52 protein-coding genes (2 of these 52 only partly in view) are annotated in these 57671 nt (G+C 48.3%); 34 read left to right on the top strand and 18 right to left on the bottom strand.

From position 1 onward, the window contains the following. The 6 genes from DDZ15_RS07535 to DDZ15_RS07510 form a co-directional block, all read right to left on the bottom strand. Positions 1–917, bottom strand: partial view of a BamA/TamA family outer membrane protein gene (locus DDZ15_RS07535; protein ID WP_109646455.1) — the 5' portion only. Its footprint begins 478 nt before the window's first position; only the first 917 of its 1395 coding nucleotides appear in the window; the start codon lies at positions 915–917; its stop codon lies off the left edge, out of view. 31 nt (positions 918–948) lie between these two features. Further along, positions 949–3096, bottom strand: coding sequence for a PP2C family protein-serine/threonine phosphatase (locus tag DDZ15_RS07530; RefSeq protein ID WP_109646454.1), 2148 nt, complete (start codon positions 3094–3096; stop codon positions 949–951). A gap of 7 nt (positions 3097–3103) precedes the next feature. Continuing rightward, complete coding sequence (locus DDZ15_RS07525; protein WP_109646453.1) at positions 3104–4132, bottom strand: DUF4097 family beta strand repeat-containing protein; 1029 nt, start codon at positions 4130–4132, stop codon at positions 3104–3106. Between the two features lie 80 nt (positions 4133–4212). Beyond that, positions 4213–4755, bottom strand: coding sequence for an HD domain-containing protein (locus DDZ15_RS07520; RefSeq protein WP_109646452.1), 543 nt, complete (start codon positions 4753–4755; stop codon positions 4213–4215). Positions 4756–4760: 5 nt separating this feature from the next. After that, positions 4761–5105 (bottom strand): TM2 domain-containing protein, encoded by a 345-nt coding sequence (locus DDZ15_RS07515; protein WP_109646451.1) that lies wholly within the window; start codon positions 5103–5105, stop codon positions 4761–4763. Further along, positions 5092–5418, bottom strand: coding sequence for a DUF2752 domain-containing protein (locus tag DDZ15_RS07510; protein WP_109646450.1), 327 nt, complete (start codon positions 5416–5418; stop codon positions 5092–5094). The genes DDZ15_RS07515 and DDZ15_RS07510 overlap by 14 nt, the downstream gene beginning before the upstream one ends. 49 nt (positions 5419–5467) lie before the next feature. On the opposite strand from DDZ15_RS07510, the gene DDZ15_RS07505 reads away from it, so the two are divergent. The 8 genes from DDZ15_RS07505 (at position 5468) to DDZ15_RS07470 (ending at position 11406) form a co-directional block, all read left to right on the top strand. Next, positions 5468–7495, top strand: a complete 2028-nt coding sequence (locus DDZ15_RS07505; RefSeq protein ID WP_109646449.1) for a TonB-dependent receptor family protein — start codon at positions 5468–5470, stop codon at positions 7493–7495. A 154-nt stretch (positions 7496–7649) separates the two neighbouring features. After that, positions 7650–8234: a hypothetical protein gene (locus DDZ15_RS07500; RefSeq protein WP_109646448.1), complete on the top strand. Its 585-nt coding sequence runs from the start codon at positions 7650–7652 to the stop codon at positions 8232–8234. 124 nt (positions 8235–8358) lie between these two features. Then, a complete protein-coding gene (locus tag DDZ15_RS07495; protein WP_109646447.1) occupies positions 8359–8571 on the top strand; it encodes a cold-shock protein in 213 nt (70 codons plus the stop codon). 54 nt (positions 8572–8625) lie between these two features. After that, a complete protein-coding gene (locus DDZ15_RS07490; RefSeq protein WP_109646446.1) occupies positions 8626–8952 on the top strand; it encodes a hypothetical protein in 327 nt (108 codons plus the stop codon). A gap of 1 nt (position 8953) precedes the next feature. Next, the gene (locus tag DDZ15_RS07485) at positions 8954–9577 is read left to right on the top strand and encodes an acyloxyacyl hydrolase (RefSeq protein WP_109646445.1); all 624 of its coding nucleotides are present in this window, start codon (positions 8954–8956) and stop codon (positions 9575–9577) included. A gap of 93 nt (positions 9578–9670) precedes the next feature. After that, positions 9671–10243 carry a peptide-methionine (R)-S-oxide reductase MsrB gene (gene msrB / locus DDZ15_RS07480; RefSeq protein ID WP_242978930.1) on the top strand — a complete coding sequence of 191 codons (573 nt, stop codon included), beginning with the start codon at positions 9671–9673 and terminating at the stop codon, positions 10241–10243. A 45-nt stretch (positions 10244–10288) separates the two neighbouring features. Beyond that, the gene (locus tag DDZ15_RS07475; protein WP_109646444.1) at positions 10289–10759 is read left to right on the top strand and encodes a DoxX family membrane protein; all 471 of its coding nucleotides are present in this window, start codon (positions 10289–10291) and stop codon (positions 10757–10759) included. Between the two features lie 65 nt (positions 10760–10824). Further along, the gene (locus DDZ15_RS07470; RefSeq protein ID WP_242978927.1) at positions 10825–11406 is read left to right on the top strand and encodes a PH domain-containing protein; all 582 of its coding nucleotides are present in this window, start codon (positions 10825–10827) and stop codon (positions 11404–11406) included. Between the two features lie 83 nt (positions 11407–11489). Here DDZ15_RS07470 and DDZ15_RS07465 read toward each other — a convergent pair whose 3' ends face one another. Continuing rightward, positions 11490–13007: a sodium-dependent transporter gene (locus DDZ15_RS07465; RefSeq protein WP_242978925.1), complete on the bottom strand. Its 1518-nt coding sequence runs from the start codon at positions 13005–13007 to the stop codon at positions 11490–11492. 280 nt (positions 13008–13287) lie between these two features. Here DDZ15_RS07465 and DDZ15_RS07460 point away from each other — a divergent pair, with 280 nt between their 5' ends. From DDZ15_RS07460 to DDZ15_RS07440, 5 genes are all read left to right on the top strand, one after another. Next, positions 13288–16323 (top strand): glycosyltransferase family 117 protein, encoded by a 3036-nt coding sequence (locus tag DDZ15_RS07460; protein WP_109646443.1) that lies wholly within the window; start codon positions 13288–13290, stop codon positions 16321–16323. 86 nt (positions 16324–16409) lie between these two features. Next, positions 16410–16877: a hypothetical protein gene (locus DDZ15_RS07455; RefSeq protein WP_109646442.1), complete on the top strand. Its 468-nt coding sequence runs from the start codon at positions 16410–16412 to the stop codon at positions 16875–16877. After that, complete coding sequence (gene ybeY, locus DDZ15_RS07450) at positions 16858–17328, top strand: rRNA maturation RNase YbeY (protein ID WP_242978923.1); 471 nt, start codon at positions 16858–16860, stop codon at positions 17326–17328. Before DDZ15_RS07455 ends, ybeY begins: the two co-directional genes overlap by 20 nt. Continuing rightward, a complete protein-coding gene (locus tag DDZ15_RS07445) occupies positions 17325–18686 on the top strand; it encodes a toprim domain-containing protein (RefSeq protein ID WP_109646441.1) in 1362 nt (453 codons plus the stop codon). The genes ybeY and DDZ15_RS07445 overlap by 4 nt, the downstream gene beginning before the upstream one ends. A gap of 8 nt (positions 18687–18694) precedes the next feature. Next, complete coding sequence (locus DDZ15_RS07440; RefSeq protein ID WP_109646440.1) at positions 18695–19822, top strand: DUF445 domain-containing protein; 1128 nt, start codon at positions 18695–18697, stop codon at positions 19820–19822. 410 nt (positions 19823–20232) lie between these two features. Here the strand turns inward: DDZ15_RS07440 and speE are convergent, their stop codons facing one another. The 3 genes from speE to speD form a co-directional block, all read right to left on the bottom strand. Then, positions 20233–21084, bottom strand: a complete 852-nt coding sequence (gene speE, locus DDZ15_RS07435) for a polyamine aminopropyltransferase (RefSeq protein ID WP_109646439.1) — start codon at positions 21082–21084, stop codon at positions 20233–20235. A 282-nt stretch (positions 21085–21366) separates the two neighbouring features. Next, positions 21367–21843 (bottom strand): pyruvoyl-dependent arginine decarboxylase, encoded by a 477-nt coding sequence (locus DDZ15_RS07430; RefSeq protein WP_199222904.1) that lies wholly within the window; start codon positions 21841–21843, stop codon positions 21367–21369. 218 nt (positions 21844–22061) lie between these two features. Then, on the bottom strand, positions 22062–22466 hold the full coding sequence (gene speD, locus DDZ15_RS07425; RefSeq protein ID WP_109646438.1) for an adenosylmethionine decarboxylase: 405 nt from the start codon (positions 22464–22466) through the stop codon (positions 22062–22064). 161 nt (positions 22467–22627) lie between these two features. Between speD and DDZ15_RS07420 the strand changes: the two genes are divergently transcribed. Then, positions 22628–24628, top strand: coding sequence for an alpha-ketoacid dehydrogenase subunit alpha/beta (locus DDZ15_RS07420; RefSeq protein ID WP_109646437.1), 2001 nt, complete (start codon positions 22628–22630; stop codon positions 24626–24628). 80 nt (positions 24629–24708) lie between these two features. Here DDZ15_RS07420 and DDZ15_RS07415 read toward each other — a convergent pair whose 3' ends face one another. The 5 genes from DDZ15_RS07415 to DDZ15_RS07395 form a co-directional block, all read right to left on the bottom strand. Beyond that, positions 24709–25710, bottom strand: coding sequence for a S66 peptidase family protein (locus DDZ15_RS07415; protein WP_109646436.1), 1002 nt, complete (start codon positions 25708–25710; stop codon positions 24709–24711). Positions 25711–25719: 9 nt separating this feature from the next. Next, positions 25720–26301, bottom strand: coding sequence for a nicotinate (nicotinamide) nucleotide adenylyltransferase (gene nadD, locus DDZ15_RS07410; RefSeq protein WP_158278643.1), 582 nt, complete (start codon positions 26299–26301; stop codon positions 25720–25722). Between the two features lie 10 nt (positions 26302–26311). Further along, positions 26312–27136 (bottom strand): outer membrane protein assembly factor BamD, encoded by an 825-nt coding sequence (locus tag DDZ15_RS07405; RefSeq protein ID WP_109646434.1) that lies wholly within the window; start codon positions 27134–27136, stop codon positions 26312–26314. 4 nt (positions 27137–27140) lie between these two features. Continuing rightward, positions 27141–28112 (bottom strand): polyprenyl synthetase family protein, encoded by a 972-nt coding sequence (locus DDZ15_RS07400; RefSeq protein ID WP_109646433.1) that lies wholly within the window; start codon positions 28110–28112, stop codon positions 27141–27143. A 109-nt stretch (positions 28113–28221) separates the two neighbouring features. Next, a complete protein-coding gene (locus tag DDZ15_RS07395; RefSeq protein WP_158278642.1) occupies positions 28222–28800 on the bottom strand; it encodes an RNA polymerase sigma factor in 579 nt (192 codons plus the stop codon). A 231-nt stretch (positions 28801–29031) separates the two neighbouring features. Here DDZ15_RS07395 and DDZ15_RS07390 point away from each other — a divergent pair, with 231 nt between their 5' ends. The 16 genes from DDZ15_RS07390 to DDZ15_RS07315 all read left to right on the top strand — a co-directional run bounded on the left by DDZ15_RS07390 (position 29032) and on the right by DDZ15_RS07315 (position 49238). Continuing rightward, positions 29032–30351, top strand: coding sequence for a glycerate kinase type-2 family protein (locus tag DDZ15_RS07390; protein WP_109646431.1), 1320 nt, complete (start codon positions 29032–29034; stop codon positions 30349–30351). Between the two features lie 91 nt (positions 30352–30442). Continuing rightward, positions 30443–32758 carry an ATP-dependent helicase gene (locus DDZ15_RS07385; protein ID WP_109646430.1) on the top strand — a complete coding sequence of 772 codons (2316 nt, stop codon included), beginning with the start codon at positions 30443–30445 and terminating at the stop codon, positions 32756–32758. Positions 32759–32770: 12 nt separating this feature from the next. Then, a complete protein-coding gene (locus DDZ15_RS07380) occupies positions 32771–34282 on the top strand; it encodes a DUF5723 family protein (protein WP_109646429.1) in 1512 nt (503 codons plus the stop codon). Positions 34283–34446: 164 nt separating this feature from the next. After that, on the top strand, positions 34447–36993 hold the full coding sequence (gene lon, locus DDZ15_RS07375; RefSeq protein WP_109646428.1) for an endopeptidase La: 2547 nt from the start codon (positions 34447–34449) through the stop codon (positions 36991–36993). A gap of 268 nt (positions 36994–37261) precedes the next feature. After that, entirely contained in the window at positions 37262–39406 is a 2145-nt protein-coding gene (locus tag DDZ15_RS07370; protein WP_199222903.1) for a PQQ-dependent dehydrogenase, methanol/ethanol family, read from the top strand. Positions 39407–39851: 445 nt separating this feature from the next. After that, positions 39852–40343, top strand: coding sequence for a helix-turn-helix transcriptional regulator (locus tag DDZ15_RS07365; protein ID WP_109646427.1), 492 nt, complete (start codon positions 39852–39854; stop codon positions 40341–40343). 65 nt (positions 40344–40408) lie between these two features. Beyond that, on the top strand, positions 40409–40786 hold the full coding sequence (locus DDZ15_RS07360) for a hypothetical protein (protein ID WP_109646426.1): 378 nt from the start codon (positions 40409–40411) through the stop codon (positions 40784–40786). Next, complete coding sequence (locus tag DDZ15_RS07355) at positions 40783–41094, top strand: hypothetical protein (RefSeq protein WP_109646425.1); 312 nt, start codon at positions 40783–40785, stop codon at positions 41092–41094. Before DDZ15_RS07360 ends, DDZ15_RS07355 begins: the two co-directional genes overlap by 4 nt. 97 nt (positions 41095–41191) lie before the next feature. Then, positions 41192–42013 carry a GLPGLI family protein gene (locus DDZ15_RS07350; protein WP_109646424.1) on the top strand — a complete coding sequence of 274 codons (822 nt, stop codon included), beginning with the start codon at positions 41192–41194 and terminating at the stop codon, positions 42011–42013. Between the two features lie 30 nt (positions 42014–42043). Continuing rightward, the gene (locus tag DDZ15_RS07345) at positions 42044–43192 is read left to right on the top strand and encodes a hypothetical protein (RefSeq protein ID WP_109646423.1); all 1149 of its coding nucleotides are present in this window, start codon (positions 42044–42046) and stop codon (positions 43190–43192) included. Between the two features lie 253 nt (positions 43193–43445). Continuing rightward, positions 43446–46679, top strand: a complete 3234-nt coding sequence (locus tag DDZ15_RS07340; RefSeq protein ID WP_109646422.1) for a WD40/YVTN/BNR-like repeat-containing protein — start codon at positions 43446–43448, stop codon at positions 46677–46679. A 388-nt stretch (positions 46680–47067) separates the two neighbouring features. Further along, on the top strand, positions 47068–47355 hold the full coding sequence (locus DDZ15_RS07335) for a hypothetical protein (protein ID WP_109646421.1): 288 nt from the start codon (positions 47068–47070) through the stop codon (positions 47353–47355). 91 nt (positions 47356–47446) lie between these two features. Next, positions 47447–47680 (top strand): addiction module protein, encoded by a 234-nt coding sequence (locus DDZ15_RS07330; RefSeq protein WP_109646420.1) that lies wholly within the window; start codon positions 47447–47449, stop codon positions 47678–47680. Beyond that, complete coding sequence (locus tag DDZ15_RS07325) at positions 47677–47967, top strand: type II toxin-antitoxin system RelE/ParE family toxin (protein WP_109646419.1); 291 nt, start codon at positions 47677–47679, stop codon at positions 47965–47967. Before DDZ15_RS07330 ends, DDZ15_RS07325 begins: the two co-directional genes overlap by 4 nt. A gap of 143 nt (positions 47968–48110) precedes the next feature. Further along, positions 48111–48836: a CPBP family intramembrane glutamic endopeptidase gene (locus DDZ15_RS07320; protein ID WP_109646418.1), complete on the top strand. Its 726-nt coding sequence runs from the start codon at positions 48111–48113 to the stop codon at positions 48834–48836. 192 nt (positions 48837–49028) lie between these two features. Continuing rightward, on the top strand, positions 49029–49238 hold the full coding sequence (locus DDZ15_RS07315) for a hypothetical protein (protein WP_199222902.1): 210 nt from the start codon (positions 49029–49031) through the stop codon (positions 49236–49238). A 108-nt stretch (positions 49239–49346) separates the two neighbouring features. On the opposite strand, the gene DDZ15_RS07310 is transcribed toward DDZ15_RS07315, so the two are convergent. Continuing rightward, positions 49347–50180 (bottom strand): hypothetical protein, encoded by an 834-nt coding sequence (locus DDZ15_RS07310; protein WP_146198540.1) that lies wholly within the window; start codon positions 50178–50180, stop codon positions 49347–49349. A 290-nt stretch (positions 50181–50470) separates the two neighbouring features. Between DDZ15_RS07310 and DDZ15_RS07305 the strand changes: the two genes are divergently transcribed. The 4 genes from DDZ15_RS07305 to DDZ15_RS07290 all read left to right on the top strand — a co-directional run bounded on the left by DDZ15_RS07305 (position 50471) and on the right by DDZ15_RS07290 (position 54041). Then, on the top strand, positions 50471–51202 hold the full coding sequence (locus tag DDZ15_RS07305) for a CPBP family intramembrane glutamic endopeptidase (protein ID WP_109646416.1): 732 nt from the start codon (positions 50471–50473) through the stop codon (positions 51200–51202). 135 nt (positions 51203–51337) lie between these two features. Continuing rightward, a complete protein-coding gene (locus DDZ15_RS07300; protein WP_109646415.1) occupies positions 51338–51709 on the top strand; it encodes a hypothetical protein in 372 nt (123 codons plus the stop codon). Positions 51710–51819: 110 nt separating this feature from the next. After that, positions 51820–52737 carry a ribosome small subunit-dependent GTPase A gene (rsgA, locus tag DDZ15_RS07295; RefSeq protein ID WP_109646414.1) on the top strand — a complete coding sequence of 306 codons (918 nt, stop codon included), beginning with the start codon at positions 51820–51822 and terminating at the stop codon, positions 52735–52737. A 170-nt stretch (positions 52738–52907) separates the two neighbouring features. Continuing rightward, positions 52908–54041: a DUF6588 family protein gene (locus tag DDZ15_RS07290; RefSeq protein ID WP_109646413.1), complete on the top strand. Its 1134-nt coding sequence runs from the start codon at positions 52908–52910 to the stop codon at positions 54039–54041. A 1277-nt stretch (positions 54042–55318) separates the two neighbouring features. Here the strand turns inward: DDZ15_RS07290 and DDZ15_RS07285 are convergent. Then, positions 55319–55960, bottom strand: coding sequence for a response regulator (locus DDZ15_RS07285; protein WP_109646412.1), 642 nt, complete (start codon positions 55958–55960; stop codon positions 55319–55321). Positions 55961–56296: 336 nt separating this feature from the next. Next, positions 56297–57671: the 3' portion of an acyl-CoA carboxylase subunit beta gene (locus DDZ15_RS07280; protein ID WP_109646411.1), read on the bottom strand. Its footprint extends 236 nt past the window's final position; the window shows 1375 of its 1611 coding nt (coding positions 237–1611); its start codon lies beyond the right edge, outside the window — the gene reads right to left on this strand; its stop codon occupies positions 56297–56299.

Raw genomic sequence — 57671 nt, 5'->3', positions numbered from 1 at the left:
CGGTAGGCTTCATCACTTGCACCGTTGTCTGCAAGTTCTGCCCTGAAGAGCGCAGATACCGTAAGGTAGTTTGTCAAAAGCAGGTTGCGAGGGTTAAAAGCGGCTGAGAAGCTGTATCTGTCGAGGTCCACCTCGTTTGAGAATGCGTCAACCGGGCGATTGGGTTTATACGAACTGGATCGACCGAACATCGTGTAGCCTGTATTCTGCTCGAGAGACGTAAATGTATCGCGATTGTATGAAAACGCTGCCTCAAACCACCTGTCGGTTCTAAATACGGAGTATAGCCCGAAGCCGTCCATATTGTGGTAGTCCATAAAATCATATCCCGCAAAAAAGGCTGTAAGCGAGTTCTCAATCAAACCGGTTCGCAGATAATCTTCCGTACCGGTAGCGTTATACACTTCACCGCCAACCATGAAGTGTCTCTTTTCTCCAATTAATTTCTCTACGCCAAGGGCATATTCCCACTCCTTGGATGCAGTCCCTATTCCAATAAACCCATGCGGCTGAATCTGCGGAATATTAAAAAAGCTGTTGTATCTGTGCCACTGCATACGCTCTTTTCGCAACCCGAAAAACAGTCCGTTTACGCGGTTATAGTGAATCATGGAAAGGTTTGGATACTGACTGTAGAGTGCGTTGCTGTAGTACGGCCCTGCCTCCAGATTGCCGCCCAGATCAAACCCTCGCAAAGAGAGCCGCTTCACGGCGCGGGTTGTTTTCTCCGCCGTGTCGTCCGTATCGATTGTGTCGGCCTCAGAGGTGTCGCGTTCAAGGCCGAAAAAATCCTCGAGCGGCCGGGTGAAGATCGGATCCCTTTTGAAAGGATCTTCTTCATTCGACTGCTGTGCCGCCAGCGTAAGCGGGCTCAGAACAATAAAGAGAAATGTCAGGATCAGATTTCGTTTACTCATGTGTAATCTCTACGAAACAGGATTTTCAATGTTACAAACACTTTTGAACTTTTAATACCATCATGGTGATATCATCGTGGGGTGAGTGTCCTCCGGACCACGATTCAGCCCTTTGTTTGAGTTGGGTTACTATATCTCCCGCACTGTACCCATTGGAGCTTTGAAGAACCTCCTCCACCCTCTCAATACCCAGCATTTCACGGTCGGCATTGAACAGCTCCGGCAGGCCATCACTCATCATCAGAAGCACATCCCCTTTTTCCACCTTCAGATCTTCCATTTTGTATGGAAATTTTGCCTTTCCCCCAAGCGGAAGCCCTTTGAGGGTTATACGGTTTACCGTCTGTGTTTTGCTGTTGTAGTGCAGTATGGGCGGCATTCCGGCAACCGCAATCTCCAGCTTATTTTTTTTGCAGTGCACCAGAATTAAACCCATATACATCAGTTTCATGTTCAGATTTTTCAACCCGGCCGACATGCGTTTCAGCATGGTTAGGGTATCGGTTTCGTGAACCAAACTGTGAAAATAGCTCTTGGCGGCTGCCACCATAATACCTGCTTTCATCCCGTGGCCTGTGGCATCTCCCAGCGCAAGTACCACCGATCCGTCCTGGTCAACGCTGTAATCGTAATAATCTCCGCCAACCTCAGTGGCCGTCTGCATAAATACGGCAAGATCAAAGTTTTCTGTTTCGGGCATCTTTTTGGGCAGCATAGACAGCTGAAGAGCACGCGCTTCTTCCAGTTCATTGGATTTTCGTTCGTTTTCTGCTTCCAGAAGGCGTTTCTCAATTTCGCGCTCCTTGCTGATCTTCTCCTGCTTAAGCGCCCTCTGCGACATCTGGCGAAGCTCAAGAAGCTTGTTCTCAAGTTTTTTCTGCGTAGCGGCAAATTCCCTTGACAAATAGATTGACATCGAAAAAATCAAGGCACCTGAGGCTCCCATATTTACAAAGGAGACACTGCCATCTATCACCTCAAAGTTGATCAGAATGCTGACAATCAATCCCAAAACGAAAATCAGCACACCGCTTCCCAGGATCCAGACCCCGCTCTTTCTCCGGTAGAGAATCATGAAAAGAGAGCGAAGAATTTCTATCAGCAGAAGAAATATGGTGATATCCCTTAAAAAAATCAGTGTACCGGGAAAAATGGCTATGAGTGCCGTAACAGCCAGCCCGGCCAGCAGAACGATGTTGGAATAGAACCCGGAAGACTCAGGATCGAGGCTGTGAGTGAAACGCGCGGCTAAAACAAGAACCATAACCTCCGCCATCATCATAATTCGATAGTACTCCATCACATCTATTGTAAAGCGGCTCATTTCTATGCGATAGAGCAGGTATGAAACAAGAACAATACCGAGCACAAAGAGTGAAAAATAGAGGTTCCTCTTTTCTACGGGGTAGAAGAAAAAGATGAGGAAATGGATCAGGGAAAAGGCCAGTAATATTCCGATATAGAATAAATTGCTGCCGGTCCAGAAAATGGCAAAGTTGTAGGTTCCGGACCGATGGTGCTCCCAGTCGCCCAGCAGGAACCTGAACCCGCTGTTTCCAAGCAGTTCATTTGTCTGCTCATAATCCGGATTGATAAACCGTACGGCTATGGTTTGAAGTGAGTCTCCTGAAAAGACGATGACCGGCGGCTCACCTGAGCTGTAGGTTTCGACCTCTTCCGGGTAGATTGAAAACTCTCCAAGCTCAAGGATTTTTTCCCCGTTCAGATAGACCTCGGACGCCCCCAGATGGCGATCCACAATCAGGGCAACCGGTTTGCCTCTCAGCTCCGGTTCCACCATGAGGTCTTTCCGAAACCACCCGATACCGTCCCACTCCAGAAAAGAGAGGTCTGCCGATGTCAGATTGGTGGAAATAATGTCCCACCCTGAATCATCATAGCCGGCAGCAGCCCAGGCACGATTGTCGCCCGCCATGAACTTCCACTGATCCCTGATGTAGATAATGCGGTCGTCGTCGGTGAGCTGTTCATTTGTTACGATTTCGGTCTCCAGTTCATCCAAACCGAAAAACAGGGAATCCGACAAATCCTGCTCAAGGGATATCGGAAAATCCTGATCCGCAGATATGGACAGGGTATCCTGAGCTTCAGCACTATCGGCCTCTGCGCCGGTCTGAACTGTGAACGCCAGTAGTATGATTAATAACTTTGAAACCAATCGTCTTTTACTCTGATTCAGTTACCTTAACATTTCCGGATACGGAGGATAGTTTTACGGGCAGTTCTCCACCCCGAATCATCATGTACCTTGACATCATTTCCGATTTTTCCTCCGAGGCGTAACTTCGGATGGAAGAAAAATCAAAATTCATCCCCCTGGCAGAAATTGTGTAACCTAACCCGGTGGGAAGCGCCAAATCAATATTCCCATTCACTGTTTCAAGACTGACTCCAACTTTAATCTTCTCAAAAGACGAATCAATATTACCCGAAACGGTTGCAGCTATCAGTGTTCCCCTGGTATTACTGGCTTTCAGGCTGCCCGATTCGGACCGTAGCCTGAGTTCTCCTTCGCTGCTTATCGCAGATATATCACCGGTAACGCTTTTCGCAAAAATGCTTCCCCTGCACTGGTTGAGCGCCAGATTTCCGGTCGTGGAAGCTACCTTCAGCTCACCGTCCGAATCAGAAACAGTGATATCCCCGACATGATTTTGAATATAGAGTTTCCCTTTCACACCGTCGATATTTATGGGCCCGTTCATCGTTCTTACGTTTATCTGTCCCCTTTCAGGTACCTGAATCTGAAATGAGAACTGATTATTATCACCTGCCCTAACTCTGGAACCCGTATCCTTGTTTTCAACAGTCGCGATCACCTCATTATTGATTCGTTCAATAATGATCCTGTAGTTCTCAAGGCTCTGCGCACCTCTCCAGAAAGAAAACTCCCGCTTTACATAGAGGTCTACCTGCACACCCCCAAGCGATGAATTTTCAGCTACTTCAACCGACCCGTTCGGCGTATAGACGGTGAGGTTCAGGTTGTCTTCGATACTGAAAAACCTGGACATATAGGGTTCATCCTGATCGTGCGATTCAGTCAGCTTGGCATGCTCAGTGTGATAGGTCTTGGCCAGAACCGTCTGAGCCGACAGTTTGCCGGCTGTAAACAGGGATGAAGTGATGAAAAGGACGGGCAGCAGGCCGGGCAGCAACGCCCTGCGGGATATGGCTGAATGTCTGTTTTTCATGAATAATCTGTTGATAAACGTTTATATGCCTTTTAAACCGGCATAGTAGCTGTTACGCTGAACCCCCGATAAGGTTGCAGTCAAAGCTCCCGAAACACATTTATCAGAAACTGTATATGATCGCTCAATTCGGATTTGATCAATTCAGCACCTTTTTTGATATCATCACGGGGCACGTTTTCGGCGAAACGCTTATCCTTCAGTTTCTTTTTTACAGATTTGACCTTCATATCAGAAAACCCATTGGGACGCATCAATGCAACGGCATTCATGAAACCCGAAAGTTCATCACAAGCGAAAAGATACCGCTCAATTTCGGTTTCCGGGTAGCGGCCTGTCCGCTCCGGCGCATGCGCCCTTATAGCATCCAGAATGATGTCGGGGTACCCGCGTTCAGCCAGTATTTCATCCGTAGCCTTATTGGGGTGTTCGTCCGGATACTTCTCCCAGTCCAGATCATGAAGCAAGCCTGCGGTCCACCATACATCCGTTTCGGAGGCGTCTTTTCCCAGTTCCCTGGCATAGGCTTCCATCGCCATGGCTACCATCCGGGAGTGGTGACGCAGATTTTCAGACTCAATCCATTCATTCAGCAACTCTTCAGAGGTTTGTCTGTCAATCATCGGTGTCAGAGATTCAATTCTTGAACAATATCCAGTGCTACATTGCGATTGTACTCAAACGCAAAATTCTTATAGTTGATCATATCCACGATCGTACCTACAACACAGAGTCCTGCAGTGAATACATAAAGAATTCCCATACCGATCTGGCCTGCCATAAACCGATGGATGCCCGCTATTCCAAAAAGGCCGATAAGTGCCAAGAAGAGCATTAAAATGGGGTCTTTACGCCTTGCACGGTATATTTTAGCAAACGTCTCCCTGCTGTCTGAGTGCATTTGTTCCATAAGTTCCCGGATATACAGGGCCTCTTCCCCCTCCAGCTCGGGCAGGTATTCAAATATTTTCATGGTACTCCTTATTGTTATTCATTTTACTGTTCCTGTTAAAAATACTTCCAATACGTATCGTAAGGATAATTATAGCTGGAATTCCAGCCGGGTGAAGCTGAAAGGATCTGACAAAATCGCCTCTCATCGCACTCGACATGGATCTGCCTATGCCCTCTCCGGGACAATGTTCAACTCCTGTCCACTCAATCAGGCAAAAGCCTGCTGCCGAGTCTGGATCGATGGTCACTACCGCGATCAGCATCCCCGCCAGTGCAATCCACTCAAAATGTAAAAAGAAGATATGTCCAAACGATTCTTTAAATTTCACCATTACGTAATCACCTGCTTATACCCTAACAGTTTAAAGATTCCGACTCACTATGAAAAATGGTTTCAGACAATCACTTGTTCAGCTCTCAGCCGCGCTCGCTTTTCTTACAATTCTTTGTGTGCCACACTTTGTGTACGCACAGGTAGTTGCAGAAGATTCACTCAGGGTTGAGCTTGACGAAATAAAAGTAGAGGCTGCCTACTCCTCCATCAGCGTTTCTGAGGCCCCGCTCTCTTTAAGTTACTACATCAGGGGCGGCCATGAGTTGGCATCGCGTCCGGCAGAAACGATGGATGAGCTTGCCTTCACTTTGCCGGGTGTTTTTATCAGCAACCGCGAAAATTATGCCCTGGGCGAACGTATGACAATCCGCGGACTGGGATGGAGGTCCCAGTTTGGGGTACGGGGGGTGCAGGTGCTTCTTGATGATATGCCGTTAACGGTGGCTGATGGCCAAACTATCATGAACATGGCAGATCCATCGGTTGTTAAACGAATTGAGCTTCTCCGCGGGCCGTCTTCCACATTCTGGGGTAATTCAAGCGGCGGAGTACTCTATCTCTCCACAAAACCGCAGGCGGATGCTCCCTTGTTTCAGTATCGTTCCTATGGTGGATCTCACTATACACTGAAACAGGATCTTCAGCTGAATGCAGCCACCAATTCTAACCGCCTTTTTGGATATGCAACTTACTTTGAAACCGAAGGTTACAGAAATCACAGCGCTGCACGAATGTTTCGCGCAAGCCTGGGTAACGACTATTTTATTTCACCTATCAGTACACTAAGTTTCAGGGTTGCCTATGCCGGAATGCCCAAAGCGCAAAGTCCCGGGTCACTGACCAAGGAGGATGCGGAGAACTCGCCCACAACTGCCCGCCAGAATTTTGTTGAGAGTTCAGCTGGCAAGGAGTTCGATCAGCTGATGGCATCCGCCAGCTGGCTTAAAAGCTTCAGTTCGGGGCTCCTCGATATCACATTGCACGGAACCTACCGTGACGTCAGCAACCCTCTGCCCTTCGGAGTGATAAGCCTTGACCGCCGTGCAGGCGGTTTAAGAACCTCATATGAGTTTCAGGACCTTGCATTTGACCTGCATGCAGGAGCAGAGCTGAAATTTCAGGATGATGACCGACTGGAAACAAGCCCGGCCGGGGCGGTTGAAGTTGACCAAAATGAAATTGTACTCAACCAAGCTCTATTTTTCAGAGCCGGAATTCCCATTTTAGATCAGTTCAGGGTTTCTGCAGGATTGCGGTTCGATAGGCTCACATTTCGCGCGGATCGCACACTTGAAGCAGAACTGGAAGGCGACCGCTCATTTCTGGCACTTAATCCGAGTATCGGATTATCATTCCTGTTTCAGGGAGGACAGATATTTGCCAATTTCAGCACCGCGTTTGAGAGTCCGACAACTGTCGAGCTCGTGAATCGTCCCAACGGCAGTGGCGGTTTCAATCAAAACCTGGATCCTGAACGCACGGTCAGCATTGAAAACGGTATCAGAGGCCAAACGAACGCGTTCAGCTATGACCTTACATTTTTTGGAATGCGCGTTAATGACCTGATTGTGCCTTTTCAGCTTGCAGACGACGGACCAACCTATTTTAGAAATGAAGGCAGCACCCTTCACTATGGCCTTGAATCTGCTGTTTACTATCAACCTTCCCGTCATATTTCAGCCAGGGTAATGGTTAATTTACTGGAAGCGCAGTTCAACGAAGGCCAATTCGACGGTAATGACGTACCGGGTGTTGCCAATTTCCGTTTCGGAGCAAGTCTCACCGTCAGACCCGGTAATCATGCATTCAGCCTTGACAACGAATGGGTTGGCAGATACAGCGTGAACAGTGCAAACAGCGCCACGAACGATCCTTACAGCCTTTTTCATTTAAGATGGTCGTACAGCGCCGATGGAGTGTCAGATACATTCTCTTTCTCTCCCTTTATTTCAGTGAACAACCTGTTTGACAAGCGCTATAACGGTTCGGTTGCGGTTAACGCCTTCGGAGGCAGGTTTTATGAACCCGGCAGCGACCGCAGTTTTTCAATCGGAATACAGTTAAACCTGCTTTAAGAACAATACAATCAATAAACAGATTCTAATCTGCAGGAGGGGTTCCTGAGAAAAATTTAAACCACACTTAGCTTTTTTTGTAACAACTTACTTCTGACCTCTTCTTTATTTGGTAAGCAGGGTAAATTCAAGGGTAATCTAATGTGTGGTAGTCATGTTAAAACATATTTCTCTCATTTTGGTGGTACTGGTTTCCTACTTTATGTGGGACCAGAGACCCGTTAAACACGGTCCCGGCGTAATCGCTCCCGACCGTCCATCTGTCGTTCAGGTGGTTCGTCACAATGGTATAGAGATGCAGCATTACACGCTGAAGCCAAGTTATAAAATTGAGGCTACATCCCGTGTATTGTCGCAGCGAACATACTGGCTTGACGAGAAAAACCAGCTTGCGCCTTTCGATTTTGTATTGGGATGGGGCGACATGTCGGATGAACGAATCCTGAGCCAGGTGCAAACTCCGATTAATGAACGCGACTTCAAAGTAGAAGTCATTCGTCCTCCCCTTACCTTAAACGAGATCAGACAGCAGATTCTTTTTATGCATGCCGTTCCGGCCAATGAAGAGATAAAAAACAAGCTGGCTGAAATTCGCGAGGGGCACCTTGTCACAATCAGCGGATATATCGTAGACATTAATGATCGTGCCGACCTGTTCTGGAAGTCATCTTTTTCCAAACAAAACAAGAGGTTAGATCACAATCAGATTGTTTACATAGATCAGGTTGATGTACTATGAGGCCAGTTTTTCAATGTTTATTGCTTAAAAGGTCCGAACAAAGTATTTTAGCCCACGATGGTGATGATTCATTCATGGATCAAGCTGTTATAACTATCAATGGGAACTAAGTTGGGATTGACATATGGAAACTCGAGAAGTTGGAACTGTAAAATGGTTTCACAATGGTAAAGGGTACGGTTTTATCACAAGAGATGGTGGTGAAGACGTATTTGTTCACTACTCAGAAATTCAATCTGATGGATTTCGAAAACTGACGGAAGGTCAGAAAGTGGAGTTCACTATTGCAGAAGGTGATAAAGGACTTCAGGCTAAGGAAGTCATTGAAATTCAATAATCCTGTAAAGGCACCCCCGGTGCCTTTTCTTTTTCCCGCTCTCCCCTCTCTCCTATGCATTGGCTAAAACAATCGGCAGTTGATATCCTGGCCACCCTGGTCATTGCATTCGTTGTCTTTTTTGAGTCAGACTATCATCTGGAATATATCGTCTTTATATATACCGGCCTGATGGCCCTGGCCCGTACGTTTACACTCTTAAGCTCTAACTTCAGAGCCATTACCAAAAAAAAGGTCTCTGATGCTCCGGTTTGGGTGTATCATCTGCTGCACTTCCTGAATATCGCATTTCTGATAACCGGACAGTTTTACGTAACGGCAGCCTTCTGGGTTTACATATGGGCTGTTGCCTGGTACGTGCACTCAAAGAATCAAAATTAGTGTGATTTTGAAGTGTGCTGTTCATTTTTGCTGCCTGATTATCATTACATTTCTTTTTTCGGTTAAAACAAGCGCACAAACTCAGGAAGGTCAGAGTTCGCCGGAAGAGCTGTTCCGGCCTGCTTTCGGTATAACCGGAAATTATTCGCCCAACTCCTTCAAAGCCTGGGGTAAAGTGCGAAATACTCGTCAGTCTCAGATCATGCTATCCTACCAGCACACAAAAGTGACCCTGGGAAAGGTGCCGGTACGTATCTCAACCGACCTGATTGTGTCGAGCTGGATCCGCTATCCAATTGACGGAGCAAACGGGCCAAGAGAGAATGTGTTCGGACTGGGGTTAATCCCAGCCAATTTTGATATTCCGCTCTCAAAAAAAACCAGCGGCCTATTTTTAACTGCTTCAGCCGGCTTTCTGGTGTTCGACAGGGTATTTCCCACAGTTACCGGTACAAGGTTTAATTATATGCTGGCTGCTGGAATAGGTTATCGGTATCAGGCAGGCGAGAACATGGCGCTTCAAGGCGGCTACAAGCTGAAGCATCTTTCGAATGGCAATACGGGAGAAACAAATCCCGGCATTGATTCACAGAATATTTTTGTCGGAATCCTGTTTACACTATAGCACTGCATTGACGCTTCTGGTTGTTTTTCATTTGTAACAGTTCAAGAATGATAATCAGATTGGTTTGGTTATACCTGTAAACATAACAATCCTATGAAAACGATACTTACAACACTGATTTTTGGATTACTGACAGCATGTGCAGCCAATGAAGCTGAAACTCCCGATATTCCCGCTTCTGAAGCAGCATTTGAGACTCAGGATCAGCACAGTCATCTGGATCATTTAACCTACGAAATTGCTATGGCAGATACGTCGAACGATAAAAAAGTGACGCGAACCGAAGAAGAGTGGAGAGAACTTCTCACATCAGAGGAGTTCAGGATACTTAGAAAAAAAGGCACCGAAATTCCCTGGGCCAATAAATACAACAGCCACTACGAGGAGGGCGTATATGTATGCAAAGCATGCGGACAGCCGCTTTTCCATTCGGAGACGAAGTATAACAGCCGGAGCGGTTGGCCCAGCTTTTATGCACCTATCCGGGAAGAGGCAGTGGGTGAAAAAGAGGATAACAGCTTTTTCATGACACGGACGGAAACAATCTGCAGCCGCTGCGAATCCCACCTGGGGCATGTTTTTGAAGACGGACCAGAACCCACAGGCCTGCGATACTGCATGAACTCCGCTGCACTGAAATTCATACCGAAAGAAGAGTCGGAATAAACAACCGGACGCAATGATGGGAAGTTATTTTAACGCTTCAGGGCAATGAAGCTTTTTGCCTTTCTGGATCCGCTTATTACAAACTGGATGGCCCGGTACGGCATTCGCTTTCTTCGTTATAGTATCGGGATACTCTATATCTGGTTCGGTGCGCTCAAATTCTTTCCCGGACTGAGCCCCGCAGAGCAGCTGGCAGTTTCAACGATTGAAGTCCTCACCTTTGGAACGGTGCCATCCGGTGCAGCCCTTATTGCACTGGCTGTATTTGAAGTATTCATCGGGCTTTTAATGCTCTACGGACGGCAGCTCAGGCTCACCATTCTTCTCCTATTGTTCCAGATGGCGGGCACACTTAGTCCGATTGTCCTTTTCCCGGATATCGTATTTACCCGGATACCATTCGGCCTTACCATTGAAGGGCAGTACATTTTTAAAAACTTCATCATTATCAGCTCTGCAATCGTGATTGGGGCAACCGTTCGGGGTGGCAGGCTCATACCCGATCCAGGTTCCTGAACATATTATCACCCGATTTTGTATACTTTTCGTGTACAAATCCGGAATTCAAAAAAACAGAGGGTATGATGGAAAAGGGTTCTCAAACTTCACGACAACGCGCACAACTGCTTCATGAGGCAAAATTTGATGAGCGGCTCAAAACCTACGTATTGCTCTCTGCTGCAATTGTGATGCTGGCTACGGTTGTTGGGATTATTCTGATCCCGTTTTGGCTCATATTGGGTAGAATTTACGTAAACCGCTATTTTGAGAACCTGGAATGCAAGCTTACCACCCGGTCTCTACATTTTAAAAAAGGTTTATGGTTTACAACCGAGAAAACCATACCCCTCGACAAAATTCAGGACCTTACCTTTAAGGAAGGCCCCATACTGCGTTATCTGGGCTTGAGCAGAATCATGATTGAAACAGCCGGAAATGCCGCCCAGGGCGTCACGGATATGTCTCTGATAGGAATTATCTCTGCCAGGGAATTTCGCGAAATGGTGCTGGACCAGCGGGATGAGATTACGGATAAAGACAGCCGCGCACTCGCGGCGGCGGGATCTTCCTCATCGTTTCCGCAGTCGAATGCACCCGACGAAATGGTCAGCCTTCTAAGGGAGATGAACGAGACGCTGAAAAGAATAGAGTCCAAAACCTAGGAATCCCTTCTTTCTCCTGACAGCCATACCGGTAACTGTGCGGACGCATATGATCGCTACCAAGTGCCTTCACTCCCCGGAAATCAATTCAGAATTGTTTTCTGAGCGATTCTGCGGTTGTAAATTTTAAAGAGAACAACCACAATACCCCACTGAACGAGTACCGTAGCAACCGAAAACGGGCTTAACGGATTATACCAGGTATCGGGAGCAAAACTGGTGGCACTCAGATAAATCCACCATGCCAGAAGCGTGATTACCTGTACGGGCACCACATATTTGATGATAAAAACCCACCACCGGCCAAGTTTGAACCGGCTCTCCTCGTTGTTGACCAGCGTATTTCTGAATTTGTCGGCACCAAACTGAATAACGGCAAAAGAGATAAGTCCGCCCGATGCCATCAGGCCTACGCCCCACACAAAATCCTGATTGGCAAAGAAATCGAGTGAAACCGCAGATGGAAGACCAAACATAAAACCGGCCGTGCATACAGCTATGGTCGCTTTTTTTCTGGTTATTCCCATATCAACAAAAACTTTTGTGGCAAGCTCAATCATGGAAATAAGAGAACTGAAGGCCGCAAACGTGAGTCCCAAAAAGAATAGAATGGCAAAGATTTTACCGCCAGCCATTTCCTGAAATAGCTGTGGCATCCACATAAAGGTCAGCCCCGTTGAAGCAGGGCCCGAATCGCGCATCACATCCAGAATCTGCCCATCGCTCATATTCATGCCCCCAAGTGTACCAAACACCGTGGAGAAAATGATAACCGCCGCCATCAGCGACACCATATTGTTCCCGATTCCTGTCTGAAATGCGCTGATCGCAATATCATCCTTTTTGCGCATGTACGCACCATAGGTGAGGATCAAACCCCAGGCGGCACCTGTATCCCATGCGTTTTGTGTCAAAGCTTCGAGCCACAGACCGGGTTCCTTCAGCGTTGCCCAGTCGGGTGTAAAAAGATAGACAATGCCCGCTGAGCTACCGGGAAGGGTGAGCGCTTTAATGAGTGAAATAACAAGCACCAGCAGAAGCGATGGAATCAAAATCAGATTGATTCGTTCAATGCTTTTTACGCCTTTTATGATTATCAGTCCGCCGCAGGTAATCATGATCAGGTGAAAAACGGATGGAAGCATCGATCCCTGGAATCCTTCCCACACCATGTTCGCCTGTTCGACGTTCTCCGGCAGTGTTGAAAAAACAGATTCGATAAGGTAGTAGAGACACCAGCCGGCAACCACACTGTAGTAAAACATAATGGCTGTGGCAACAAAGCCGATAAACGAGCCCATCCAGGCAAACTTTTCACTGGTCATTTTAATGAACGACCCGATAACACCTTTTCGGCCGTTCCTGCCGATACCGTACTCCGCTATAATGAGCGGTATCGACCAGATAAAAAGAAAAGTAACCCAGGCGATTAAAAAGGCTCCTGCGCCCGTTTCTCCGCCATTCTCTGCCGCTATTCTGGGAAATCTCCAGATATTGCCGGTACCAACCGCAATACCCAGCACACTTAATATGAGTCCCCATTTGGTACTGAAGCGTTCAGTACTTGTTACTTTATCCGGCATGTCAATTTTTTTTACCACTGTCTTACTGAGTTTTGTTCAGGCTGTTGATAACCATTTTTCACTTTACAGGCAAGGCTGAATTTATCTAATTGCCGCTATTTGATGGATTTTAACCGTTTCTCAATGCAGTTCGGGCCTGTTTTAATTGTGTAATCATAGGGTGAATCGGTATCTTGGCGACTTATGGTGAATTTCAAAAAATATTCACCGATTTATACTCGTTAGGGGCTCTGACAGTGGTAAATGCCGGTATGGAGCCTGATACCGTGAATCTGAAACGAAACTGCAACATTTTTACATGGATTTAACCTCAGTATTCGCACAGCATAAATCGCGAAATATCTTTTTTGCTCTTCTCAGTTTTGCATATGCTTTTATTATTTATGCGTTCACCGTTGCACCAACCACATCGTTCTGGGATCCGGCTGAATATATTGCTGTAGCCCATACGCTGCAGGTTGCACACCCTCCAGGGTCCCCATTCTTTGCTCTTGTAGGCCGTGTCGTTTCCATGTTTGTTCCCTCCGAATATGTTGCTTTAAGCATCAATATGATCAGCGTTACAGCGTCTGCATTTGCCGTGATGCTTCTCTATCTCATCATTGTGCGCCTGATTCAGGAGTGGCGGGGAAGCGCTGATGAAATGGACATCATGGATCTTATCGGAATGTACTCGGGCGGACTTATTGCAGCATGCATGTTCACCGTTACACATACACAGTGGTTCAACGCCGTAGAAGCCGAAATGTATGCATCATCCATGTTCTTTACCGCCCTGGTCGTCTGGATGACCCTGAGATGGTCGGCCAATCACGATGAACCCTATTCCGAGCGCTGGCTGGTACTGATTGCATACCTGTTCGGCATCGGTATCGGTGTCCACCTGCTGAACCTGCTGGCCATTTTCTTCATTGCACTCATTATCTATTTTAAGAAATACGAATTCTCCCTTTCATCCTTTCTGGCGATGGGCGGGATCTCCGTGGCGGCCTTTCTTTCCATCTACCCGGTCACCATTATTCTGATCCCGGACATGGCGGGACGGATCGGGAATATCACCTATGGGCTTATTGGTCCTGTCACCTTTGTTATGCTGATTGTGCTGGCTGTTTTATTCGGGGTTTACTACACCCAGAAAAAGGGCATGAGAATAGCCAACATTGTGATGCTTTGCTATATGATGATTGTTATCGGGTACTCAAGCTACGCGCTGGTACTGATCCGTTCGCAGGCATCCCCCCCTATCGATCAGAACGACCCGTCTACCACCGAATCTTTTGTAAGCTACCTCAGCCGCGATCAGTACGGACAGTCGCCGCTCTTCCAGGGGAATTCCTACAATAACCGAACCGGTTCCATCGACCGTACTACAGAAGTTCTTTTCCCCCGGCGTCACTCCGCCCAACCAAATCATTTGGATTACTACTCAAGATTCAGCTCTGATCTGGATTATTTTCTGACGTATCAGATCAATCACATGTATCTGCGGTATCTGAACTGGAATTTCATCGGCCGGGATGCGGATATTCAGGACACCGGATGGTACGCCGGATTCGGGGATACAAGGCATGCAGATAATCCGGCCAATACCCCCTACTATTTTCTGCCTTTTTTACTGGGATTGTTTGGACTCATCTACCATTTCAGAAAAGACTGGCCGAGGGCAACCGCCGTTACCGCTCTATTCATCCTGACCGGCCTTGCAATCGTGATTTATCTGAATCAGACTCCATTTGAGCCCAGGGAGAGGGATTATGCGTATGTAGGATCCTTTTTTGCATTCTCTATCTGGGTTGGAATCGGAATAACGGCCATCATCGATTACCTGAAGAAGTTCTCCGGAAAAAATGTACCCTCGGCTTATGCCACCAGTCTGCTCCTGTTCCTTGCGGTTCCATTCTGGATGGCCGTGCAGAACTGGCCTGCCCACGACCGCAGCAATAATTATGTGCCGCGCGACTACGCTTACAACCTGCTGATGTCGCTCGAGGAAAACGCTATTGTATTCACAAACGGGGATAACGATACATTTCCTCTCTGGTACATACAGGAGGTAGAGGGGATCAGGACGGACGTGCGCGTGGTTAATCTGAGTCTACTGAATACAGACTGGTACATTAAACAGCTGCGGGATCAAAGTACGCATGAGGCGCTGCCCGTCGCAATCGACCTTACGGATGATGAGATCGAAACCATGACCTCGTCCCTGGAACTGCATGAACCCGGAGACATTGTAGTGCCCGTCGATAAAGAGCTGCTTCGGTCCGTATTTGAAGCAACACCCGATCAGCTTGAAGACTCAACGAGTACGTTCTACACCACTCTGAGCTCTGAAGGCAATCTGGATATGAATGAGATGACATACAACCAGCTTCGGATGGCCACTCCCTACTCCATGCCCGTAGATTCTCTCGACAATGAAGTGCGCTTTTACCTGGAAGGACGGTTTGCAGGACGCGACAGCCAGGGCAATCCCAGGTATTACCTGCAGACACAGGATAAGATGATCCTCCATCTATTGGAGAACAACATGTGGATCAGGCCGATCTACTTTGCAAATACCGTTTCACGTTCGGGGCAGGTTGGCCTTGAAGATTACTTTCAGTTTGAGGGCAAAACATTCCGCGTCGTTCCCAAAAAACGGCAAACAGGACCTTTCGGCTATGTGGATCCCGATATTCACGCAGAGCGGATGAGTAAATTTGAGTTCAATGAGTGGAATAATCCGGATGTCTACTTTGACGAAAATGTGCGGCGGATGCTCGGAAACTATCGTTACGGTTTTACCCAGCTGGCTGATGCCTACATGCAAGAAGGCAATACAGAACAGGCAGCCTACTGGTTAAGGTTTGGCGAAGACAATATTCCATTCAGAAAAATTGAGCATGACTGGACCGTTGCCGTACTGTATGCATATCGATATATGAAAGTTAATGAAACAGAACGGGCCGTGGATCTGGCCGATTTCATTGCTGCTGAGCTGATGGAAGATCTGCGCTGGGACATGAATGACCTGAACGGGCTGGAAGACAGAATCGGTTCCCTGGAAGAGGATCTCAGGGAAGCGCGTCAATCAGCAAAAATGCAGCAGGCTCAGGCCATCACCTCTCAGATAAACAATTTGAGAAATCGCGTTCAGGAGAAAATTTCGGATCTCAGCTTCAACGTAAGCCGTATTACCATACTCCAAAATGTCTATTTTGAGCTGGATGAAACCGATTTGGCCGGATTACTGGGCGCCGAAGTGGATATTATCACAAACGGACGCCTTGCACTGCCCGACAGCATTGAGCAAAGCCGCGAACAGATTTTGAGGTTCGGGATTGATCTGTAAGAAAGCGGATTTAAAGTTATGACTGCAGATTGTATATTTAGAAACGGATTTTATTTGCTTTGCAACTGATTTGAATGCCATCTACTATGATTCACGAATTTACAAAAGAAAATATTCAGGCTATCGGCAATGTACTGGGGGTAACTCCAAAACCATTCGGAACCGATGTTTTTCGTTTTGAGGTTTCCAATGAAGATGCGGGTACGAAGCTGGCTCTCGAAATTCACCTGGGACTCGAACTCGAAGGAAAGCGCATGAACCTGGTCTCCGTCTATTCAGGAACAACCTTCCTTCAATTGCATAATTGTACAGCATTTATCGCAAGCGACCTTCTGAAACAGGTTACTTTTTTCGGTAAACAAGGTGAAATTACTACCGGATTGATTGTAGAACAAAGTGCCGGTTGCAGTATGTATGCCAATGTTAACGAGTCCATACTGACGGGTGATTTCACCAAGCTGCCTGAAGATGTGATGATGTGCGGCGTGGCGCTCTCACTAACGGAATCTGCTGATCTGGACGACTTTTCATTTGATGATGAAAACCTTTCCTGACACCGCAGATCTGTTTCCGGATGAGCCTTTCACCATGCATAATCAGTCCGGAATTAAGATACCGGTTGGCGAGTCTTCTTTCAGGAACCTTATGCAAATCGTGGAGACGCATGAAAAGATTCGGTTCCGTAGCATAGAACTTGTCTATGTGGATGAGAAGGAAATTCTGAGAATCAACAGGGAATACCTGGATCACGATTATATTACAGATATAATCACTTTCAGCTACGACGAAAGCTCTGAAAACCTTGAGGGAACAATCTTTTGCTGCGCCCCAAGGATCCTGGAGCAAAGCATTGAATTCGGTACGGATACAGCCGATGAATTTCTCAGGGTTTTTGTGCACGGGCTCATTCACCTCGCAGGGTACAATGATAAGACGGATGCCGAAAAATCGACTATGACGAGGCTTGAAAACCGTTATCTGGAACTTCTTGAAAACGACTCGTGAGTAATTCCATCTATACCCTTCTGATTGTAGAATCGCCTGTTATGGCGCGGCTTATTCAGAATGTGGCACCTTCCTCCGTCTTTGTACTATCAACCGGCGGATACTGCTGGAAACCGGAATATGATCCGGACAGGAATCGTCTGAATGCAGTGGCCAATCCGGACCAGGCAGTTTTCCGAAAAGAGCTTAAAGAGCAGTCGAAGTGGGCCGGTAATATTGTGGTGGCAACCGATACGGATCCCTCCGGCGACTTTATTGCCTGGAGCCTGTCGCGTTTTTTAAAATCTTCGCTTCTCAAGAGAGGAAAAATTCGTCATATCAGCAAAGCCGGTATCATTCAAATGCTCAGTGAAACCACAGAATTAAATGCATCGCATCTGGAGGAGAGGCTCAAAAACCGCCATATGATACGGACGCTGTGGCACCGTGCATCGTCACTGCCGGAACCCGACATGGCGGCTGTGGCAGCGGCATTCAGCGGCAAGCTCCCGTATCAGACATTTGCCGATGAAAACGGATATACCTTCAAAAGTACACATGCCGTATATGCTTCCCCGGATGAATGGTTTCCGGTATCTCCCGATCCGGCTCTTGATGAATTCAGGAACTACAGGCCTCTCTCCACTTTTGATATTATAGAGTATGCCGTTCAGCACGGGGTTTCAGACACCTATACTGAGGCTGAACAGCTTCTGTTCAGCCTTTTCCAGCACAGGCTGCATCTGTGCAATGAATCGCTTATCAGCTATCCCAGAACCGATGCCAATGCGTTCTATTCTGAAACCTGGGAGGGTTTGCACACCCGGTTTTTACAAACAGGAGCCGATACCGTGTTCAAGCCCGGTTTTCTGCGTGAAACTGCCGATCCCAATATCCCCCACGAAAGTGTACATCCGCTCAGATTGGATTTAACACCTGATAGAGTAAAAGGTGAACTGGATACCAAAACCGGAGAGCTTTACCGGCTGATTTACCACTACACTCTTCGTTCGCTGTCGATGCCCGAACCCCTTGACCAACCTCTGACCAACGACCTTATGGGCGATGCCTGCTTTTATACCGCCGAAAAAAGGGACAAATCAGAAACAGAGTCCCTCAGGCCTGTCTGCACGGTATCCGATTTCGGAAAAAGAGTGAATAAGCTCGGCTTTATTACTCCCTCCGTATTTGGGACCCGCATCAACGAGTGGATTGACAAAGAGTACATCACCGTTGAAAACCGGCTTGTATTGCCGGGAAGAAAGGTTCTTCCCATGATGAAACGTTCTGAGTACTATCTGCAGCTGCTGCTTGAGTTAAAGAGTGCAAGCAGAGAGAATCTGGAGCCTGAAACCGTGAAGCGCATTCTTACGTCTTAACAGAGCATATGGATGAAGATAAAACCAAAACGGAAAAAGATGTTTCCCCGGCAGCGGGCGAAAGCGGGATAGGCAGGCTAAGCCGCCTGATCTCATCTGCCATTGATGATCGCGCAGACGAAAATGAAGAGACCAAACCGTTCATACCTCCGCCCTCTCAGCCCAAACTGAAGATACTGACCTATCTGAAACCGCTGCCCTGGATTCTGTGTGCATTCTTTGGCTTCTCATTTCTGTGGGATTTTGAAGGGTACTCCCTGTCATTGTTCAGATGGACTTTTCCGCTTGAAGGCATCATCAGAATTGTCAGCGTGAGCGGACTGATCGGGTACCTCACAAACTGGATTGCGATTACAATGCTCTTCCGTCCCCTGAGTAAAAGGCCGCTGCTGGGACAGGGCCTGATACCTGCCCAAAAAGAGCGCATTGCCTACCGGCTATCCCTGGCCGTTTCGGAAGACCTCATAAACCCTGATATCATCAAGAAGAAAATTGAGTCTTCCGATGCCGTCAGGAAATACCGAAGGAAAGCGGCCATCGACCTGCGGAAGATTTTCCGCCAGACGGAATTCAGAGAAGAGGTAAAAGAGTGGGTCGTGGACTACATCAGTTTTTTCCTTGAAAACGAATCGGTCAAAAAACAAATCAGTTTTGAAATCGCAGACGAAATAGAACAGCGCCTGGAAAAGAATCCGATTGAACGAACAGCAGTAAAAACCTATACCCTTCTGAAAGGCAAACAGCTGCATGAACTCATTGAATCAACGCTGGATGAAATCCCTTTTTCAGTAAGGCGAAAAATCGGTTTTGTGGATGAGTTGCTCGATGAACTGCCGGGTGTAATCAGTGAGAGCAGTGAAGAACTGGATGATGCCATCACGGCCATCCTGTTTAACCTTGTAAACCGGTTTGATGTACAACAGATTGTAGAAGAGAACCTGAGCCGGTACGATGAAATGAAGCTGGAGAGAATGATCATGAACGCAACCAATGAGCAGCTCAAAACCATACAGTACCTGGGAGCACTGCTGGGCACCATCGGCGGACTGGTAATCTGGCAGCCGGTTCTTAGTTTGATTGTACTTGGAACAGCAGGTATCAGCGTGTACACAGCCGACAGAATGCTGTATCAATAAATTTTATTGGATATACAATTTATTTCATTGCGCTGCATTGTTTTATGATATTCTATATAAGAAGATTTTTAAAGGCATTTCCAAGCCTAAATTATTTAGGTGACAACTAATACTGACCAAAATGGACTGCGTTCCGGCTTTATAAAAACGCATTAACATCCGGCTTCCAAGCCATTGAATTCATTAACTCTGCTTTTATATGAATGGCGGATTTCAAACCGCAGGCAGGCCGCACCGGCATGTAAAAGTGAGCAGATTATCCGATGTATGCGGATATGCGTCAAAAAGATGAATTGGTTCCTTTTTTCAGGGTATGAAGAGCATAGTTTTGGGGCTCCGGCCAAAGACCTCCAATCCAAAAATCCGGGCCTCCATGGCTGACCTCTCTCCCGATTTTGGACAGCCTTTTTCTATCTACTGATAATCTCTTTCACGAAATTGGGAAGCGCAAAAGCACCCCGGTGAACCGCCGCATTGTAGTACCTGAGTGTAGAAATAATTCCGGTTGCAGCCTCCGCCCTATCGTGGGCTGCACGGCCAAGCGGATCTTCCTTTTTGGAGGCACAGGCCATAGACCACATCCCGGCCGGGTAGAGTGGGATATAGGCCAGGTACATGCCCGATAAAGGGAAAAGATCATCAACAGCGTGATACACCTTTTTCATGCTTGGATGATAGGATTCCACCCAGGGACTTTCCGTCTGAGCCGTGAGTACACCGTTTTCGCTCAGGGCATCAAAGCAGTAGGAATAAAACTCCTTTTCAAAAAGTCCCTCCGCAGGACCTACAGGATCTGATCCATCGATGATGATCACATCATAGCTCTCCCTGGTGTTTTTGACAAATTCGATGCCATCCTCGTAAAGTACGTTGAGCCTGGGGTTGGCAAAGTCGCCCACACCGGGAAAGCAGCGCTTTGATGCATCAACAACCGTCTTGTCGATCTCTACCATGTCAACCCGCTCTACTGAGCCGTGTTTCATCACTTCCCGCGCCGTGCCTCCGTCTCCTCCGCCAATAATCAGCACATTTTTTGGCTCCGGATGCGTAAACATGGCAACGTGACTGATCATCTCATGATACACAAATTCGTCGCGCTCACTCAGCATTACCATACCATCGATCGTCATAAGGTTGCCCCAGGTGTCGGTTTCATAGACTTCCACCAGCTGATACTCCGACTGCTCAGAAAAAAGAAGCTTCTTCAGCCCTACCGTCAGGCCGGTCCGTTCATTGTAGTATTCGTTGTATTGTAAAGGCATGGTAATTCAGTGTGTCAGTGTTCAGTGTGTCAGGGCTACAGTGTACAGTATGTCACTGCCAGCAGTGTGTAGGGGATATAATGTGCGGGGTACTTATTGATAGTAAAAGTTCATCAGAGTTCTCAAATCACTACTCTCCAATCAGAGGTCATCAGGGTTCAGGCCACGAGCTGAACGCAGCAGGCTACACTAAGTATTAAAGTGTTAAGATGTATAATATAATGCACTTGCGTAGTGAATGCTTTTCACTTCTGCCTTCTGCCTTCTCACTACTCACCCCTTCTACAAATACCAAAGTACGGCCGCGGCGAAAACGGATCCGCAACGCTCCACTTTGTGCTCAATGCCAAGGGATTTCACCTCCCGCAGCTTTCGGTTGCGATAATCAAAACCATCAACCACCATCTGACGAACAATTTCCTCCACATTGGATAGCGGTGCGTGATCTTCAAATTCCATAATAACACCGGGCTCTCTGTCATCTTCCGGGATACCCACGGCGACGGCACAGGAGATTAGCTGACCCGGCATGGTGCCGTCGATACTCGCATAGGCCAGGGGAATGAGCCCGCCTTTCGGCAGTACAACTTCACCAATATCAACCTGTCGGGCTGCGGGAGGCAGTATACTGCTCATACGCATAAGATTTGTATCGCCGACACCTGCATTGAGCAGAGCCAGATCAAAAGCATTAAGCCTGGTGCGGCCTTCGGCAGCACCCCGTACAAGAGCATAGCAGTTTGGCGTATTTACCATCATAGTGGATAGATCCTTTTTCCTGAATTTCGTGTGTTATTGATTAAATTTTTGAAATGGATGCAAGAAGAGAGCCTGAAAAGCTGATTTGCCTGAAAGCGTGCTGTAATGAAGAGATCCGTTTCGGGCTCCGAAGAAGCTGAATGCAGGGGAAAATATTCTCACTGATTCAATTCTTACGGCCGCAATTCAATTCTCCAAACTTTTCGATGCATCGGGTATCAGTTCGATTGAAGCTCCTGGCTGGGCTTGAAGAGGAGCTTTTGACCTCTGGGCACTTTAAATAAACCTCTTTTCATCTCCATGCTGGAGACATTTTGCGATTCGAAATACTCCTTCAACTTCTCCTGAATGGTCCAGGGCTCAATGGTGTCTCCGCAGGTAAAAATATCGACGGCTGCATAATTATATTCGGGCCATGTGTGAATAGCTACGTGTGATTCCGCAATCACTACAACGCCGCTCACACCGTAGGGGCTGAACTTGTGAAAATTGTGGGAAATGATTGTAGCATTGGATGCTTCAGTTGCCGTGATTAATGAATTTTCGATGTAGGCTACGTCATTGATCTTGGCCTGATCGCAATCGTAAAACTCTACCAAAATTTGTTTTCCAAGTGCTTCCATTATGCAATGCCTGAAAGTTTTGTATTAAAAAGCTACGTTCCGGTTAAATGGTGTTTGACAAATTGTTTTTTTTTCCTGTCCATATGGTCAGTTACTTTTCCGTTTCCGTTGCCAGACCGGGTTATTGATAACCAAATAAATTACACATAAAATCATCATTAATGATAGCCCCATCAAAAATAATTTCCAGAGATAAAGCACTGGAATATTATCGCCATTTGCTGCTTCCCAGGCTCATAGAAAAAAAGATGCTGCTGCTTCTGCGCCAGAATAAAATCAGCAAGTGGTTTTCGGGAATCGGACAAGAAGCCATCTCCGTAGGATCTGCGCTGAGCCTGAATAAAAACGATTACATCCTCCCCATGCACAGGAACCTGGGTGTATTCACCACAAGAGGTGTTCCTTTATATCCTCTTTTTTGTCAACTATTTGGAAAGCAGAATAGTTTCACAGAAGGGCGTGATCGCTCTTTTCACTTCGGAACAACAGACTATCATATTTTTGGGATGATCTCACATCTGGCGGCAACCATGCCCGTTGCGGATGGCATCGCCCTGGCATGCAAACTTCGGGGCGAGAACCGTATTGCCCTCAGTTTTTGCGGTGACGGTGCTACCAGTGAGGGCGACTTCCATGAAGCCCTGAACCTGGCGGGCGTCTGGAAACTGCCCGTCGTGTTTATGATCGAAAACAACGGCTACGGCCTATCCACACCGGTGAAGGAACAGTACGCCTGTGAACACCTTGCAGACCGGGCGGCGGGATACGGTCTGGAGGGGATGCGGATTGACGGGAATGATTTTTTTGCCGTTCAGAAAGCTGTAAAGCAGGCCAGGGAAATTGCCATTCAGGGACAGCCCGTTCTGATAGAGGCGAAAACCTTTCGGATCAGGGGGCACGAAGAGGCTTCGGGTACGTTTTATGTGCCGGACGAGGAATTTGAAAAATGGCAGCCGAAAGATCCGATTTTTCGCTTTGAAGAGTGGCTCCTCACAGAGGGAATTGCAAAACACATCAGTGAGCTGGAAACAATTCAGGAAGAGGTTGAAGCAAGCTTCAGAAAACAGCTGAATAAAGCCCTCAAAACGGATGAACCTGTCTTCGATATAAAAACCGAGCTTGAACACGCCGGACTGCGCAGCCGGAAGGATATTGATATAAAAGTCACTGAAACAGGCAAGGCCCGCGAAAAGTCGGAGAAACGGGTGATCGATGCGGTGCATATGGCTCAGAAACAAGCCCTGAGTGAAGACGATTCATTCCTCCTGCTGGGACAGGACGTAGCCGAGTACGGCGGTGTTTTCAAGGCATCGGAAGGGTTTCACGAACTCTTTGGAAAAGACCGTATCCGAAATACGCCGATCATTGAATCAGGGGCAATAGGCGCGGCTATCGGACTGGCCATTGAGGGCTTCAAACCCATTGTTGAGATGCAGTTTGCCGATTTCATCAGCTGCGGATTTAATCAAATTGTGAATAACCTTGCCAAATCGCGTTACAGATGGACCCCCGACCTTAATGTAACCATTCGCGCGCCGCACGGCGGAGGCGTAGGTGCAGGGCCCTTTCATTCTCAATCACCTGAAAGCTGGTTCATGCAGGTGCCGGGAATGCGCGTGCTGGTGCCCTCTTCCGTGGAAGATGCTCAGAATATGCTCTATACTGCACTCTACGATCCGAACCCGGTTCTCTTTTTTGAACACAAAAAACTGTATCGAAGCATTAAAGAGGTCACATCCGATCATTGCCGGCTGGTTACCCTGGAGAAAGCACGCGTTGTGCAGCCCGGCAATGACCTGTCACTTATCACGTACGGCTACGGTGTAGTCTGGGCTAAGGATATCGCTGAAGAGTACAGAAATCTCGGCTACGGGATTGAAATCATCGATCTGCGGTCACTTGCCCCGATCGACTGGGAAACCGTCATATCTTCAATACGTAAAACGGGCAAGGCCCTGCTGCTTCAGGAACCATCCGAGATCCTCGGGCCTATGAGCGAAATATCGGCCGGTATCAACGAGCGGGCATTCGAATGGCTTGATGCCCCGGTTATGCGCTGCTCTTCACTCAACATGCCGATTCCATTCAACCGGAATCTTGAAGAGGGCTACCTGGCCAGTTTCAGGCTGAAGGAGACAATGGAAAGACTTCTGAAATACTGATCTCTCCACACTAACCAAGACGTTGCGCTCTGTACGCATTCCGGAAAATGCCGGTTACACTGACGGATACGCCTGAACCATCAGGCCTCTTTTACGGCCGGCTCCAGAAGCTTGAAAACGCCTCCGGTTGCATCAAGGACAGCCTGAAGACCCATTGGAATCGTAAAATTATGAGAGTCGTGTCCGATATCGGCACCCATAATCGCAGGAACGCCGAGCGGGCGAATATGGTGAAGCAAAACACTCTTCAGCGTAAAACCGGAAGATGAAGGCTCCGGGCAGTCGGTGCACCTGCCAAAAATAAATCCCCTGATTCCGTCTAGCATACCCGCCTGACCAAGATGAGTGAGCATCCGGTCTACTTTATAGGGCTCTTCACCAATGTCTTCAACAAAGAGGATTGCACCTTCCGTATCGGGCTGATAGGGTGTTCCCAGCGACGTTGTGAGAATGGACAGGTTCCCTCCTATGAGACGCCCCTCTGCCATGCCGCTGACCAGGGTTTCAACATCGCTTTTTGATCTGTACACCGTTTGATCGCCGTTCATCAAGACGGATTTAAAATTCTGAACGGTCAAATCGGTCCACTCCGACGTGCCGTTTGGACCGTGAAAACTAACCAGTTCAGCATAGCGAAGCAGTGCAAGGTGCAGTGTTGTGTTGTCGCTGAATCCGCAATAGATCTTCGGATTGGCCCTGATCAGATCAAAATCAAGCAGCGGCAGAATACGGGCCGAGCCCCACCCTCCCCTCACAGCAACGATTGCGCTCACGCCGGGATCTGCAAAAAAACGATTTATATCCTCTGCCCTCTCACGGTCGGTGCCCGCCAGATAACCGTTTCGCTTACGAACATGCTCCCCGAAGATCACCCTTAAGCCAATCGACTCCAGAACACCCTGCATTCTAATAAACTCATTTTCATCATACACAATGCCTGCAGGAGCGGTCAAAGCCACAGTATCCCCTTCACGCAATACACGGGGCTTAGTCAGAGTTCCGTTCCCAATGGCAAGCCTTCCAAGCGCGGGCAGGGATACAGCTCCGGTTAGTGCTGTTTTTAAAAATTCACCTCTCTTCATAAGGTAAAATTAGGTATAAAGTTCATGTTCTTCCATATACGCAGCCACGGTGTCAGGCACCATCTGCTCCATGTCCGATCCATTTTGCCTTATAGCCGTTGAAGATATGTCAACCGGTTTATGTTCCAGAAAAATTGTTTTTTCCAGCACTTCATCCTCTGCCTCTACCGCGTCTGATCCCGGCCTTTTCACCGCCATAAGTGAAAAATCACTCAATATGTCCCTGTAGCGGTGCCAGGTATGAAATGAGCTGACCGAATCTTCACCGAGGCATAGAAAAAAACGGGTATCCGGGTAGGTTGTTGTGAGATGCTGAAGCGTTTGCAGGGTATATGAAGGCTGTGGCAGTTCCCTTTCAAGAGTACATATTTTTACGCGCTCCGTCTCACTGAATGCAAGTTCCAGCATCCTGAGACGATGTTTATACGGAGTATGTTTGCTTCTGTGGCGCTTGTGTGGCGGGTCAGGAGTCAACATCACCCATACTTCATCGATCAGACCACTCTCCAGAAATGAGTGTACAGCTTCGATATGTCCGGAATGAACCGGGTCGAACGTTCCGCCAAATATGCCGACCCTCCTTTTCATCATTTCAGCGGACTCATTGGGTAGAGGAAGTACTGGGCCGGATATTGCCTGCAATACCATCGAGGCCATCCTGTGCCCTATCAAAAAGCTCTTCCATTCTGCTGCGGTATTCGCCCCTGGGAAAGAGCTGCATGTATGTATTATACGATTCCAGTGCCAGTCTGAACCGCTCCTCCTGACGCTCTGGAACGCTGTTTTCCGCGTAAAGAATATACGCTTCCATTTGTTCTGCGAGTGAGCGTTCGGCCCATTCCGTTTCAGGATAGTCATCAATCACCAGGTCGTAGTAGATCGCGGCCGCTTCATAGCGGCTGGTTCTTTTATAGAAGTTGGCGGCTTCATATTTCTTACGCGCGAGCTTTTCCCGCAGTTCTATGATGTACTGAGCTGATTTTTCGGCGTATTCGGAATCAGGAAAACGGGAATTGAACAGCCTCAGATTCTCAATGGCCCGGCGGGTGTAGCTTTGATCGAGCCGGTAACGCGGGCTCAGGAAGTAGTAGCACTCAGCCCGCTTAAAATCTACGACCTCCCGGCGAAAGGAGTTGGGATAAAACTGCGCATACCGCTCATATTCGGAAGCGGCCAGAAGGTATCGCCTGTCATTATAATAGCTTTCTGCCAGGTAATACTGCGCTTCCTGACCAATATCCGTGCCCCTGCCGATCGAAACGACGGTTTCAAAAGCTTGTGCAGCCTCCGGGTAATCTCCTTCCCTGTACTGGTTCATTGCTTTTTCGAAAGCCACTTCTATTGTATCTCCGGGCCTGATCAGATCGTTACTGCGGCATGAAATAAAAAGTACCGACATCAACAACAGAAAGGATAACGTACGCATTAAACTAAATTTCACGGTTTTTCAGGTAATTTATAAGGTTAGAAAGATCTTGTTTATAGTTTGAATCAACAAACTTATCCAGGGCCGACTCGGCGCGTTTATAGTAGCTGCCGATTTGCTTCTCGGCTTCCTCAATCGTACCGGTACTTCTGTAGATGGAAATTATCTCATCAATTTGATTAACCGTAAGCGGCCGTTTCTGAAAATATCCCAATATGGATTTTTTTTGCTCAACCGAGCAGTGCTCTAACGCAGTGAGCATTAAAAATGTTTTCTTACCCTCCCGAATATCCCCTGCGGGAATCTTTCCGAACTGTGACGGGTCCGCGATTACATCAAGCAGGTCGTCCTGAATCTGAAATGCAAGCCCGAGCGAACGGCCTATCTGATCCAACAGCCGGATCTGATCTTCATCCGCACCCGCCGAATAGCCGCCCAGCTTCATCGATGTGCTGAGCAGCGCACCCGTTTTGCCTTCTATCATAGTGAGGTATTCACCAAGTGAGACATCCTGCCTGTTTTCGAACTCCATATCGAGAGCCTGTCCTTCACACACAGTATTGACTCCCGTGAGAAGCTCATTCATCATTTGTTTATGATCGCAGCCGGGCGGCACGTCCTGAAGCATCAACAGGGCCTGCACAAACATGCCGTCGCCGGCCAGGATGGCGGATGCAACATCCCAGCGCCGGTGAACCGTTTCATGGCCCCTTCTGCTATCTGCCTGGTCCATAATATCATCATGCAGAAGCGTAAAGTTGTGAATGAGCTCTACGGAAAGTGCAGCGGGAACAGCTCGTTCCATATCCACCCCGCAAAGACCGCAGCTGACAAGGGATAGCATGGGACGGATCCTCTTGCCGCCCATACCCAGAATATACCTCTGGGGGTCGTACAGGCCGGAAGGTTTTTGGGGAAGAGGAAGCGACTGCAGACGGTTTTCGATAAGAGCCGTGTAGGGCTTTAAAAACTCCAATGGGTTCGGTTCATTCTACGTTTTCAGAAAGAATGAATATACAAAAAGCCCCGCTGAATATAGAACCGTAAATTCCGCTCAGGATAACTCCCTAAAGGTAGGTCTCCTTTCAGACGTCGGCCGTCATTTTCTTGTACATATCCTGAAGCTGATGGACGATACGATGTTTTTTAATCCGCACATTCGCTTCACTGATGCCGAACTCCGTTGCCACCTGACGCGACCGTACTCCGGGGTTATCCATAAAGTAGGTGATAAACTCCCTCGACTCATCGTCAAGCCTGGAGATACACTCACTGAGTGCTTCCATTCTCTCGTCGTCAACCAGCCTGCTGATCTGCTCGGCCGGCTCACTCATGCCTTTTTCAGTTTCAGGCAATTCGGTGTAGCGCTTGTTTTTTTGACAGTGAGAGAAATATTCATTTCTTGAAGCTTGCATGAGATAACTCAGAATGGATTTCGGGTCCCGGATCTTATCCTGCAAAATTCTCTCATATACATTCAGAAATGCCTGCTGCACGCACTCTTCAGCGGTTTCGGGGTTTGCCCCTACCGTAATCTGAAGATATTGCACCAGCTTGGGAAGCACTTCAGCCAGAAGTTCATTGGCTTTGCGTGTTTCCTGAACCTGCAGATAATTTACCAACACAGAATAATCAACCCTGTTGTTTTTAACTGAAACACTCATAATTCGACTCCTTATTTTATCGCCTTCCATACCTGAAGGCGCTACCGGATACACAGTTGTTTGTTTAGCAATTCAACTTTGACGCATGGAACTGTGATCAAAATATTAATTTTTTCTAATATTCAAATGCTATGAGGAAAATTTTTCCGCACCCCTTTCCGCTAAGGGGTTCTTAATATTCTTTAACATATTCATTAACAATAATTTGTAATTAATATTAGAATTGAGTTTATGGCGGAATATTTATTAGAATCCTTTAATATTTGGCGTGAAATCATTCGAAAAGTGGACCCTTCAGAGGTGCTTTTTGAGAGTATCAGCCTACAGCCCGATAGCAACGGGCTCCGGGTACAGTCTGAAAGCATCCCCATGCCGGACCATTCAGCGATCTACCTTGCAGGCGCAGGCAAAGCGTCAGCAGGCATGGCACTGGGCGCCGAGAACGCGCTGAATGAACATCTTAAAGACGGACTGGTTATCTCAACGCCCAACCCCTTTCACCAACCGCAGAAAACACGGGTTCTGATCGGTTCCCACCCCTATCCCGACCGTGCATCGTTTCAGGCAACCCAACAGCTTATACGCTACATCAGGGAGTTACCCTCCGGATCCACACTGATCAATCTGATTTCGGGTGGCACATCCTCCCTTCTCTGCAGGCCGGCCGCCCCGATCCCTGAAGAGGATATCCAGCAGCTTTACCGGCAGCTGGTTACTTCCGGAGCAGAAATCGGGCAGATCAACACAGTCAGAAAAGCTGTATCGTCCGTGAAGGGCGGAAGAATGCTTCAATTCATGAAGCATCTCAACGTAATCGATCTGATCATCTCAGACGTGCCGGATGACAATGTTGAGGATATCGGCAGCGGTCCCACCACCCCGCAGAACATTTCAACCCGCGAAGCGAAAACGATTCTTACCGGCAGGTCACTCTGGAATAAAATACCGGACTCCGTACGAAACCATATTCAAAGCCGGTCGGAGGCAGAGAGCCTCAGCAATCAAGAAAAAACAGCCGAATCAGGCCATCACCCCCAGTTTATCCTATCCTCTGCCCGCATTGTTTCATCCGAAGCCTGCAGGCTGCTTGAAGAGCATGGTTTTGAAGCCAGCCGTGAGCCGGAGCCGTGGTCGGGCAGTATCAATGATTTTGAGAAGCTGATACGCAAGAGGCTGGATACGATGCTAAACAGTAATAATCGCCCAGCCGCCCACGTTTTCTATGGCGAATGCACCCTTAAGGTAACAGGTGAGGGAAAAGGGGGGCGAAACCAGGAACTGGCGCTTAGAATGGCACAGCACCTGAGCAGCTTCGACCGTAAAATCCTTTTTCTAAGCGCCGGCACGGACGGCATTGACGGATCCACCGATGCCGCGGGCGCCATCGTCGATGAAACAACCTGGCGGAGTGGGGAAAAACGGAACGCTGATCCGGCCGGCGCACTGGCCGATAACGACAGCTACAACTTTTTCAATGACACACCGTGGCATATCAAAACGGGTCCAACCGGCAATAATGTAATGGATATTCAGATCCTGATGCTTCCATAAAAAAACCGGATCAGGGTTCATCCCCTTCGAATATTATTCGTAATTTTAAAATCGTCATTTTTTTGAATTAACCCGACCCGAAACCGTATTAATGCAGCAGTTCACCCTCCGGTCCGACTCTTCCAGCACCCCCGACCCAGCCGATTTACTCTCCAAACTCAATGAGCAACAGCGCCGTGCCGCTTCACACGTACAGGGCCCGCTTTTAATCATTGCAGGCGCCGGCAGCGGCAAGACCCGGGTACTCACCTACCGCATTGCGCACCTTCTTCAAAAGCAACACGCACTGCCGCATAATATTCTGGCTCTTACATTTACAAATAAAGCGGCGCGTGAGATGCAGAGCCGTATTCAAGACCTGATCGGCGAGCGCGCATCGGGCCTTTGGATGGGTACATTCCACTCCATTTTTTCCAAGATTTTGCGGTTCGAGGCTGAACGAATAGGATACAGCAGCTCATTCTCCATTTACGACTCCGCCGATTCCGAAAACGCCATCAAACTGATCCTGAAAGAGCTCAACTATGATCCGCGTGAAATACGGCCGCGTACCATCCAGTACAAAATCAGCGACGCCAAGAACCAACTGGTAGGTCCGGACACCTACCAGAACCGGTTTGTGCAGAGCACGCTCGACGATATCACCGCAAGGGTGTACCAGCTCTATACCAGGCGCCTCAAGGAAGCGAACGCCATGGACTTTGACGACCTTCTGATCCGGCCCATTGAACTCTTCGAAGAGCATCCTGACGTACTGGAGAAATATCAGGATAAGTTCCGATACATACTCATCGATGAGTACCAGGACACCAATCACGCACAGTACAAGGTGACCCGGCTGCTGGCAGACAAATATGAAAATATCTGCGTGGTCGGCGATGACGCGCAGAGCATCTACTCGTTCCGGGGAGCCGATATATCCAACATTCTGAATTTCAAGGAGGACTATCAGAAAGCAACCGAGGTGCCCCTGGAACAGAATTACCGGTCAACCAAACACATTCTCCAGTGTGCCGATTCGGTAATCAAACAGAACCGCAAGCAGCTTGAAAAAACACTATGGACGGAGAATATTGATGGTGAACCCATCACGCTGCTCGAAAATTTTGACGAGCGGGATGAAGCGAACCGGATCGTAAACTACATCAACGACCTGAAGCTGCGGCACGGTTATCAGAACAACGATTTTGCCATACTCTACCGCACAAACTACCAGAGCAGGATTTTTGAGGAGGCGTTGCGCAGAAAAAATATTGCCTATCAGCTGGTGGGCGGGCTGTCGTTCTATCAGCGCAAAGAGATCAAAGACGTACTGGCTTATCTCACCCTCTTGGTGAACCCCGAGGATGAGCAGGCCCTTCTGCGCATCATCAATGAGCCCAGCCGGGGCATCGGCAACAAATCGCTGAACGATCTGCTGAAGAAAGCGCGAAGCACGGGCTCTTCGGTATGGAAGATCCTGAAAAATGTGGAGACAGCCGACCTCTACAAACCCGCCGAGGCGCGCGTGAAGGAGTTTGTACAGATGATCGAGAACCTGCGCGAACTGCTCGAAAGCGGCACACCCATTCTCGATGTAACCAAAAAAGTGCTTGAAAAAAGCGGTTACCTCAAAGCGCTTGTTGAGGAAAACAGCGCTCAGTCGCTTACGCGCCGCGACAACGTTCTGGAACTTCAAAATGCGATCGCGTACTATCAGCAGAACACGGGGAATGCAAAACTTTCCAACTTTCTGCAGGAGATTACGCTCATCACCGATACCGACAAGTATGATGAAAACAAGCCCGCCGTTACGCTGATGACCGTCCACGCATCCAAGGGGCTGGAGTTTCCCGTGGTGTTTATTGTGGGCCTGGAAGAGAACCTGTTCCCCATGGGTCCCCGAGAAGGTGAAGAGCCCAATACCGAAGAGGAAAGGAGGCTTTTCTACGTTGCCATCACAAGAGCCCAGAAACACCTCTTTTTCAGCTACAGTAAAATGCGGTTTAAATACGGGGAAGAGCAGCGTCAGGCGCGTTCGCGGTTTTTGAATGAGGTGGATCCCGGCGTGGTGCGAACGGAAACCGGTGCCACAATACGTCAGAACCGGACGGATTCCTCCTCTTTTTCCGTGGAGAGAGATGACAGCTCCGATTCCGCTAAACGGACGGATACCGAAATAGACTATGACTGGAAATCACCCGTTAACTCCAAAAAACCCCGTTCATCAGGAAACAGTGACTATGAATATGAGTATGATGATGACCCGTTTCGAACCGGGGCACACGTGCTTCACCCCTCTTTCGGGGCGGGCAAGATTGTACAGCGGAGCGGAGCGGGCCGCGACGCGCGGGTTGTGGTCTATTTTAAAAACAGGGGACAAAAAACACTCATGCTGAGAGCCGCCCGGCTTCAGGTGATACAATAAATTCAAAGCACATTGAAACCACTAAAACGTCTGCTGATTACCGGCTTTCTGATTCAGCTCCTGTGCACGAGCGTGAGTTCCCAGAATGTGCTTACTGCTGAAAATATGGCCCTGGGCGGCGGAGGTGCATCCTACCTCACCGGCTTTGAATCGCTCTTCCTGAACCCGGCCAACCTCTACATCCGTGAAAAGAACTATAAGCTGCAAATATCGCTGCTGAAGGGCGGTGCATACTTCGATTCAGCCCTTCCCATCCCGAATAACGGTGACCGCTTCAGCCAGTTCAGGTCAACACTGATGCCTTACGGCTCGTCTGAGCAAAGCCGTATAATTAACGAAACAGACCGCGAGCGGCTTGTCGACAGAATTTTCCCCGGCACCCGTCAGCAGGTAAGCTCCATGCAGTCGCTTACAGACCTCTATTGGTTCGGGCTCAAATGGAACCTGGAAGACCGTTCCTATGCCGTTGCACTGCGTACCCGGTCGGTCAGTTTTTATGAACTGGGGCGCGGTTTTTTTACCGATGAACCTACCGAACGGGGTGACCGCCTGCAGGTAAACCGGTCGTTCCGTCACCAGTTTCAGTCGCTGCACGAGCTGTCGTTCGGCTATGCCGAATCGTTTACTTTTCTGAACGGGCAGAATCCAAGGCTGGCGGAGTTCATTATCGGCATTGCACCCAAGCTGGTGATGGGTGGATCGTACCTGGATGTGAGGTACAGAGACCGCTACTCCATCGGTGAATCGGACGGTCTGTGGCAGCGCGAAACCCGTTTTTCGCAGCTCAGCAGCGGGTACTTCTCGGGCGGTGCGGGCGGCCCCTTCAGCGGACTTTCGGACGGAAACCTGACCGACATTTTTCGTCCATCCGCGTTCGGTGCGGGGCTCGACATCGGCATCACCTATCTCATCACATTCGGAAGCGATCTTTCAACACTGAGGCGTGAAGATGTGCCAACGGAGAAATCACTGCGATTCAGCTTTTCTGTTACCGACCTGGGAGCCGTTTATCACTACCGGTCAACCCGCAAAGATACCGCTCCCGACGGTGAAGAGGAGACATCGGAAACCGGAGAACTCTCGGAACTTTCATTTTTGGGAGCGCCCGGCGAGCATCTTTCATTCCTCAGCCAGTTTGCAGAAACACCATTCGAAAACATCAACCGCTCGAGTAACAACGCTTTTGCAACTTCCCTTCCGGCCACCCTTAACCTGGGCGCATTATTTCAGATCGACCGGCTAAAGCTGATGGGAGATATCAGCTACTCCATTGCAAAAACCGCCTTTGCGGCCAATTTCCCGGTTGCCTACCTGGGCCTTGAAATTCGCCCCCTTCCCTTTATTCCCATCCGCGCAGGCACCCGCCTAGCGCCCAGAATGCCGGGATATTACAGTTTTGGCGGTGGGGTTGAAACCACGTACTTTGACATTACGGCAGCCATTCAGCTCAGAAGCAGCAGTATTGGGCCCACCACGGAAATACTGGGGGCGTCACTGGTGGGAATCAAGTTTTATTTGCAATAAGAGGGAAACGGAAGCCTGACCAACTGTCAGTACAGAGAGAACTTTTCTCATATTGGCAGAACCGTGAACAAAGTTCTGACGTTATGGTAGCAGCGGGCACATTGGCGTTTTATTTGCCACGGAAACAGTCAAAGAGAAAAAAATTATCAATAGATCCTATTTACATGCTTGATTCACGATTTAAAATAACGACGGCATTCGACGATCAAAATGAAGGGTTTGACGATTTTGAGCAGGCCATTCCCCTGATGAGCGAAGAAGAGGAGAAAAAGCTCACGGAATCGGCCATTCCCGATGAACTTCCCATTCTGCCCCTCAAAAACACGGTTCTTTTTCCGGGCGTGGTGGTTCCCATCACGGTGGGACGCGACCGCTCGCTTGCCCTTGTAAAACAGGCCTACGAAAGCGATAAAACGATCGGCGTGGTAACGCAGAAAGATGAGTCGGTGGAAGACCCCGAACCGGGCGACCTCTACCAGTTCGGTACCGTTGCGCAGATCCTGAAACTGATCAAGATGCCCGACGGCAGCAAGAGCGTGGTAATTCAGGGCAAAAGCGTATTCGGCATTGAGGAGATGCTGGAGGAAGAGCCCTTTTTCAAAGCCAGGGTGTTCCCCGTAAAACAGGATATGGATATCAGCGGCATCGAGCTGGATGCCTCCATACGCTCCATCAAAGAGACCGCAAGCAAAATTGTGAATCTCTCGCCGAACATCCCATCGGAAGCGTCGATCGCCATCAACAATATTTCGAGTCCGTCGTTTCTGCTCAACTTTATCTCCTCGAACCTGCAGGTCTCAATTGCCGAGAAGCAGCAGATTCTGGAGATCCGCACATTCTCGAAGCGGCTCGACAAAGTGATGGAGTATCTCAACAAGGAGCTGCAGGTGCTGAACCTGAGCGAGGAGATCCGCTCGAAGGTGAAAACCGATATCGACGACCAGCAGCGCGATTTCTACCTGCGTCAGCAGATGAAAGCAATTCAGGAAGCGCTGGGCGAAGACGGCGAGCAGCAGACCGTGGAGAAACTGCGGCAGCAGCTCAAGGAGAAGAAAGGCCTGCCGGAGAATGTCATGGAGACCGCCGAGAAGGAGCTCCAGAGGCTGGAGATGACTCCCAGCTCCTCCCCCAACTACGGCATCATCCACAGCTACATCGAGTGGATCCTGGACCTGCCCTGGGGCGAGTACTCCAAAGACAAACTTGACCTGAAACGGGCCCGCAAGGTGCTGGATGAGGACCACTACGGCCTGGAGAAGGTGAAAAAACGAATTATTGAGTATCTGGCTGTCCTGAAGCTGAAAAAAGACATGAAGGCGCCCATCCTCTGCTTCTACGGGCCTCCGGGTGTGGGTAAAACCTCGCTCGGTAAATCGATCGCGCGATCGCTGAACCGGGAGTTTGAGAGGTTCAGCCTGGGCGGCATCCACGACGAGGCCGAAATACGCGGACACCGCCGTACCTATATCGGCGCGCTGCCCGGCAGGATCCTGCGTTCGATGAAGAAAGCCGGCAAGGGCAATCCGGTTATCATGCTGGATGAGATCGACAAGGTAGGCTCCGATTTCCGGGGCGACCCGACCTCCGCCCTGCTCGAGGTGCTCGATCCCGAGCAGAACGACTCCTTCACCGACAACTACCTGGAGCTGGAGTACGACCTGTCGAAGGTGATGTTTATTGCCACGGCGAACTCGCTCGATACCATCCCTGCGCCGCTGCGCGACCGGATGGAGATTATCAACATCAGCGGCTACACGCTGGAGGAGAAATCGGAGATCGCGCGGAAGTATCTCATTCCGAAGCAGATTGAGGAGAACGGTCTTTCGAACAAGCAGATCAAGATTTCAAAAGCCGCCATCGAGAAGATTGTGGACGAGTACACCCGCGAAAGCGGCGTGCGGAACCTGGAGCGCCAGATCGGCGCCGTGTGCCGCAACGTGGCCGCACAGATCGCCAGCGGCGACATCGATGACATGAGCGTGGGCGTGAACGACGTGGCCGACATCCTCGGCAAGCGCAAATTCTTCTCCGATGTGGCCGAACGCACTACGGTGCCGGGCGTGGCCACCGGACTGGCGTGGACCCCCTACGGCGGCGACATCCTCTTTATCGAGGCGAGCGTATCGCGCGGTACGGGCAAGCTGCACATTACCGGACAGCTGGGTGATGTGATGAAAGAGTCGGCCATGCTGGCGATAAGCTACCTGCGCGCACGCTACAAGGAGCTGAATATCCCCGAAGAGGCGTTCAAGTACTGGGATCTTCACATTCACGTACCGCAGGGCGCGGTGCCGAAAGACGGCCCGTCGGCCGGTGTGGCGCTGCTGAGTGCGGTAGCCTCCATCTTCACCCAGCGCAAGGTGAAGGGAACGCTGGCAATGACCGGCGAAATCACCCTTCGCGGACTGGTGCTGCCGGTGGGCGGCATCAAGGAGAAAGTGCTGGCCGCCAAGCGTGCGGGCATTGAGAAAGTGTTCCTTCCCAAGAAAAACGAGAAGGACGTGGACGAGATCGAGGAAGATGTAATCGGCAATCTGCAGGTGCAGTACCTGGAGCGCATGGAGCCGATCCTGGACCTCATCCTGGAAGACGAGCCGGTGGAAGATCCGGCCAACTTCTTCGAGGTGCCCGAATCCCACAAACTGCAGACGGACGGACAGAATAAAGTGCCCTCCAATGTACAGAAAGAGATGAACGTGCTGGAGAATTAGGCTGATTCCGCTTCAAGCACGATCTGAACAAGGTAGCTGTCTGGACTGAAGTCATGGTAATTACGGTCACCCCGTAATCCGACTTCATTCCGGACAGCTTTTTTTTTGCCGCTCTGGTACCATCTACCCGCTTTTTGGACATTTTATTAGGAAAAATCCCATTTGATCAGTAGAATCAATTTCAAGAGAGCTGCATTTATCTGAAATTCATCTGCGACAGACCGCTGCTTACCGTTCAACGGAAAACAAAAAAATAGGGGTGGATCTCGTGGATGAAACGATAAAAAATGGGTGTTCTCTGACTATTTCAAAAGCCAAAAAGAACTCTTCCGGATTTTGGCTGTCCAATAGCATATTACCTTCTCTCTTCGCTGCGCTTTTCCTGGTTAGCTGCAGTTCAAACGACGAAAAGATTGTAGTTGACGATCAAACCCTGGCGGATCAGAGCCTGGTTTCCGAATGGCTGGCCTATGGGGGCACACATTATGAACAGCGCTTCAGCCCGCTTGAAGACGTGACCACGGAAAATGTTAGCGAACTAAAGGTGGACTGGTGGCTGGATCTGCCGAATGACGTGGGCCTGGTATCCACTCCCCTGGTTGTGAACGGCGTGATGTACTTCACCGGCACCATGAACATTATACGGGCAGTGGATGCGGTAACCGGCGAGCTTCTCTGGGAATACAATCCGAAGGTGGGCGAAGCGGTGGCCGGCAAACGGCAGATCGGCTGGGTGCACAACCGGGGCATCTCTTTCTACATGGGCAAAGTCTTCGCCGCAACCTGGGACGGACGCCTGTTTGCCCTGGATGCCGAAACGGGCGAACTCGTGTGGATGGTACGAACCTTTGATGAAGACCGTGCTCTCTATATCACCGGGGCTCCCAAAGCATTCAAAGGTAAGGTGCTGATCGGCAACGGAGGGACAGAAAATGGTCCCTCCCGCGGTTTCGTAACCGCCTACGATGCGGAGACCGGCGAAGAGGCCTGGAAATTTTATATCGTACCCGGCAACCCGGATGACGGTTTTGAAAGCGAGGCGATGGCGATGGCTGCGGAGACGTGGACCGGCGAGTGGTGGAAGCACGGCGGCGGCGGCAATGCATGGCACGGCTTTACCTATGATCCCGACCTGGATGTGTTGTATATCGGAACCGGAAACGGCTCGCCCTGGAACCGGGAGATCCGCAGCCCCGAGGGCGGTGACAATCTCTTTCTCTGCTCCATCGTGGCCCTGGATCCGGATACCGGCGAATATCTCTGGCACTATCAGACCGTACCCGGGGATACGTGGGACTACAACTCTAATATGGATATTGTACTGGCCGACCTGAAAATCGACGGCGAAGAGGTGAAAGCTATTCTCCACGCCCCGAAAAACGGATTTTTCTACGTAATCAACCGGGTGACGGGTGAGCTCATTTCCGCCGAACCCTTTGCCAAAACCACCTGGGCGTCTGAAATCGACCTCGAAACCGGTCGCCCGGTAGAGGTGCCCGGTTCACGCTATGAAGAGAATGCGGCTCTGATTATGCCGGCACCCTGGGGCGCACACAGCTGGCACGCAATGTCGTACAATCAGAATACAGGCCTGGTCTACATCCCGGCCCTGCATATGGGAACGGAGTTCAGTGCCGAAGGGATCGATCTGGAGAACTGGCAGGCGGAAGAGTTTGAAGGCGGAATCGGTGTGAATTTCACGCGTAACGATGAATTGCGTGATTATCCGGCTTCCCTGATCGCATGGGATCCCGTTACGCAGGAGAAAGCCTGGGAAGTGCCGCAGGAGCATTTCTGGAATGCGGGTACCCTGACCACCGCCGGCAACCTGGTGTTCCAGGGGCGTTCGGACGGTATGCTGCTCGCCTACGATGCGGCCACTGGCGATATCGTCTGGGAGTACAATGCGGGGCTGGGCATCTCGGCCCCTCCCATCACCTACAAAATAGACGGCACGCAGTATATCTCCCTGCTGGTGGGCTGGGGAGGCGGGTATGCGGGCCTCGGCGGACTCGAGGCTGCAGGACTGGGCTGGGCCTACCGCGAGCACACCCGCAGGCTGATCACTTTCTCCATGAACGGTACGGCCAACATGCCCCCTCAGCCGCCGCCGCGCGTGGTTCAGCCGATCGCAGCGCCTGAATTTGTGGTCGATTTTGACCTGGCCGCGAAGGGCGAAATCCTCTATGCAAAATGCGACGGATGCCACGGGCCGGATGCCTATTCGGGCGGCATGGCGCCGGATTTACGTGAGTCGCCCATTACCATGAGTGAAGCCGCTTTTGATCTCATTGTAAAAGACGGAGGCAATGTAACGATGGGCATGCCCGCGTTCAGGGAACTGAGCGATGACGACCTGCTCGCACTGAGGCACTATATCCGGCACCGTGCGATTGTTCAGAGTCTGGAATAATCAGCAGACGCACCGGCAGAACAAAGTGCCCTCTAGTGTAAAGAAAGAAGATAAACGTGCTGGAGAATTTGGCTTAGAGCTTCTTTTTTAGTTCAGACTATTCACAAACCGCTTTGTCCCAAAGGATGAAGCGGTTTTTTTTGCCCTTTCCTGTTCAAATGACAATCAGGTTCAATTTGAATACCTTCCTGCCCTGATCAGTATCAGGTGACCTTTCCGCCGAAATCCGGTTATCAGCTGAAGCGGATGCAGTAACGTTCAGAGGTATCAGGAAAACAGATTCATATGTCGTTCAGATGACTGTTATGCATTCCTGTCTATTCATTATGAAAATCTTTCACAATCTATATACCTGGAATAATTATCAAATCTGAAAAAAGTCTGTAAGGAAATGCCATTTCCCAGTTCTTACAGATATACAGGAAGTATAAAACGATGAAATAGAATGAAGAACCGGGAACTGGACCTGCATAAATCCTCTGAGACTCTTCATATCCTGATTCACGATATCTCGGGGATACGATATGTTTCTGACTGGGCAGAAGCGGCCTGTGTGTCACCGGAATGGCTCAGGAAAAAAATGAACCAGATCTACAGCAAGTCGCCGAGCAGAATCATCCGTGATGTACGATACAAAACCATTGTAGCACTCATTATGGAAAAAGGCATTGATATCTCAAGTATTGAGGTAGCCATAGACTCCGGTGTGGGCACTACAAGCGATTCACTGTATAAATTCCTGAAACGCTATTATGGAATCACATTTACGGAGTTAAAAGAAAAACTCCTCAAGGAGAAGCATATCCATGATACTATCAGGCTCAATGAGCTGCAAAAGTATACAGTGTTTACCGAATATGGCGACATATATACTGAAATTGACGATAGCTTATACTTGTCAAATATTTTTAAATCCTATTTATTGATGGCAGACTGACAGGTATTTAAATAATCGAGAGTATCTGTTATAACCTAAAATAAATAATAAAGAGAGGTATAAAGATGAAAAAGATAGCATGTATATTTATACTTTTAATGTTTATTCTAACATCGATTTCGACTGTTTTCGCAAAAGTAAACAGTACAGTACATACAACAGTTCAAATAGATATAACGAGTTGTGCTTCACAAGTTTTACCAAGTGAGACTTTTTCAGAAAGAAAAATTAATGATATAAAATTTATTGATTTCAAATTTGAATTTGAGTACGACGGAGAAGAGCATTGTGAAGTCACATTAAATGGAACCATAGAAACTGATATAGGAACAGTCACCTTTAAGGACTTCAAGTTTAAAATAAAGGGCGAGGATTGTGTAGAAACAGCAATTGCTATTCTTAAAAGTATAACTGACAAACAAACTGAACCAAAAGAATCATGAATCAAATATGTAAATATCGATTTCTGGTAGTTATATCATTTTTATTTCTGATTCTATCAGGATTCACAATTAAACCAACATCAGGTGAGGATCTAAAAATCACATTAGCTAGCAACGTTTCTTTTTTGGAAGTTCAGCAAAGCACTTCAGCTTTGTGCAATGCAAGTTCTATTTACTTATCTGAAGCCCGTGATTGTGTGATTAGGGTTAAAACAGATGACATGGATATAGAATTGACATTACATGACGTAGGTTGGTGGGATTGTACAAAGCTAAAGTTAAAAGCACTTTGGGAATTTGGATTCTAAGAAGTACACAATTCAATATTTATTTAATCAAGTGCTTTCAAGAGCAATTCTTTTAAGAATTGCTCTATTTATTTATTAAAATACAATATTATACAAAATGGAATCATTAAAAATATGCATTGTCGCACTTTTATTTATTATAGTTTTTAATAACACTTCATACTCTCAAGAAAATGGTAAAGTTACTTATGTAACAATTTTAGAGGCTGAAGATCATCAAGAAATGGAAGGTTATCTTTTCTTTGATGCCAAAAATCATTCAGTTTTTTACGCAATTAGAAATGAAAATCGCGTGCAGTTAAATTCTGACAGTTTATCAATGCGTAATAGTGAATTAACCCCTTCGATTAATTTTGGATTTGATTTTCAACCACCAAAGGATTCACTCTCTTATTTTGTACATATTGACAGGACAACAAAACAAATTAAATCAAGGAGAAATATTTTTAGAAACGGGCGCTATCAAAAATGTATAGTCTTGGAAGAAATAGACATATTTAATTGGTCCCTGACAGATGAAAGCAAGATCATAATGGACTATAAAGCATACAAGGCCGAGACAGCATTCAGGGGAAGATCCTATACAGCGTGGTATACACCGGAAATCAATATCAATGCAGGGCCCTGGAAGTTCAATGGCCTGCCTGGATTAATTCTGGAAGTCACGGATTCTGAGGGCGGCGTTCAGTTCCTTTTATCATCACTGGAGATCCCATATGAAACAGAAGGGGAATTGCTTCCTCCTTCTGAAGATATGGTATTAACCTTTGAAGAGTATATCGATTTAAACGATCCCGAAACGATCGCCAATGAGTTCCTTGATCTGATTAACTCAAAACTTCCCCAAGGAAGCAAAATATCTTCATCTCCTTCTATATCTTTTAAAAAAAATGTAAAAGGGATCGAACGTATGTTCTAAATCAATTCCACTCAACCAATCAATAAACGCATGAGACAATTTCACATCATATGTGTGTTCAGTATGATACTGATCTCCTGCAATATGGGTTCAAACAAAACCGGTACAGGTGTGAACGATTTCAGCTATATCAATGGAGAGGCTATCGATAAGGAGTTACTGTTTGAAATCGGACCTGACCACGAATTGGTGGCGGGAAATTTTGCCAATGCCAGGGTGCTTGCAGACGGCCGTATCGCCATATTGGATACAAGAAGTATTTCCCTTCATATTGTAAATTCTGATGGATCTCTTTTTAGTTCTACGTCACTTGAAGGAAGGGGACCTGGTGAAGTAGAGAACTTGAGTAGTAATCTTGGTCTTCTTGATGGTAATAGAGTTGCTCTTTACGACTATTTAATGGCTAAATTTTCCTTGTACGTCTATGCTGAAAATCTGTTTAATTATGTTCAAGATTTTATTCTGGAGCCTAGTATGTCAGTGGATAATTACTATTATTACTCACCAAATCAACTTATTCTTCACAGATCTACATCACGAATGAGTGAAAGTCAACATGAATCTGTGACTCTTTTCACTACTGACGAACCATTGACAGAAAAAAAAGTTCTCCAAATTCCAAAACATCAAGATTTAAGTGTCAGTACTTCTGAAGGATCTTTAAATTTGATGTTTAATTATTCATCCAAATATCACACAAGAAATAATATATGCGCCTTCAGGGGCACCATTTATTATAACAGAACCGATAGCGTAGGCTTTAAAGTACACGATTTAAACAGCGGTGCTCAACTGGCCAATTACAACATGGATGTCCCTGCCATTCTGCTTACAAGGGAAGAGAAAGAGAGTGAAGTCGATGATTTTATCGGTGATACAAATGATCTTTTCAACTCCATTGACAGGGATCAACTTATTGCAGATATGCCGGAAATCAAACCATTGGTCAATAAAGTAGTTTGTGATCTGCCTGACGGCATATGGATGGCGCTTTTGAATGAACAAAATGAATCCACCTGGACATTATTTTCTGATTCAGGCAGGATAAAAGGAATCCTGGATCCCCTTCCGGATGAAAGCGTTATTTCCATCCATAATGGCCACCTGTTTACAGAAGAGAGTAACGATTTTGGAGATATCACGTTCAGAGCCTACCGTATCTCCCTCAGCGACATTTAACCCCTCTTCTCTTTTTTCTCTGCCCCGATAATCTCGCCTGGCATTCGGTAACCAACTGCTGCATACCCTATGATCTGCAGTAAACATCCCATGGCAGAGGTGCTATTCAAAAAATTACTTTTTCATCTCTTCTTTCGGATCTTTACTATATAATGATTCCCCGTGATTCAGGATCAGACGAATCCGGAGACATCGACTCTCTATTGCGGTTTATACGATGACTGCCATCGACCCTTAACCAAATCTCATTCTCATGATCTTAAAACCGAAACATCTCTTTTTCATTTTTCTAAGCTTTATCCTGTGGCTTCCGGCCGGCCTTTTCGGGCAGGTGTCTGTGTCGGACGTCAGCTACAACGCGCTCGAACTGCGAAATATCGGTCCCGCTTTTAATGGCGGACGCATCGCCGATATCGACATCCATCCCGATGACGAGAGCGTCTGGTATGTGGCCGTCGGCTCCGGTAACGTCTGGAAAACCGTGAACGCCGGGACCACCTGGGACCCCATCTTCGACAACCAGGGCTCCTACTCCATCGGGTCCATAACCATCGACCCCAACAACCCGAACACCATCTGGGTGGGAACGGGCGAAGATATCGGCGGACGCCATGTTGGCTACGGCGACGGGATCTACAAGAGCACCGATGGAGGCAGAAGCTGGTCCAACATGGGGCTCGAAAACTCCGAGCATCTCTCCACCATCATTGTCCACCCTGAAAACTCCGACGTGGTGTGGGTGGCGGCTGAGGGCCCGCTCTGGAGCAGCGGCGGACAGCGCGGCCTCTACAAAACCACCGACGGCGGCGCTACCTGGGAAAACAAACTGAGCGTGAACGAATGGACCGGGGTGACCGATATTCTGATCGACCCCCGCAATCCCGACGTGCTCTATGCGGCCACCTGGCAGCGTCACCGTACCGTAGCGGCCTATATGGGCGGCGGACCGGGCACCGGAATCCACAAGAGCACCGACGGCGGGGAAACCTGGACCGAGCTCAAACGAGGCCTCCCCTCCTCCAATATGGGCAAGATCGGCCTCGCCATCTCCCCTCAGAATCCGGACATTGTCTATGCGGCCATTGAGCTCGACCGGCGAACCGGAGGCGTCTATATGTCGGCTGACCGGGGCGAGTCGTGGAGAAAGATGTCGGACGCCGTCTCCGGCGGAACCGGCCCCCACTACTACCAGGAGCTCTACGCCTCCCCACACAATTTTGGCCAGATCATCCTGGTGAGCAACTACACCCTGATCTCCGACGACCATGGTGCCAATTTCAGATTTATCAACAACACCAACAAGCACGTTGACGACCACGCCATTGCCTTCAAGGAGAGCGATCCCGATTACATCATGATCGGATCCGACGGGGGGATATACCAAAGCTTCGACTTTATGGAGACGTGGGATTTCATCAGCAACATGCCCCTCATGCAGTACTACAAGCTTTCTGTGGATGACGCCAAACCGTTCTATAACGTATATGGCGGAACCCAGGATAACGGGTCCAACGGCGGTCCGTCACGTACCGACAGCGACGGCATCCGCAACCGCGACTTCTTTAAAATACTGGGAGCGGACGGCCACGATTCAGCCACCGAACCGGGGAACCCCAATATTGTTTACGGTGAGTTTCAGCAGGGCGCTCTCCATCGCGTAGACCGCATCACCGGGGAATCTGTTTTCATTCAGCCGCAGCCGGCTGAAGGCGAAGGCCATGAACGGTTCAACTGGGACGCACCGATCGAAGTGAGCCCCCACAGCCCCACCCGTATCTATTTTGCCTCTTACCGCGTATGGAGAACCGACGATCGAGGCAACAGCTGGACACCGGTATCGGGCGACCTGACACGCAACCAGGAGCGTATCACGCTTCCCATCATGGGCAAGCAGCAAAGCTGGGACAACCCCTGGGATATCAGCGCCATGTCGACCTACAACACCATTACGTCACTGGCCGAATCGCCGCTGCAGGAAGGGCTGATCTACGCCGGTACCGATGATGGGCTGCTGCAGGTAACCGAAGACGGCGGCGAAAACTGGCGGCGAATAGAGCTGGGCGAGATCCGCGGCCTCCCCTCCATGCCCTTTGTAAACGACATCAAGGCCGACCTGTTTGACCCGAATACCGTATATGTGGCCCTCGACAACCACAAATACGGTGACTATAAGCCGTACATCATCAAGAGCACCGACCGCGGAGAATCATGGGAGCTCATCTCAGAAGACCTGCCGGAACGGCACCTGGTCTGGAGAGTGGTTCAGGATCACGTTAAACCGGAGCTGATGTTTGCAGCCACCGAATTCGGCGTCTTTTTTACAGTGGACGGCGGCGAGGAGTGGATTCAGCTGAAAGGCGGTGCCCCGACGATCTCCTTCCGGGATATCACCATTCAGAGGGAACATGAAGATTTGGTTGCCGCTTCGTTCGGGCGCGGCTTTTTTATCCTCGACGATTACTCCCCGCTACGGGAAGTCAGCGAGGAAACACTCAATGAGGACGGCGTGCTTTTCCCAACCCGCGATGCGTTCTGGTATGTGCCACGTAATGAGGTGGACTCCCAGGGCGATGACCAGTACGTGGCCGATAACCCGCCCTTTGGAGCCGTTTTCACATATTACCTGAAGGAGAGCCATCTGACGCAGGAGCAGGAACGGCAGCGGCGCGAACGTGAACTGGAAGCCGATGAAGACGTACCCTTCCCCGGCTGGGATGCTCTGGATGCGGAAATCGCCGAAGAGGCTCCCTACATCATGATCACAATAAAGGATGAAGGGTACAGCGTAGTGAACCGTGTGAAAGGGCCTGCACGTGAAGGGTTCCACCGCGTAAACTGGGAACTTCGTCACGCCAACAAAGGCCTGATCGATCCGGAAACAACGGATGCCGATGATGGTTTCAGCAATTCATTTCCCGCAGCACCGGGTACCTACTATGCAAGCATGTCGCTGGTAAAAGACGGGGAGGTTCAGGAGCTCTCCGAGGAGATTTCATTCGATGTGGTGCCGCTGCGTGAAGGTGCACTCGATCGTAAACCGGATGAGGTGCGGGAAGATTTCATGGAGAACCTGATTGCGTTTCAGCGGGACCTTTCGGCCGTTTCGAACCGTCTGGAGGATGCGCAGGAAAGAATAGGTGCCATGCGTGCCGCTTTACTCAGAGCAGATAATGAAGATCCGGAATTAATGGAGCGTCTCAATAATACCCGGATGAGGCTTCTGGAATTTGACAAGGCGATGAACGGCAGCGATGCCAAAGGCCAGATCGGTGAAAAAGAGCCGCCGACACCGCGTTCGCGCATGTTTGTCGGATTCCGTGCACTGGGCACAACCTACGGCCCAACCGCTACGCACGAGCGAACCCTTGAAGCGGGAATATCCGAACTGGAGGCCATCCGCCGTGAGCTGGACGACTACCTGTCCTCCGAAATGCCGGCCCTTGAGCGGGCACTCGAAGCCGCCAGTGCTCCGCCGATTGATAACTAATCGGTTATACTTACTTTAATCAGCAAGGAGAAGCATGAACTATTACGTGCTTCTCCTTTTTTTTGTGATTGCATCAGAGAGACATTTTTAGTCGATTATTTTTTGCTCAAAACCGTACGATTGAGGAGCAAGCCTCTGAATTACATCGAAATTCCTGATGGCACTTCCCTCTCACCTGTCCCCTGTCGATCAGGAGTATTGTTTGGCTGACCTTGAACGAATCCTCATGCACCCGCTTCTGCTCAGGACAACATAAAAAGTATATCTAACCCTTTTATTTGACCCTTTTATCTAACCAACAGGTATTTTATTTAACCAGTTTATACTATTATTCAGAATTGTAGAACTATATGTTATACCGTAATAACCTATTTAATCATCTACAACTATGGCCTCTAGAAAAGGAAATCATTCAGAACTAAAAATTGATGAAAACTCCTTGGTTGCTGAAACTTCGATCTTTTCGAGATTTTTGAATGCACTATATGCAATCCTTCTAGGAACTGTGCTTGTTCAGGTGTTCTATTTTTTTACCGGATCAGGATCTGTCATCCTTTTGTTTAACAATGCATTCTTTCTCGCTTTCTTGGGTGTATGTTCAATTCTTGGTTGGATTGTCGGAGACAACTTTATCGTTTGGCTTAAAGAAGAGATTGGAAACTGGAAATTTTGGTGATTTATCTTAAAAGGCTAATAGTGGCTGATTAATAATTATCAGATTAATTTGTTTTTCAATAGATTGGCATATAAACTCAATTTTGAAAGTTATGATCACTGATTTTAAAGAGATAGAGCATTCAGCGCTCGAACTGGACAAAAAGCGACGGGCGGAACTTGCCAAGAGGCTTATCAAGAGTTTGGATGAAGAGATCGATTCAGATATTGAGCAGTCATGGATTGATGAAGTAACTCGCAGAAAAGAAGAAATCAAATCAGGCAAGGTATCTCCTCTGTTGGGAGAGGAAGTTCATAAAGAGGCCAGAAAAATCCTTAAAAAGTGACTTTTCAATATCACCCGGAAGCGGCCAAAGAGTTAACCAGTTCTATTGAATATTATGAAGATAAGTCTGAGGGGCTAGGCGGAGAATTTCTTGATGAAGTCGAAGCTGCTATTTCACTTATACTTACTCACCCAAAAACAGGTTCATTAATTACGAAAGAGGACCGAAGGATTTTATTAAACAGATTTCCATATGGCCTCATCTATGAGTTCTCAAATAAAATGATCACAATTAATGCTGTGATGCATTTGAGTAGAAGGCCAAAGTATTGGAAGTCGAGAAAATAGCTTACGGTATAACAATGGCTTCGTACTGACCAGTTAAAGCTTCGAAGTAGACTTTAAAATTTTCAGGCTGGCAGCACAAGCCAAGAGACGTTATACCCCCTTGCACGGTAGTACTGTTGACCAGACTCATATCAGGAAGGCCATTGGATAATCAGGTGAAAACGAGCGACGAAGCCGAACAATCCCCAAGCACTACAAAGGAGCCATGGGTTCCGCTTGCCATAGGGCTGACCATCTCGCTTGCCCTGACCACCCTATTTTGGATTCCATCGATTGCCGGCAATTTGCTGCCAAGCAATATCGTCGCGAGGAACGTTGCCTCTCAGTTGGTCGATTGGGGATTTGCAATCTCCTTGATCATCGTTGTCCTGTTCGGGGAACGCAAACACATTGCGTCAATGGGCTTCAAGCCATTTTCATTTGAGACGCTGTACACAGCGTTTGGGCTCGTTGGCTTTTTCTTTATCGGGATGATCGCTTGGCGACTTGTTGTAAGCCCATGGTTTCCCAATATCTCGCTTCCGGCCGGGCAGGCGGCAACTGGCGAATTGCCAGAGCATTTTTTCCTTTGGTTTGCCCCTTTTGCACTCATAACCGCCAGCTTTGCTGAGGAAATAATATACCGCGGATACGCAATGGAACGATTGCTTACCCACTTCAAGAATCCGTTGTTCGCGCTCGTGCTCCCCCATACGGCTTTCTCTCTTTACCATTTGAAGGACGGCTTTGAAAATGCCGTTATGCTCTTCTTCGTTGGATGGATATTCACTTGGTACTATTATAAGTCCAGAAACCTTACGCTTTTAATTCTTGCCCATTTCATAATTGATCTCCTTGCGATAGTAGGCAGGATTGCTGGAATACACTAACTGACTTCTACAGAAGGGACGCCGTATAACAAGCATTACTCTTAGCTAAGAGTATCATACGGATTTTACCGGCTTTCCCTCATCACATACTTCAATACTTGTAGTAATCCGGAGTTTTCTTGACTTTATTTGCGGTAAATGGCAAATCCGCTTTTAATGCGAAACTGTTAATCGACTTATCAACTAAACAGAATGGAGGGTATAACCGCAATGGAAGATAAAAAGAAGAATAAATCGAACCAGGGTGTATCGGGCGGTATCTATGGGCTGGGATGGATCGGAGCATTGGTATATTACATAAGTCATGCTGCCGGTTTTTGGGGAGGTGTTTTGGGATTTTTAAAGTCTTTGGTGTGGCCCGCATTTTTGGTTTACGAGCTGCTGAAACATCTGGGCGCGTAAAAGGTGTTCAGCCTGCTAACATGCGTTTCAGCGGGTTGGTGATGCGTTGGGGAATAATCTGTTAAGATGGTCCGTCCCGCCCGTTAACCGCAAGGCCGTTTCTCCAAATTATTCATCCAGAACCATGTTCACTCGTTCCCTTATCTCTGCCAGAGGAATTTGCTTCACCTTCCTCGTTTCTGCAATCAGATAAATGACGTTGTCATCCTTGCCAAATCCAAGGCTCCATCCATAGGGCAAGCCTTCAAGTTTTTTTGGTGTTGACCAATGATTATCCTCTTTTTTGCTCACATAAATACCATTTACGCTATTATCCCCCTGACCATGCTGAGCCAGCAACATGGTATTCTCATCGATCAATAGCGGGGAAAAAGGTACAAAGTTCGGCCTGTTTGCAATGAGCAACTCCGGTTCGCCATAGCCCTCTGCATCTTTTTCGATTTTGTAGATTCCTTTGGGGTCCATGGCATACGTGTAAAAATAAACATTGCCGGGTTCATCAATCATAAAGTATGTGAGCGCGTTCAGCCCGGTTTTCTCGCGAAAGTCCACCGGCTCACCAAATGTACCATTCTCATATGTCCGCAGATAGGTTCTCCTTTGGGAATCCGTTCCCAATGTATCCAGGAAACCGTACAAAAGCTGATCACCATCGTTGGATAGCCTGGAAACATTCAGGTAATAGCCATAGTCCAGTGTGTCAATCTCTGTTGCAGACGCCTCTTCACCTTCGATCCTGAGAAGCAAATAGGGATTATCACCATCTGATCGTGTTGACATTATCCACTCTCCTTCCGGGTGGTAGCTAATCATCTGAGGCGATAGATCGAACTGCTCAATGACTTCATTGATGGACTGGGCACGACTTTCAGACGACATCGCAATCAGCATCATTAAAATGCTTATTCCCAATCCAGCTATTTTGCTCCTTTTTAATCTCATATCTACCTCTTTTTTTTATGTTTGAGTCAGTAACATCGTCTCAAAAAACGTTCTATTTGATCGGAGAGTTTCACCCTGTAGTGCAATATTGTATATGATTTTTAATCAGGTCGATATTAACGGATAAATTGCAAGTGTCTCAGTAATCATGTCCCACCAGCATATTGAGCGGAACGTACCCCGCCCTACCCTGCTGTATGTTGGTTTTTTAATTTCTGTAGTACATTATGTTTTAAATCAACATTGACCTGCATGCAGCATATGCGGAATGTCGTTAAACGTTCTGGCCGATGATAAAAATAAAACATCCTCTATCAGGTGTTGGCGTATGTATTGCCCTGGTATATTTGATTCCCCAGCTTTCAACCCTGGGTACAGATCACTTATTCGCCCGCTTTAGTCATTTAGGGCCGCATAGTGCTTTCCTGTGGCCAATTATACACCACTCTCTTCAACTGGTTCTGACCCTTCTCTGTGCTTTCTTTCTCTCCATAGGTTTCCGGGAGCTTGGTTTTAATATGAAAAAGCGTGAAAAAAGTGTAGCTCTGCTCAAATCATTTCTGGCCTATTTCAGCGGTTTTATAATTTTCGGCCACCTTATTCTTATTTGGATCTCTCCTGCACCTGAGTGGACCTCACCCTTAACAGCTGCCAACATAGCCGGTGAGCTAGCCTTCAAGGCTCTTCTTTCAGGAACCGCTGAAGAGCCTCTGTTCAGGGGATTGGTAATGGTGATTCTTTATCAAGCGATTCCCGGGAGCCGGAGCTACTCTGGTTTGGAAATTTCACATGCAGGGGCCGCGGCAACCCTTCTATTTACAGTTGCACACATCGGGTTAGTCCCTTTTACACTGCAGATTTCCTGGATTTCTCCAGTTCAATTAATTCAGGCATTTGTTCTTGGTATTTTCTACGCAATAGCCTTTGACCAAACGAAATCTTTATTTACCCCTATTCTTGCTCACAACTTTGCCAATTTTTTCCTGACTGCAATTGGAATGGTATGGTCTTTTTATGGCTAAACATATACGCGGTATGGCAAACCATGTTAAGTGGAACGAGGACCAGTGCTGATGAAAATTTGTTTGCAGAAAATGATTTTACTGCTTAAATAAAAATATTAATCCGCGGGCCGGCAACCGAAAAAACCATTTTCGATGATCTCTAACGATTTAATAAAAAATTTCTTTGAAGAGCAGTTTGAAGATATAAGTCCTTTTTTTCTCTATAAAGATCATCAACTTCTAAAAGAAAACAAGTTTCAGGAATTTATTGAACGGCAATTAATTAAATCACGCAGAAGATTCATCTTTGGTATTGTAAGTTCATTCGCCGGTTTCATTTTAGCCCTGACCTACTTTTGGTTTTATTTTGAAACTTCTGAAATTGTTCACGTTATAAATGCACTTTTTTGGATGGTTATGGGTGCAGGTTCCTTATTCTGGTTTTCCAGGCAGTATTTTATAATCAGTAGTTCAATGGCATTGTTTCAAAAAATGCTTACAAAACAGAATACTACATCAGATTAAGTTTTCGGTTAACAAGCGGCTTATACAGAGTAATTTGCAGTTCAGCCCACGCCGGGTATGGACTCACAACTTTTTCCCTCCTCCCCTGAAAATCACGTACATTACAGTTTATGAGTAAACAGGGACGCGTTATACAATCCACGGGTAAATGGTACAAGGTAGCCGAAAAGGACGGCGACACCATTTATGACTGCCGCCTGCCGGGGCGTTTCCGTCTGGATAAAAAGGAGGTTACCAACCCCGTTGCGGTGGGCGACAACGTAACGTTTACCGTTGAGAGCGACGGCGCAGGCACTATCACCGAGATCCATGAGCGGGAGAACTATATCCCGCGTCAGGCTACCCATGGCCGTCGCGGCGAGCAGATCCTGGCGGCCAATATCGATCGCGCCTGGGTGGTGCAGTCGGTCCGCCAGCCAAAGCTCAACCTGGGGTTTATCGACCGGTTCCTGGTAACCTGCGAAGCGTATGAAATACCCGCAGGCATTATCGTGAACAAGATGGACCTTGCCAAAAAAGGCGACGAAGCGTTTGTGGAGGATATCCGGGAGCTCTACATCGGGCTTGGATATTCCTTCCTCACAACCAGTATTCACAATGAAGAGAGCATCTCACGCCTTGAGAAGGAGCTGAAAGCCAAAACCTCCGTATTTATCGGCCCATCAGGAACGGGCAAAACCAGCCTGCTGAACGCGGTACAGCCAAACCTCGGCCTCAGAACGGGAGAAGTATCCGGCTATTCAAACAAGGGGAAGCATACAACCACCTTTGCAACACTGATCCCGGTCAGCGAGAGGGGCTATATTGTCGACACACCGGGTATACGCGAACTGGGTCTTGTTAACATCGAAAAGAGTGAGCTGTCCCTCTTTTTTCCCGAAATGCTGGAACCCAGGGAGCACTGCAAATACTACAACTGCACCCACACCCACGAGCCCGGATGCGGTGTGGTAAAAGCCTTTGAAGAGGGACGTATCGACCCCGACCGTTATAACTCCTATATCAATATCCTTCAATCGCTCGATTAGTTGTACTGTTTTGTAACAGAGTGCTTCCCGGATTATCTTTCCTGTATGCTGTTTCAAACAGGGATACGGAAACCTGCACAGTGAAGGATTACAACTGGCAATCCGCTTTCCCGGCACAAAAATCATCTGCAGCGCTTATTTAATTAATTCACACAATCTATATTATCATCATGGATCACTATACCTCTATTAAAAAAACACTGTTTTTATGTTCCGCAGTTTTGGCTTTGCTGCTAACGAGCGCACTTCCGAAAAGCGCACATGCGCAGTTCGGAGACGCCGGTGAAATCCTCAAGTCCGGTGTAGAAGACGCCAACCTGCTGATGGAAGAGTATCTGAGGCCATTCGGCAACGGGTTTGGTGCAGACCTGAATTCCGGCTGGATCAACTCCGGTCGGCCCTACAAAAAATTTGGGTTCGATCTGAGAGTCAGCGCCGCCGTATCGCTAGTGCCTTCAGGCGACCGCAGCTTTCTTGTTGATGAGCTGCAGTTTCAGAACCTGGAGCGCGTTGGAGGTTCCTCCGAAACACAAACAGCATTCGGCGATGACACACCCGGCGCCGTTATGGGAGTTTTCGGAGATAATCCGTTCAGCGGTTTCCGTGAAGAGATTACACGTTTTGCCATGCCGCAGGGATCCGGATATCCCTATGTTCCCGCTCCCATGGTACAGCTCACCGTGGGCGCCGTTAAAGATACCGATGTGAGCCTGCGCTACGCGCCATCCATCTCCGTGGATGAGTTCAGCATGGACCTGTTCGGATTCGGGGTGCGTCACGGAATCAACCAGTGGCTCCCGGGCGGCGCCGCTCTGCCGGTCGACATTTCCGTGCAGGCCGGCCTCACCCGGCTCAATTCCAGCTTTGATCTGGATGTGAATCCCGAGCAGGGAACTGATGTCTACAATCCCTTCAGCGCTACTCCCGGTGTCTGGGAGGACCAAAGCATTCAGCTTGAAGCGAGCGGGTTCACAGGCAACGTAATCGTAGGGAAAAACCTGCCGGTTATTTCGCTTTTCGGCGGCCTTGGGTTCCAGACATCCACGGTGGATCTCTCCTCTCCCGGTGCCTACCCGATCACCAGCTTTAACCCGGACTTTAATCCGCTTGACGGAAGTGAAGAGACCCGTCAGCGTATAGTTGAAAGAATCGACGATCCGATCACCCTGAGCTATGACGGCGAAAACAGCGTGCATGCATTTGCCGGTTTCCGCCTCCGCCTGGGCTTCATTGCACTCTCCGCAACCTATACGCAGTCGAAGTACCCGACACTGAACGCCGGCGTGGGTATCAGTTTCAGATAGACAGGTACCGATCCTGTAAATAAGTAATTCATAAAAGGCCTTTCGATCTGCAAATCGAAAGGCCTTTTTTTGTTCAGAGTGTTTAATCATTGCTCTGATCCGGTGGGGATGCCTCGTCTAACGACTTCATGAAAGATCAGTTAAGGGTGCCCGACTCCCCGTCGTCCGATGGGTTGCACCGCGCCGGGATTCGTACCTTAACAACTCAACAGACAAGTGTTTGCGGCAAACCGTTGCTTAACGGACGTCTTGACCGGCAGTCCAGCAGGGACATAAAAAAACCTGCCGGACAACCGCCCGGCAGGCTCTTCTTTTCTCTTAATGAATAGTCAGGTTTTTTTCTCTCTTGACTGTATCCGGAACCAGGGTTCCGCTCTCTCTTTCTGCTAAAATGATACGATGGTTTTCCCGCATCCGCACTGCATGCACATGCGGTAAATCTGTCAACTGTGCTATACAGACTTTTTTACCTGTATTGAACGGATAGATAACAGCTTTAAAAACTGATTGGTTTCAGGTCTGAACCTGGCTGTTTGATTGGGTGAAGAATAAAAAAAGAGTCTGCAGGGATTCATTCCTGCAGACTCAACGTCTCTTTGATCTTGTGTGTTCTCAGTTCTCAGTGCGCTCAGGCAGCGTAGATTTCTCTCTGGGTTTAATCTACACACTCCCACCCCTCTAAACACCGCATAACCATGTGGTTTTCATGGGGAAAACGGGGGTAAAAGAAGAGTTCACCGCAGAGGCGCGGAGGGCGCAGAGAAATGAGAGGGTGTCTGTGGAAGGTGTCAGTACAATTAAATGGATTTGATGGTGGCCACGGAAGCACGGAGAAAAAGACGAAAGATGACGAGGGCGTTCACCGCAGAGGCACGGAGAAAGGGAGGAGAAGACGATGAGAATGCATGACTCACTGCAGTGGCGCGGAGGGCGCCGAGAAATGAGGGGGTGCCTGTGGAAGGTTTCTTTACAAATTATTGGATGTGATGATAGCCACGGAAGCACAGAGAAATGGAGGGGAAGACGATGAGAATGCATGACTCACCGCAGAGGCACGGAGGGCGCAGAGAAATGAGGGGGTGTCTGTGGAAGGTTTCTCAACAAATGATTGGATGTGATGGTGGCCACGGAAGCACAGAGAAATGGAGGGGAAGACGATGAAAATGCATGACTCACCACAGAGGCGCGAAGAGTGAGTGGAGACCCGGAAAATAAGACGGAGTTTATCAGTTCATTTCCTCAAATAACACAACAGATTCTCCCCAGGTGGAATCTCGTTAAATCAGCTTCTGCTTCATGCCCTTTGCAACGGCCTGTGAGCGGCTGTTTACATGAAGTTTCTGATAAATATTTCGAATATGATAGCGTACACCGTCTTCGGAAAGGAAGATGGAGTCTCCGATATCCTTGTATGATTTGCCTGTGGCCAGCTCTTTCAGAATCTCCTGCTCTCGTTCCGTAAGCTGAACCTCCGGATCGTCGGATTTCTGGGGCTGCATGAACTGAATCACTTTGCGTGCAATTTCGGGCGTCATCGGAGAACCGCCGTCCATGGCTGTGCGAATGGCATTGCTGAACGTTTCCGGGTTGGTTTTTTTCAGCATGTACCCGATCGCCCCGTTTCGAATGGCTTCAAATACATGCTCATTGTCATCAAATACCGTGGCCATAACCACAATCATGTCGGGGTAATTCTCCCGTATGTATTTTACGCCTTCAATGCCGTTCATGCCGGGAAGCTCAATGTCCATGAGGGCGATATTGGTGAACTTGAACTCATCGTCGGCAAAAGCATCTTCGCACGACTCATAACTGCCAATAAGCAGAAAATCGTCCTGGGAGTTGATAATCTCCTCCCATCCTTCACGCATAAACTCATTGTCTTCAACAGTGCTAACTTTGATCAGCCTTCGGTCCATGGGTCCATCTGTTTGATTTGAGGAACTGAGAATTAGAGAGCGGAGTCACACAAATTCCGCTGCATCTATAAAGTAAAGAAACAAAAATGAATTTCAACTATCTGTTTTTATAGAAAGGGGTTCACCGCAGAGGCGCAAAGGCCGCGGAGTTATTTATATTCCACCTTAAACGAACATAGAGACTCATTTGAATATTCCGAGGCTTTGGAGATCCTTAATACAGTTGAGGGCGGAACAGTTTTGCAACGGAGGCACGGAACACGTTAAAGGTCCCCAAAACCGGATATTGTGACCCTAATAAACACTCCGCGGCCTTAGCGTCTCAGCGGTAAAACATTATACCTGGATCACGCCGGTTTTGAATTCAGGGATCTCGGGATTGTGGTTTGCTGCGTGAATAGCCTCCGAGATTCGCTTTCGGGTATGACCCGGATGTATGATTTCATCCACCCAGAGCCGCGCGGCAGCATAGCGAACGTCGGTTTGCCGGTCATAGCGTGATTTGATCTTTTCCAGTATGGCCGCCTTGTCATCATCGCTCAGCTCTTTGCCTTTCTTCTCCATGGCCGAAACCTGTATCTGCGTAAGCACCTTTGCCGCCTGCGTTCCACCCATTACGGCAATCTGTGCGGTGGGCCATGCATAGATAAACCGCGGATCATATGCCTTCCCGCACATCGCATAGTTTCCGGCCCCGTAGCTGTTCCCGACAATCACCGTGATCTTTGGTACTGTGGAATTGGCCACCGCATTCACCATTTTGGCACCATCTTTTATGATACCGCCGTGCTCGCTTCGCTTGCCTATCATAAAACCCGTTACATCCTGCAGAAACAAAATTGGAATCTTTTTCTGATTGCAGTTCATAATGAAGCGGGCTGCCTTGTCGGCGCTGTCGGAGTAGATCACCCCGCCGATCTGCATCTCGCCCGACTTGCTCTTCACAATTTTCCTCTGATTGGCTACAATGCCAATACTCCATCCGTCAATACGTGCATAGCCTGTGATCAGCGTCTGCCCGTACCCTTTCTTGAACTCCGTAAATGATTCCGCATCGATGATCCCTTTCAGCACCTGCATCATGTCGTAAGGCTTGGTACGGTCCGCAGGCATCTCATTCATCATTTCATCAGTCGAAAATTCAGGCTGAACAGGCTCCGTGCGATTGAAACCGGCTTTTTTGTACGGCCCCAGCTTGCCCACCAGGTCACGAATTGTGAGCAGGCACTCCGTATCGTCTTTCATTTTGTAGTCCGTGACGCCGCTGATCTCCGTATGCGTGGTGGCACCACCCAGGGTTTCATTGTCCACATTTTCTCCGATGGCTGCTTTTACGAGATAGCTGCCTGCAAGGAATACGCTGCCCGTCCCGTCCACAATCAGGGCTTCATCACTCATAATAGGAAGATAGGCTCCCCCGGCCACGCAGCTGCCCATAATGGCCGCGATCTGTGGTATGCCCTTGGCGCTGATCACCGCATTGTTGCGGAAAATGCGCCCGAAATGCTCTTTATCGGGAAAGATTTCGTCCTGCATCGGCAGATAGACACCTGCCGAATCAACCAGGTATATAATGGGGAGATGATTTTCAATGGCAATTTCCTGCGCTCTCAGGTTCTTCTTGGCGGTCATCGGAAACCACGCTCCCGCTTTCACGGTGGCATCGTTTGCAACCAGCATACAGGTGCGTCCGCTCACCTTTGCGGTGCCG

This window comes from Rhodohalobacter mucosus (genome assembly GCF_003150675.1).
Lineage (GTDB): Bacteria > Bacteroidota > Rhodothermia > Balneolales > Balneolaceae > Rhodohalobacter > Rhodohalobacter mucosus.
The sequence above is the reverse complement of the archived record's forward strand: the minus strand, read 5'-3'. Positions and strand labels throughout refer to the sequence as shown.

What these genes read in the sequence shown, in the direction of transcription:
- DDZ15_RS07405 (WP_109646434.1), bottom strand. Translation starts at nt 27,136, where the DNA reads ATGCGTACGTTATCCTTTCTGTTGTTGATGTCGGTACTTTTTATTTCA.
- speE (WP_109646439.1), bottom strand. Translation starts at nt 21,084, where the DNA reads ATGCCTTTACAATACAACGAATACTACAATGAACGGACCGGCCTGACG.
- DDZ15_RS07385 (WP_109646430.1), top strand. Translation starts at nt 30,443, where the DNA reads ATGCAGCAGTTCACCCTCCGGTCCGACTCTTCCAGCACCCCCGACCCA.
- DDZ15_RS07470 (WP_242978927.1), top strand. Translation starts at nt 10,825, where the DNA reads ATGATGGAAAAGGGTTCTCAAACTTCACGACAACGCGCACAACTGCTT.
- speD (WP_109646438.1), bottom strand. Translation starts at nt 22,466, where the DNA reads ATGGAAGCACTTGGAAAACAAATTTTGGTAGAGTTTTACGATTGCGAT.
- DDZ15_RS07520 (WP_109646452.1), bottom strand. Translation starts at nt 4,755, where the DNA reads ATGATTGACAGACAAACCTCTGAAGAGTTGCTGAATGAATGGATTGAG.
- DDZ15_RS07355 (WP_109646425.1), top strand. Translation starts at nt 40,783, where the DNA reads ATGAATCAAATATGTAAATATCGATTTCTGGTAGTTATATCATTTTTA.
- DDZ15_RS07475 (WP_109646444.1), top strand. Translation starts at nt 10,289, where the DNA reads ATGAAGCTTTTTGCCTTTCTGGATCCGCTTATTACAAACTGGATGGCC.
- DDZ15_RS07415 (WP_109646436.1), bottom strand. Translation starts at nt 25,710, where the DNA reads ATGAAGAGAGGTGAATTTTTAAAAACAGCACTAACCGGAGCTGTATCC.
- rsgA (WP_109646414.1), top strand. Translation starts at nt 51,820, where the DNA reads ATGAGTAAACAGGGACGCGTTATACAATCCACGGGTAAATGGTACAAG.
- DDZ15_RS07340 (WP_109646422.1), top strand. Translation starts at nt 43,446, where the DNA reads ATGATCTTAAAACCGAAACATCTCTTTTTCATTTTTCTAAGCTTTATC.
- ybeY (WP_242978923.1), top strand. Translation starts at nt 16,858, where the DNA reads ATGATGAAAACCTTTCCTGACACCGCAGATCTGTTTCCGGATGAGCCT.
- DDZ15_RS07490 (WP_109646446.1), top strand. Translation starts at nt 8,626, where the DNA reads ATGCATTGGCTAAAACAATCGGCAGTTGATATCCTGGCCACCCTGGTC.
- DDZ15_RS07365 (WP_109646427.1), top strand. Translation starts at nt 39,852, where the DNA reads ATGAAGAACCGGGAACTGGACCTGCATAAATCCTCTGAGACTCTTCAT.
- DDZ15_RS07360 (WP_109646426.1), top strand. Translation starts at nt 40,409, where the DNA reads ATGAAAAAGATAGCATGTATATTTATACTTTTAATGTTTATTCTAACA.
- DDZ15_RS07430 (WP_199222904.1), bottom strand. Translation starts at nt 21,843, where the DNA reads ATGATGGTAAATACGCCAAACTGCTATGCTCTTGTACGGGGTGCTGCC.
- DDZ15_RS07460 (WP_109646443.1), top strand. Translation starts at nt 13,288, where the DNA reads ATGGATTTAACCTCAGTATTCGCACAGCATAAATCGCGAAATATCTTT.
- DDZ15_RS07390 (WP_109646431.1), top strand. Translation starts at nt 29,032, where the DNA reads ATGGCGGAATATTTATTAGAATCCTTTAATATTTGGCGTGAAATCATT.
- DDZ15_RS07315 (WP_199222902.1), top strand. Translation starts at nt 49,029, where the DNA reads ATGGAGGGTATAACCGCAATGGAAGATAAAAAGAAGAATAAATCGAAC.
- DDZ15_RS07335 (WP_109646421.1), top strand. Translation starts at nt 47,068, where the DNA reads ATGGCCTCTAGAAAAGGAAATCATTCAGAACTAAAAATTGATGAAAAC.
- DDZ15_RS07305 (WP_109646416.1), top strand. Translation starts at nt 50,471, where the DNA reads ATGATAAAAATAAAACATCCTCTATCAGGTGTTGGCGTATGTATTGCC.
- DDZ15_RS07330 (WP_109646420.1), top strand. Translation starts at nt 47,447, where the DNA reads ATGATCACTGATTTTAAAGAGATAGAGCATTCAGCGCTCGAACTGGAC.
- DDZ15_RS07515 (WP_109646451.1), bottom strand. Translation starts at nt 5,105, where the DNA reads ATGAAAATATTTGAATACCTGCCCGAGCTGGAGGGGGAAGAGGCCCTG.
- DDZ15_RS07500 (WP_109646448.1), top strand. Translation starts at nt 7,650, where the DNA reads ATGTTAAAACATATTTCTCTCATTTTGGTGGTACTGGTTTCCTACTTT.
- DDZ15_RS07440 (WP_109646440.1), top strand. Translation starts at nt 18,695, where the DNA reads ATGGATGAAGATAAAACCAAAACGGAAAAAGATGTTTCCCCGGCAGCG.
- lon (WP_109646428.1), top strand. Translation starts at nt 34,447, where the DNA reads ATGCTTGATTCACGATTTAAAATAACGACGGCATTCGACGATCAAAAT.
- DDZ15_RS07505 (WP_109646449.1), top strand. Translation starts at nt 5,468, where the DNA reads ATGAAAAATGGTTTCAGACAATCACTTGTTCAGCTCTCAGCCGCGCTC.
- DDZ15_RS07525 (WP_109646453.1), bottom strand. Translation starts at nt 4,132, where the DNA reads ATGAAAAACAGACATTCAGCCATATCCCGCAGGGCGTTGCTGCCCGGC.
- DDZ15_RS07310 (WP_146198540.1), bottom strand. Translation starts at nt 50,180, where the DNA reads ATGAGATTAAAAAGGAGCAAAATAGCTGGATTGGGAATAAGCATTTTA.
- DDZ15_RS07395 (WP_158278642.1), bottom strand. Translation starts at nt 28,800, where the DNA reads ATGAGTGTTTCAGTTAAAAACAACAGGGTTGATTATTCTGTGTTGGTA.
- DDZ15_RS07455 (WP_109646442.1), top strand. Translation starts at nt 16,410, where the DNA reads ATGATTCACGAATTTACAAAAGAAAATATTCAGGCTATCGGCAATGTA.
- msrB (WP_242978930.1), top strand. Translation starts at nt 9,671, where the DNA reads ATGAAAACGATACTTACAACACTGATTTTTGGATTACTGACAGCATGT.
- DDZ15_RS07290 (WP_109646413.1), top strand. Translation starts at nt 52,908, where the DNA reads ATGGATCACTATACCTCTATTAAAAAAACACTGTTTTTATGTTCCGCA.
- DDZ15_RS07350 (WP_109646424.1), top strand. Translation starts at nt 41,192, where the DNA reads ATGGAATCATTAAAAATATGCATTGTCGCACTTTTATTTATTATAGTT.
- DDZ15_RS07420 (WP_109646437.1), top strand. Translation starts at nt 22,628, where the DNA reads ATGATAGCCCCATCAAAAATAATTTCCAGAGATAAAGCACTGGAATAT.
- DDZ15_RS07285 (WP_109646412.1), bottom strand. Translation starts at nt 55,960, where the DNA reads ATGGACCGAAGGCTGATCAAAGTTAGCACTGTTGAAGACAATGAGTTT.
- DDZ15_RS07495 (WP_109646447.1), top strand. Translation starts at nt 8,359, where the DNA reads ATGGAAACTCGAGAAGTTGGAACTGTAAAATGGTTTCACAATGGTAAA.
- nadD (WP_158278643.1), bottom strand. Translation starts at nt 26,301, where the DNA reads ATGATGAAAAGGAGGGTCGGCATATTTGGCGGAACGTTCGACCCGGTT.
- DDZ15_RS07345 (WP_109646423.1), top strand. Translation starts at nt 42,044, where the DNA reads ATGAGACAATTTCACATCATATGTGTGTTCAGTATGATACTGATCTCC.
- DDZ15_RS07510 (WP_109646450.1), bottom strand. Translation starts at nt 5,418, where the DNA reads ATGGTGAAATTTAAAGAATCGTTTGGACATATCTTCTTTTTACATTTT.
- DDZ15_RS07300 (WP_109646415.1), top strand. Translation starts at nt 51,338, where the DNA reads ATGATCTCTAACGATTTAATAAAAAATTTCTTTGAAGAGCAGTTTGAA.